Origin of the sequence: Enterococcus rivorum, assembly GCF_001742285.1 — a bacterium.
Lineage (GTDB): Bacteria > Bacillota > Bacilli > Lactobacillales > Enterococcaceae > Enterococcus_L > Enterococcus_L rivorum.
On the sequence record NZ_MIEK01000012.1, the window covers coordinates 173,014 to 230,684 of the forward strand.

A 57,671-nucleotide genomic window follows, 5' to 3' on the forward strand; every position below is an offset into this window, starting at 1 on the left:
CTCAATGGATATGGGCTGTTTGTTCAAAATAGTTCCCCTTTCTAACTTTAGTAAAGTCATCTAAGAAACTCTACTTCCTTGTCCTCACTATCTTCCCAAGATGCTCTGGGAAGATTTCCCCCACTTTTTATTCGCTCATTTTCCAATTTTATCAAATGAATCATAAAGCATTGTATAAAAACAGGGGTACTACTAGTAGTTGGTGTCCGTATCCGTGCTAAGAATCCAAGCTTCAAACTTGGGCTTACTACTGATTTAGCCCAAGTTTGAAGCTTGGAAGCTCTGAGACCTGACCTTTGGACTCAGAGCGGTTCCACGGCTTTTTGCTGACATCAACTATTAGTAGTGGAGCGGATATAGTTTCCTAGTTCACTCTTAGTAATGAAACTTATTTTAATTCTGAAGGTTTTTCAACCACTTTTAATTTTCCGTCAGCAATCTCTTGTTTATATTTTTTAATGCTTTCTTTAGTTTTCTCTCCTAATTGACCTTCAGAAAGATCAACGCCAGCTTCTTTTAAGCCAAAGACTAATTTTTCTCCACCAGGGAATTTATTTTCTAATGCCTTATCTGAGATGTCGATTACTGCTTTACCTACACCTTTTATCGTAGAAGTTAATGTTACATTCTCACCATCGATTTCACCTTCAGCTGATTGATCTCTATCAACACCAATGACCCAAATTTCTTTACTTTTATCTCGTTTTTTAATATCTTTTGCTTCTGAGAACACACCATTTCCAGAGTTGCCTGCTGCTTGATAAATAATATCCACTCCATCGTTATACATTGCTGCTGCTTGAGATTTAGCTTTTGCCGGATCACCAAATGAACCAACATATTGGACATCTACTTTGATATCAGGATTGACGGTGGCAACTCCTTGTCTAAATCCAGCTTCAAAACGGTCAATTACTTCCCCATTTTGTCCACCAATAAAACCAACATGTTCTGCTTTTGTTGTTTCAGCCGCTGCAATTCCAGCTAAGAAGGCTGCTTCATTGTCTTTGAATACCACCGAAGCAACATTATCTAAATCATCAATGACTGCATCAACGATAACGAAATTCACATTTTTCTTTTGAGAAGCAACATCTTCTACAGCATTTCTTACTTTATGCCCAATTCCAAAAACTGTTTTAAAACCATTTCCTGCTGCGATATTTAAATTTGTTACGTATTCTGAATCCGATTTAGATTGTAAATAATTGTACCCTTTAGGACCTTTCTTCAAATCGTGTTTTTTGCCCCATTCTTGAAGACCTTCCCAAGCTGATTGATTAAATGATTTATCATCTACCCCACCGATATCCGTTACGATTGCTACCGTGTTTGTTCCTGTACTGCTAGACTCTTTTTCTTTCCCTTTTCCGCCACCACAAGCTGTTAATACGAGTGTGGCACACGCTCCAATAAAAATTGCTTTCATAAATGTTTTCTTCTTCATCCTTAGTCCCTCCATTAAGGTGCTTCATCTTTTTTATTGTAACCGAAAAAAGAAACCGCTTACTAATATAACCGAGTATACCGTCAAAAAACGCAAAAGTAAACAACTTTTTTTCATTTTGAAAAAAAGAATAAAAAAAATAAGAGTAAAGCTTTTTAAAAAGTCACGCTTTACTCTTACTTAATATTCTCAAATTTACATATTTCCTTAAAAAATTGTTTCCCCAATTTCTAAATCTAGAACCATACATCCTGCACCTTGAGCAACTGTATTGAATGAAGAAGATGCAGACTTTATTTCGTATTTAATTTCTGTAAAATACTCTAATCGCTCTTGAACGACTTCTTTTACTTTTGTAACAACAATTGATCTAGATCCCAGTGTTCCACCAATAATCACTGTTTTTGGTCTTAGTTGTAATATTAAGTTGCTTAACCCAATCCCCAAATAATAAGAAGCTCGATCCACAACATCCAAACAGAGCTGATCTTGCTCTTCAATTCCTTGTAAAATATGATAATAGTTGATGTCATCTATACTCTCAAATGCTTCTGTTAATGAGCTAGAATAACCCATTTTAACTCGCTTAATAATTTCTGTTCTGATCGCTGGTAGACTACTTATCGTATCTAAGCAACCATACATTCCGCAAAAACATTTTTCCCCTTGCAAATCAACTGTCATATGGCCAAAACTTTCTGTCATTTCACTATTTTTATATAGCATATGTCCATTAATCATTGATGCTGAGCGAATAATTAAATCATTGGCAACAAAAAGTAAATTTTCTTCTTCATTCCAGTAATTTTTACGATATTCAACTAATGCTGCTAAATTCGTTGCTGAATGAACCACTACCGGTAAACCTAACTTTTCTGCCAGCTGACCTTGAATATCGATGTCGCTCCATTCTTTAAAGGCTGAATATTCCCTTTTCTTAATCCGACCAGTAGAATCATCTATTCGAGTTAATATCCCAATTCCTACTCCTACTAGCTGATTTCTTTGTAACTCATTGGACGCTAAAAGCTGTTGGATGCTCTGAATGATAAATTCAAAAACAATTTCTGGTATAAATACCTCTCCCATCTTCAACTTTCGCTCTTCTAAAATATTAAGTTCTAAATCCATTAGTAAAACAGTTGTATATAAATTACTCAATTCAATCCCTATCAAATAGGCTTTTCTTGGATTAATACTATATAGTTTTGGCTTTCTTCCACCACTTGAAACACCGACACCACTCTCTTGAATCAACTGATACTGAAGTAATTCTTCAATGAGTCTAACACACGTAGCGTGCTTAAGATCCATTAATTCTTTGATACGACTGATGTCCACTTGTTTATATCTACGGATTAATCGATAGAGTTGTTTTAACCGTTCTATTCTGTCACTTTGAACTTCTTCAAAAAAGGTCATACTTTTCTCCCTCCTTACACACTAGCTTCACCTTCCTTATTCTACCAGAAGAAGCCATAAAATATTAAAAATAATCTATTTTTCTTTTTTTAGCTTGTTGTTACTTCTCTTATTAATTTAACATAAATAAAACTAACTTTTTTTCAAATTAAAAAAAAGTGGTTTACTTTTTATGATTTATCCTTTACACTTCATCTGAGAAATAAAAATATTTTGAGGAGGTTTTTTTGTGTTAAAAAAACAAATTGACGATGCAGTATCTTTTATTCAATCAAAAACAACAACAATTCCTAAAATTGGAATTATTTTAGGCTCTGGCTTAGGTCCACTAGCTGAACAAATTGAACAAGCAACAAGTATCCCCTATGAAGAGGTTCCCCATTTTGCTAAATCAAGAGCTGTTGGACACGCGAATGAGTTAGTTATTGGTAACCTATCTGGCACAACAGTGGTTGCAATGAAAGGTCGTTTCCACTATTACGAAGGGTTTACCACGCAAGAAGTCACGTTTCCAGTCCATGTAATGAAAGCATTAGGTATTGAAAAACTAATTGTCACTAATGCTTGTGGGGCAGTCAATACCGATTTCTCTCCTGGTGATTTAATGTTGATTTCAGATCATATAAACTTAACGGGAAATAATCCTTTCTTCGGCCCAAATGATGATACTTTAGGACCACGTTTTACCGATTTATCAAATGTTTATAGCAAAAGAATGCAAGATATCGCTTATCAAGTTGCCGAAAAGAACAATTTTTCGTTACAAAAAGGGGTTTATGCTTGGTGGACTGGTCCGGCCTATGAAACACCTGCCGAAATAAAAATGATTCGCATTATAGGAGCAGACGCAGTTGGTATGTCTACCGTTCCTGAAGCCATGGTCGCTGCTTACTACGGGATTGAAACTCTTGGAATTTCTTGCCTAACTAACATGGCTTGTGGTATTTTAGACCAGCCTTTAAATCATAAAGAAGTAATTGAAGTAGCAAACTTGGTAAAAGAAAAATTCAGCATTCTTGTCAAAGAAATTATCAATAAAGTCTAATCCAATAGGAGGGAAAAAAATGTCAATAAACAAGTATTTTGACCATACTTTATTAAAACCAAACGCAACTAGAAATGATATTGATACATTAATTAACGAAGCTGTTAAATATGATTTCATGTCAATTTGTATCAATCCTTACTGGGTTTCATATGCTTCTGAAAAACTAGCCCATTCGGATGTAAAAGTATGCACAGTCATTGGTTTTCCATTAGGTGCCTCAACAACCGAAATGAAAGCAGCAGAAACTAAACAAGCTGTTAATGATGGTGCCAATGAAGTAGATATGGTTATCAATATTGGGCTTCTAAAAGAAAAAGAATACGACTTAGTGAAAAAAGAAATTGCTGTCGTTGTTGACAGTGCAGGCATTAAAACAATCGTAAAAGTCATCATTGAAACCTGTCTTTTAACAGATGAGGAAAAAGAAATTGCTTGCCAGCTAGCTAAAGAAGCCGGTGCTGATTTCGTTAAAACTTCTACGGGTTTCTCTACCGGTGGAGCTACAGCGACTGATATTGCGTTAATGAGAAAAACAGTTGGTCCTACGATGGGGGTAAAAGCTTCTGGAGGAGTAAAATCTCGTGAAGATGTCGATGTGATGATTAAAGCAGGTGCAACTAGAATTGGAACTAGTTCTGGAATTTTAATTGTTGAAAATCAGTCTGTTAATGAAAAAGAGTATTAATCATTCTAAAAATGAAAGTAACTCTGATAAGCGATGAAACCATCACTTATCAGAGTTACTTTTTTATTCTTTATAGCGTCAACTGTAAAATCATCTATTTTTTTAGCAATAGAAAATACGTCTTCAGAAATTTTTTTACTAACATCTATAGCAATAGCATCCTACAACAACAGGTCCTTAATTTTCATATTAGCAAATACTATTCTTTTCAAAAATAACTTTTACTTTCATTAGAAGTTCTTCAGTAAAGGCTTCTGGAAAAGTTTCTAAATAACAGCAATTTCGATCATTATAATCGATGGTTACTAGTTGATCCAATAGCACTTTTCCAGTTGTTTTCAAGCCGCCTTCTTTCGGAATTTTTATATATAATGGATATTCTCTTTTGGTCGTTGAAATGGGAGCAAACACAGCAATATTAGCTGTATCCGATATTATTTTGTGGCTTAAACAGACAAAAGGTCTTTGTCCTTGTTGCTCATGTCCTTTTTTAGGAGCCAAATTAATCAGTATAATATCACCTTGTAAGGGTGTTCTCACTCTTACCATTTTTCATTTCCTCTAGCCTCACCTAAATTTTGAATTTCAGTAGTAAAACTCTCACCATTATATTCGCTAAACAATTCCGCAACAGTTAATTCATTTGGTTCACTTGCCTCTATCGGTAAAATTTTAGTTAAAATAATTCTGTTTTTTTCATCGACTTCGACTGTAAATTCATCCTCTAAATGGATGTCTATTTGTTTTGCAACGGAATTAGGGATTCGCATTGCTTTGCTATTGCCCCAGCTTTTTACCCGTAAATGCTCTTTTAACATGATATCGCTCCTTCTTTCTTCCATTATTGTAGATACATTGTATCACAAATGACAAATGGCGTATACTCTTAATGATGCAATACTGGAAGATGACTTATTCTAAGCCAACGATTGTCCTTCTTCCTAAAATTTTTAAATCATCCAAGAGTTGCTCTACACTTCAACTTCTTATTCTTCAAAATCCTGCTCATTTTGAATTGCGATACCAATCGTTGTTTCCTGATCATTCGTTAATTTCTCGATCGCTTCTGTTAAACTTTCTGATTCAAAATACCCTTGTTCATAGTAAAATTTTAATAGCGTACCTAGCTGACTGATTGGTATCTCCATTTTATTTGCTCCTTCATAATCTATTTTTTTATTCCAACTTATTTTACTTTAAGCGTCATTTTTGACATCTCTTCATAGTAAAGTATGTCACCGCTACCAGTCACAAGAGAACAGCTTTTTGTCACCTTATAGCCTCGTTTTATGTACATTTTTTTACCAGGTAGCGACGAATCCAGTGATGCAAACTCATACTTTCTAAAAATTTGCTTTTCACCAAACTCCATCAAAAAAGAACCTATCCCTTGCTTCTGATAATCAGGCAACACAAATAAACGCCCAATTTGATTGTTGTTAATTGTTATTGTCCCTGCGCACTTTTGCTTCTCTTCAATAATATATACTTTTTCATAAGAAATATCTTCAGCAATTCTTTCTCTACTATGATAATTCAGAAAAAAAGCAACTGTTCCTTTTGGATAGTATTCTGGATATATTTGCTGAATTGTTTCTCTTGTATTCTGAAAGACAGTTTCTAATTTAGTCATGTCCGCTAAACTAATTTTCAAATTCCCTCTCCTTTCCATACTTTTTTGGCTTTTGTTTAGAAAGAATCTAGTTTCATTACATCAATTGCAAGGCTTCCTTTTTCATTACGTCTAAGTGTTCAAATTAGAAATACGATCGATTTCCCGTAAATAAAAATCTTTATGTCCTTCTTTTTCCATTTTTATAAAAGCTAAGTTGCCCTTTTCGATTTCAGTATCAAATAAGTTTACTAATGATTGGATTCTTTCACTCACAATTGGATAAAAATTGGTCACTTTTTCATAATTATAATAGTTTAAAAACAGTTCAATTAACTCATCATAACTAGGTTCTAGAGTTGGATCGATCAGAATAAAACGATACATCACATAAGCAAGATCCCATTCTCTTGGAGCGGGACAAATCGTATCAAAGTCAATAATTCCCACAGCCTTATAGTCATTAAAAGTAATATTATATGGAGCAAAATCATTGTGACAAATAACATCTTTTTCTAAGAAACCTTCGTAGTTTAAATAGAAAAGATCTTCTTCTAATCGTTCAAATTGCTCTGATAAATGATGAAATTTTTTCAATAATTTTGCTGAACTTTTAATCATTTCCATTTTATGTTCATAGGAAATTTGGGACAGCTCAGTATGAATTGTTTCTCCCTCAACATAACTTAATGTTATTTCCTTCGTATCATGACGAATGTAGTAAGGAGTAAAATCACTTTTTTCTTCTAAGTATTTTAAAAATCGCTTGATGGTAAAAATGTTGAACGGTCTAGTTTTAGAAATATATGCTCCTTGTTTTCTAACCGTCCCCATATTTCCTTTTTCAAACAGCTCCATTATTACACCTCCATCGACTATTCAATCATTATTTTTCAATTGATTTTAGCTTTTCTATTTATTCATCCATTCTATATCATTCCTCCTTTTTTTAAATAGGTTAAGCGACTATGCTATACTATTTGTAATGAATAACATTTTATAGAAGGGATTGATAATGATGAATAATGTAGAAAAAAAAGAAATCACTGCGACTATTTTAGAATATGATACCGTGGCACCAGAAGTGATGCAAATCAACAATTCTAAGTGGGCTATTATGACTTACACCGTGGACGGAAAAGTTTATATTTCTAAAAATAAAATTCAAGTTCCCATGAGAGCCTCTGTAAATGATACACTTACAATCAAATATAATGTCAAAGATCCTACTCAAATTTACACAAAACACTTATTTGTTCTATAAAAGAATCTCTTATTTCTCAAATTTATCTAAAAAAATTCAGCTACTAAAAGAAAAATCTTTTGAGTAACTGAATTTTATCTTATTAGGAAATCCTTCTTTGCAGATTTCCATCACTTTTTATTTCTTCCCTATTTTTATAATGATTCGTGATTCCTTTTTCCAGTTATCATTGCCTGATCCAAAATACTATTTGGTTTATTTTCAATTAAATCGTCCAAATACTTACTGATCTCTTCAGATATTATTTCTGTCGCTTCTTTATAAAAAATACTAGGGGTGTGGTCTACAACATAATGGGTTACTCCATCTAAAACATAGGTTGGCCTTTCCAGTGTCGTCGGGATGGAGGTTTCAATTGCTCCCGCCTCGTCACAACTTATATCAATAATCATTGCACCGGTCTTCATTTTCATTAAATCTTCACGATAGACAATATGATCCTTCCGCTTTTTATCCCACAGAATGGCGTTCACAACAACATCATAATCTGATAGCTCTCGCCTTAATAGTGCTTCTTGCTGTCGATTATAAATAACAGTTTCTGCTCCTAAATCAGTCAAAATTTCGATTGCTCCTTGAGCAACATTCCCTCTCCCAATAACCGCAACTTTCGAATGCTTTGGTAACTTTCCAAAATTTTGAAAAGCATTCAAAATAGCCGCTTCTCCTGCCAAATAATTATTTTTCCAAAGACAATGACGAGAATCCTCCATTAAATCTGCCCATTCATAGGCAATTACTTTATGGGCTATTAAGGATTGTTTTCTCGGACTTCCCTCTCCAGCATGAATCCAGCCGAAAATAATCTGATTTTCTTTAAGATGATCTAAATAGGTTGCATCACCAATTTTAGGTTCACAAATAATTTCTTTTTCTAATATTTCTTTTCTTGTAACCATTTGGCAACCTAGTTCAACATACTTTTCATCAGGTATATTTAAAATATTCCCATATCCTTTTTCAAAAAAGAGACACTCTGTATTTCGAAGTTTTAATATATCTTTTGGAAGCAAAGCTCGCCGTTTTTCATTTTCTTTTTCTCCAATTATAAACCCCATATTTCTTTTAAATTGTTTCATCATTTGATTACTTCCTTTCTAAATTAGAATAATACGGTAGAAACAGTTAACAATACATTTTAGACGTTACCCCCAGTCTAACAGGATTTTATGAGAATCTGGCTACAAAAAAAATAAGCAAAAAGGCATGTACTTTTATTTCTTAGATTTTTCTATTCTTCTTTAAAGATCGATGAGTCAATAAATTTTGCATTAACACAGATTGTTCAATCTATTCAAAGGCTCTTCATCCGTTGTATTCAAGTCTCAGAACTATCGCTAATTGATAAAAAGTATACCGTTAACTGATTTTATTTTCCAGATCATAAAGTTTTCCTCAAATAGGTGATTCATTTTTCCAAACAATTTGTCTATACATAAGAAATCAGATACAATATTATCAGGAGGTGTTTACAATGAAACCTAAATATGAAGAAATTGCAGATATTTTACGTGAACGAATTAAATCTGAAATATATATGACAGATACTTTATTACCTAATCAAACAGATCTCGTAACAGAGTTCGGTGCTAGTCGAATGACCGTCAAGAAAGCAATAGGTATCTTAGCAATGGAAGGCCTTGTTTATTCACAAAGAGGTTCTGGAACAAAAATATTGAATCGCTCTTTTTGGGATAAAGAGACTTCCCCTGCCAATGAATACGGTGGTTTAAGTAAGCAAATGAATGACCGCCACCAAAATTTAGAAAGTAAAGCAATTTTATTTGAAGTAGAATTTCCTGATAAACAAGTACAGGAAAGATTGATGATTAAACCAGAACAACCCGTCTACAAGATCATTCGGCTAAGAATTTTAGAAACGAAGCCTTTTATTTTAGAGCATACTTATATGCCTTGTGGATTAGTTCCTGGTTTAACAACTGAAATTTTAGAACAATCTATTTATACTTATATCAAAGAAACCCTAAATCTTCACTTCGCTGGTGCTTATCGTAATATACAAGCGGCAAAGTCAGATACATATGATCAAGAATACTTAAATTGTGCAGTAGATGATCCTGTTCTAGAAGTAGAGCAAGTTGTTTATCTTAAAGATGGACAACCTATCGAATACTCTAGAAGTAGAAATCGTTATGATCAACGTGGATATTCTATCTTAAATGTTGATTTGTAAACAAAAAAGAAATGAGCTTTCTGAAGCAGCTCATTTCTTTTTTGTTATTTTTTATTTCGTTCAGGCAACGAATTGTTTTCAGCAACCGTTTTAAACCAATGACCAGATTTTTTGATTGTTTTGATTTGTGTATGAATATTTGTAGAGATAAAACCATATCTATTTTTATAAGCATTCGCCCATGACCAACAATCAATAGGTGTCCACAAGTGATAGCCAAAACAATTGGATCCTTCTTCAATCCCTTGATGCAACCAGTCTAAATGTTCATGGATGAAGTCGATTCTGTAATCATCTTCAATAACTCCTTCAGTATTTAAGAAGCGTTCTTCTCTTGAAACGCCCATACCATTCTCAGACACAAACCAAGGAATATTTTCATAATTATCACGAATGTTAATGGCAATATCGTATAAAGCTTTAGGGTAAATTTCCCAGCCACGATCTAAATTCATCCGTCTCCCAGGCATTTCGTAAGAGTCATAATAACGGTTAGGCATCCAGTCTCCCACACTATTTGGAGCGATATCTGGTTTTTTAATGCGGCTTGGATGATAAAAGTTTACCCCCAAAACATCAATCGTATTTTCCTTAATAATCGCTAACTCTTCTGGTGTACTTTCCCAAATAACACCATCCTCTGTAAGTAAATCCACTAGCTCTGATGGAAATTCTCCATGGACTGCTGTGTCTAAAAACATCCGATTATTAAATAGTTCAGCAATCTTAGCTGCTTGCAAGTCATCCTGACTATCAGAGGCTGCATAAGTTGGCGTTAGATTCAAAATAATTCCAATTCTACCGCCATTATTTTGTAGTCCCATTTCTCTAAATGCTTGGATCGCTTTAGCAGAAGCTAAATTTAAGTTGTAAGATACTTGAACAGCTTTTTTTCCATCTACTACTTTTGGGTAGTGAAATTCGAATAGATATTGTGCCTGTACAACTACGATTGGCTCATTATGGGTAAACCAGTCTTTTACACGGTCACCAAATAATTCAAAACATTTTTTAGCGAACAAGACATAATAATCCACCACTTCCTTTGATTCCCAACCACCATATTTATGATATAGTTCTGCTGGTAAATCAAAATGGTGCAAATTTATCACAGGACGAATTCCAGCTTCTAAAAAAGCATCAATCACATCATTATAAAAACGAACGCCATCGGGATCTACTGTTCCAGTTTCAAAATCATCCATCAATCGAGTCCATTGAATGGATGTTCGTACACTATTTAGACCGATTTCTTTCATCAAAGCAATATCTTCTTTAAAGCTATTATAAAAATTTGATGTTACATCTGGCCCTACTTGATCATAAAAATCCTCTGGTTCAATCTCGTACCAATAATCAAATACATTCGCATGTTTTTTATTAAATCGTCCTTCGCTTTGTGGACCAGATGTAGCTGCACCCCACCAAAAATCTTTACTAAACTTTTTTACCATGATTTTCCCTACCTTTTCGATTTAAGTATCTTATTTTGACTAGTTTCTTTCTTCGTCTCTATTATAAAACGCGGTTTTATAAATGTCTATACTTTACTATTATAAATACATACTTTTTAAAAGTGGATTAAAATTTCTTAATGTTTTTCTAAAATGAATTTTTTTACTTAGGACTTAAATTATCAATTGCTTCCGTTCGTTGTAATAACTCTTATAGGCTAAATAGGTTGCTATCACTGAGCCAATACTTGTAGCAGACAAGAGCATAAACGTAACCATAATTTGATACTTAATAGCATGAACTGGATCAACCCCGGCAAAAATCAATCCCGACATCATCCCTGGTAAACTAACAATACCTACTGTTTTGGCTGAATCAATGGTTGGTGCCATCCCAGTTTTAACACTTTCTCTTAAAATGGGTAAAGAAGCTAATTTAACATCTGCTCCCAAAGCTAATTTTTCCAACACCGCTTGCCTTTGGTCATGAAATAATCGGTCCAAGCTTCGATAACACAATCCTATTGCAATCATAGAATTACTGGCAATCATTCCACTAATGGGAACAATTTGCGAGGGAATAAAGCGAATCGCTCCCGAAAGAACTAACACGCCAATGGTTACACCTGTGCTACAGGCAATAGCTACTAAAGAAATCAAAAAATCTTGTTGTAACTGTTTGCTCCTTTTTTTAGCATTTAATGAAGCGTTCACAACAATAATACCGGTCATAGCTAGTGTTAAAAAGACGTTATTCACTTGAAAAACATAGTTTAGTAAATAACCAACAAGTACCAATTGCACAATCGCTCGTGCAACACTAACAATAATATCCTTTGTAAAACCTAACTTTTCTTTGTAGCTAATTAGTAAAGCAACAATCACCAAAATACTAGCAAATGCCAATGATAAATTATTTACTGCTAAATTCATCCTTAACTCTCCAATCTTCCAGCAACAATCTGTCTAATTTCTTTTGATTGAGCAATTTCTTCACTGTCATGTGTTACTCGGATTAAGGTTACATTTTGTTCATGATTTAATCCCACTAGCCATTGATTTACAATCCCTTTACTTTCTTCATCTAAACCAGCTGTGACTTCATCTAATAAGAGAACTTCCGGTAAAAATAGAACATTACGAATAAGTGCTACTCGTTGTTTTTCACCCCCAGATAGCTCCGTAATTTTTTTATCAAGATACTCTTCTGGTAATTTTAATTGTTTCAGCAAGTTAACTGCATGACTTTTTTCAAACTCTTTTTTTCTGATTGTATATGGCAATAAAAAATTATCCTTCACTGTTTCTCCAAATAGTGAAGGCTGCTGGAAACAATAAGAAACCTTTTTTCGATAGTCTTCAGGCATCAGTTCATCAATATTTTGGTCATGAAACAAAATTTTTCCTTTTGTAGGAGTTAATAGTGAAGCTAATAATTTTAATAATGTGCTTTTCCCTCCACCAGATGGGCCTGTGATTGTAACATGGCTACCTTCCATAATTTCTAAAGTAATGTCCTCAATGATCGTTTGTTCCTTTAACTTATACGAAATATTTTCTGCAATTAAAAATTTCCCCAAATAACTCACTCCTTTTTTCCTGATGGTCCGATGTCCATTATCTCTAACGAGTGAAACTCGCAAGAATAAGTGGCACTCCTTTTTCTTATGGGTCCGATGTCCGCTATTCCTAACTCGCTCTGCTCGAAGGATAGTGGCTCTCCTTTTTCTGATGGGTCCGATGTCCATTATCTCTAACGAGTGAAACTCGCAAGAATAAGTGGCACTCCTTTTTCTTATAGGTCCGATGTCCGCTATTCCTAACTCGCTTTGCTCGAAGGATAGAGGCACTCCTTTTTCTTATAGGTCCGATGTCCGCTATTCCTAACTCGCTCTGCTCGAAGGATAGAGGCTCTCCTTTTTCTTGGTGGTCCGATGTCCATTATTTTTACTGCAGCTTGGCTTTCTGGAATAGGGGGTTTTCTTTTTATCTTTGAAAGAGTTCCTTAGTTCCTTTTATGATATCACAGAATGAAAACGAAAGAAGTTAATACGCTATGTAAAAAAACAGGCAACCTCATTTATAAGATAAGGTCACCTGTTTGGTAGTTTATTTTTTTGCTGTAAAAATAGCAGTTATTCCATTTGGATCTTCAATTTCTAATCTGTTTTCTGTTTCTATTTTATAGGCAATTGCTAGAAGATCTAAGTGAGCTTTAAAATTAACATAGGCATTTTTATCAGGCAATTCAAAAACATAAGCATCAATCCCTAATTGATTTTTATCCATTTTAGGTAGTTTTCTTCCTGCCCAAGTATTTGCTCCAATATGATGATGATAATCCCCAGCAGCAAAAAACTTAGCTTGCTTTCCAAAATTTGCTTTTAAAGAGAAACCTAAATCTTTAAAAAATCGATCACTTGCTTCTAAATCAGAGACTTGGAAATGAACGTGTCCTATTTTAGTCCCCTCTGGAAACCCTGACCAATGACCATCAGCAGTTGCCATGATTCCTTCACTATCTAGTTCCTCAACTACACCAATAATATCTCCATTTGAACGTATATCCCACTCTTCAATGGGTCTATCGCGATAGATTTCAATCCCATTCCCTTCAGGATCTGAAAGATACAACGCCTCACTATACCCATGTTCTCCAGCACCAATCTCAATCTTGTTCTGAAGAAGCCATAAAAGAGAATTGCCTAAATCTTTACGTGTTGGCAATAGAAAAGCAATGTGATATAGCCCTGCCGTCTTCATTTTGTTAATAGGACGCTCTATTTTATTCAAAATTAAAAGGGGAATAGTTGATTCTTTAATCCCTAAAAAAGCTAGGTTATCCGTTTGTTTTATTAAACTGAGTCCAATAATTGTGGTATAAAAAGAAACCATTTCGGCTAAATTTTCAACTTTTAACGTAATTTCTTTCAACTCTAAATCACTTGGTAAACGGTATGTCATCATATTCCCCCTTCTCAATTTACTAATTAAACTCTAAAAAGCGAGCCTCATTTTCCATGTATTCTTTTTCTCCAGCTGGAGCTTCGATAGAACCGAAGTTTAATTGAGCTCTTAATTTCCACTGGCTAGGGATATTCCATTCTTTCGCAACCGCTTCATCAATGACTGGGTTGTAATGCTGTAAATTGGCCCCAATATTTTGTTCAGCCAATGCAGTCCAAACGTTTGCTTGTGTCAATCCACTCGCTTGTTCAGACCAAACCGGAAAATTATCTGCATATAAAGGGAATTGATCTTGTAAGTTCTTAACGATATCAGTATCTTCAAAAAATAGAATTGTTCCTTTACCAGCGGCAAAACTGGCTAATTTTTGTTTCGTTCCTTCAAAAGCATCTGGAGGCGTTAGTGGTTGCAAAAGATCCGCTGTCATCTGCCATAATTTTTTGTATGACTCTCCTGTTAAAATAACCACTCGCTGTGTCTGTGAATTAAAAGCAGTTGGGCTTTCTCTCACAATTTCTTTTACTAATTCTGAAATTTCTTCTGTTGTTTGAGTTAAATTATCTCCTAAAGCATAGATGGAACGACGTTTTTTTAAAGTAGTTAAAAATTCTGACATAATAAATTCCTCTTTTCATTTTTTATGATGATTACAAGGTTAGTATATCAACTTACAAAAAGTAAGTAAAGAATAATGCTTATTTTTTGTAAGTTAAAAAAAAATGAAGCTAAAACCGCGTTTTTTTGCGGTTTCAACTTCATTTTTCAAACGATTTAGTTCATGAAAACAAATGACGATTTTAGTTTATCTCCAAAAAGTAATATCTGACGCAGGCAATCGATAAGAAGGATAGCCTTCTTCATCTGCTTTTCCGATCGAAAGAATCATGACTGGATAATAACGTTTTTCATCTATATCAAGGGTTTCAGCTATTTTTTCTTTGTCAAATCCACCAATTGGATTTGTGTCATAGCCATATGCACGAGCAACTAGCATTAAATTCATTGCAACTAGTGCACTATCAATGACAGCCATTTCTTTTTTTGCTTCTAAAGGAAGCTGTTCAAACATCGGACTTAGCATTTCTAATTGTTTTTCTTTGACCTCTTTTGGCATTAAGTTTAATTCAACCGCTGATCCGTAAATTTTTTCTGCGTAATCAAAGCTTTCTAAATCTCCGAAAATGGCAATCATTGCTGAAGAAGTATCATTTTGAAGCTTATTAAATTTTACAATAGGTTCCAATGACTGCTTTCCTGCTTCACTATCTACGATAACAAACCGCCAAGGCTGCATGTTGACAGATGACGGTGCTTTTACAGCCTCATTGATAATCTCTTCCATTTCTGTTCGATCGATTTTTACAGCAGTATCATATTTACGGATGGATCTTCTTTTTGACATAATTGTCGAAAATTCATTTTCTCTATATTTTTTCACTCATTATTCACTCTTCTCTATTTCATTTTTAAATTTTTTAGAATGAAGGGAAAATATATCATTTACTCTTTTTCTTGTAAAGTAAATTGTTTGTGAAAAAAAGATTAAAGAGGTTTCTATCACTTTTTAACATTTATTTTGTCATGCTAATGACAATCTTACCTAGTGCATGGTGTGTTTCACTTAAAGCATGTGCCTCATAAATCCCTTGTCTAGAAAAAGGAAAAACAGCTCCTATGATTGAACGAATTTTCTTTGCTTCAAGTAAATTTGCCATCTTTTTCAATTGATTACCATCAGGTTTTAACCAAATTCCTTTGACGACTACATTTTTCTCGATAGCTACATTTTCTGTTTCTGGAGTAATTCCTACGATAGAAATTAAGCGTCCAGTTTCTGCTTTCAATACTGAAATACTTTCTTCTTGAATTGCACCACCCATTGTATCAAAAACTAAATCGATGTTATTCAAAACATCTTTAAAATTCGTTGTGTGGTAATCAATCACTTCGTCTGCGCCTAATTTTTCTAAAAGGTCATGATTTTTTTCACTTGCAGTTGTTATTACATAAGCTCCAGCATTTTTTGCCAATTGGATTGCATAGGTTCCTACACCGCCAGCTCCTGCGTGAATCAAAACTTTTTCGCCAGCCTTAAGCTGTCCGTGATCGAAAAGAGCTTGCCAGGCAGTCAAGCCTGCTAAAGGAACTGCTGCTGCTTCATCAAAAGTTATATTTTCAGGAATACTCGCTAATAAATGATCGTCTACAATCGTCTTTTCAGCATAAGTACCAAATCTTGTTGTTTCTGGACGAGCAAAAACGCGATCTCCCACATTCCAAAAGGTAACTTGACTGCCAACCTCCTCAATCACACCTGCAACATCCCAGCCTAAAACAATTGGAAAAGACCAGTCAAACATTTGCTTTAAGTAGCCTTCTCTAAGTTTCCAATCAATCGGATTAATCGAAGTCGCTTTTACTTTTATTAAAACTTGGTGTTCTTTCAGTTCAGGTAATATCACTTCTTGTTCTTCTAATTCATCTTTGGTTCCATATTGATTAATCACAATTGCTTTCATCTGATTAACGCCCCTTTTTCATAATTTTGAATACGGCCAAAGTATAGTCTTTTAAAAAAAATACAGCAACTAATATGCACTTTTCTTGAAATAAAAAACTGTTAGGAAAGACATTCATAACTTTCCTAACAGTTCTCCTTTTACTCATTTTTATAGGTATTTTTTTATATCCTCTTCAATATCTTTTGGTTCAACTGTTGGTGCATATCTCTTAACAACATTTCCTGTTTTATCCACTAAAAATTTAGTAAAGTTCCATTTAATTTTACTGCCAAGCATCCCCCCACGTTCCTGTTTCAAAAAAGTATAGAGAGGATCTTCATTTTCACCATTTACATCAATCTTAGAAAACGTTTGGAAACTTGTTTGGTAGGTCAATTGGCAAAAACCACTGATTTCTTCATCCGTTCCAGGCGCTTGGTGTCCAAATTGATTGCAAGGAAAATCTAAAATTTCTAACCCTTTTGTTTGGTATTCTTGGTATAATTTTTCTAGCCCTTCATATTGAGGTGTAAAGCCACAGCCTGTCGCTGTATTAACAATCAACAGTACCTTCCCTTGATATTCTTTCATGGAAACCATTTTTCCACCGATTGCTTTTATTTCATAATCGTAAATGCTCATTCTACCGTCTCCTTTTATAAGTCGCTGTTTTAATTATAATAGAGAGTTAGATCTTTTTAGTCAAGAGATTGAGAAATCGAAGATAAAAAACAACCAAAACTATTGCTAGTTCTGGTCGTTTTTTCCTGTTTAAGTATTTCTATTCGTAACGTAATGAATCAATCGGGTCTAACTTAGCCGCACGTCGAGCTGGCAAGGTTCCTGCAAGGAAGGCAATTCCCATAATAATTAGAACAATGATTCCTGAAGAAACCGGTGAAAACTGTAGTAACGTAAAGCCAGTCAAGGCATCTAAAAATGAATCCGCAGCAATTTTATTGATAATTGATCCTGCACCCATCGCTCCTAAGATACCGAGAACTGATCCAAAGAAACCAATTAGCACTGCTTCAATACTGAAAATAGTGAAGATTTTAAAACTACTTAAGCCCATCGCTTTCATTAAACCTATTTCTCTGGTTCGTTCTTGAACAGACATGAATAGAGTATTGATGATACCAAAACTAGCTGCCAATAAAGCAATCGCTCCAAACATTGTTAGAACTCCTGTAATTGCGTTAATAACATTCCGAAGCATCCCAATTTCATCATCAATCGTTGATGCCTCATAGCCGATTTTATCTAAATCTTCTTTAACCTTATTCATTTGTTCTTTAGTAGTGCCTTCATCTGTTTCAGCAATTACCATTGAATATTGATTCTTCATATTTTCTGGCAGGCCCTGTTGATTGATTTCAACTAATTGATTAAGTAAGGTATTATTCATTAAAGACATACCCCCTTGTATTAAACTAGCATTACGAACACCAACAATTTTTGCTTCTACAACTTTTTGTTCCCCTTCTATTGAGGAAGTCGCAAGTTTAACAGTTTTGCCAAGAGAATCTTTACTAGACTTATAACCGAGAGTCTTCACAAATTCTGGGGCTAAAATGATTTCATTTTCTGTACTATTTTGATCTAATTTATTTCCTGTTTCTAAATCAATATTCATAGAGCCTACTGTTCCCATTGCACTAATTATATATTTTTTTGCATTTTCTCCTTCTATATAATCTATACTAGCTGATTTCATTGGCTCCACTTTATTAATTTTATCCACTTTTTTAATTTTTTCAAAATCCTTATCATTTAACATTTCAAAGTCTTGCATAGTACTTGTTTTCTTCTCAGGATCATATTCAGCAGGTTCATTCTTTGAACCCATTCCTGTTTCCATTTTCGGTTGTACAAATAGTTGATTTTCTCCTCCGACACTACCAACTTGCTTATCAATATAATCATTAACTCCATTGTTAACACCTGTCGTTAAGGATATGGTAAATGCCCCAATAAAAATTGCGACAATTGTTAAAATTGTGCGTCCTTTATTTCTCATTAAGTTTGAACTTGCTGATTTCAAAATATCACTAAATTTCATCTACTCGCCCCCCGCTACAATATTGCCATCTTTGATATAAATTTGACGACTACAGCGTGCCGCCAGTTCTTCATCATGAGTGACAATAATTAAAGTAATGCCCTGCTCTTTGTTCAAATTAAAGAGTAGTTCCTCAATTTTTTCACCAGTTGTTGAATCCAAGTTTCCTGTAGGCTCATCCGCAAAAATAATTTTGGGATTATTTACTAATGCTCTAGCAATACATACTCGCTGTTTTTGTCCACCAGATAAATCGTTGGCTTTATTTTTACTTTTATCCTCTAATTCGACAGCTTTCAGAGCTTTCATTGCCATTTCTTTTCTTTGGCTATTAGAAATTCCAGCAATTTTTAATGGTAGTAAGACATTATTTAAAACAGTATCTTTTGTATTCATAAAAAATTGTTGGAAGACAAAACCAAATGTTTCATTACGTAATCGGTTTAGTTCTTTTTTTCCAATTTTATTTGTGTTTTGATTTTTTAAAATAATTTCTCCTGAAGTTGGTTTGTCTAATAGTGCTAAGATGTGCATTAGTGTAGACTTACCTGAACCACTTTTTCCAACAATTGCAACAGATTCCCCTTCTTCTATTTTCAGATTCACACCTTTTAAAGCGTCAAACCGTGCTTCCCCATGACCATAACTCTTTTTTAAATTTACTGCTTCAATAACAGACATTTTAACCCTCCATCAATCCCTAGTTTTCGATGAGCATTTCTTTTACATATTCATTCCTCTTTTTCCCTGTCCTCATCCTCCTTTCATTTTGAAGGATTGTTATATAATTGTCATGGTACTATAGACCTATTTTTAGATGTACTATGGTCCTATAGACTTTTAAAGGTAAAAAGGGGAGAAAGTCATTGTTTTTAATTAATTAGTTTATATAATCGAAGGTTATATAAAAAAGCCTATGAATTCATTTTTCATAGGCATAAATATGGGAAGAAAAAGAAAATCTTACTTTATGGTCATTTAAAGAGGAGCGGTGTCAATAATGAGATTGTTGATTTTATCAATTCGTTGACTGAAAAAAATTCTGCAAAATTGTTAATAACAATAAAAAAAGCTAGTATCAAATATTTTTTATAACTTATTAAAAATAACTAAACTATGGTACACTGAGTTAAATCGATTTAAGAGGAGACTGAATTTGTGATACAGCAATTTTTAGAGAATAAACAAGAAGAATTTCATAAACAGCTAAATGATGGCATCAGTGAGTTTTTATTGGAGCAGATGGATGAGACGTTTTATGCCTTTGCATTAGATTGCAATATATATGAGCAAGGAGAAATAAATTTTTGTTTTAATACCATAGATGAATGGGAAAAAACAAAAATTCGTTATGGAGAATATAATGAGGAAGAATTATTGGAAACGAAATACAACTCTGGTGATTGGGAAAAATATCAAGGGTTTGAAACGATTTATTTATTTGATGATTGGGTAGAAGAGGAAGAGGATATTGAATACTGCCTAAATTGGTTGTGTGAACAAATGATTCTATTTTTAGATACTTCAATTTTTCAAGCTATCCCAAAGACAGAAGATTTCAAAATTTTAGTGTACGATCATGATACGGATGTTACTAGCTCTCAGGAACGATTTGAAGATTTTTCAGATATAGAGTTATTTAAAATTAAATCATAAAACAGAAGAGATCCTACATAAATTTGGGGTCTCTTCTGCTTTATTTCTTCTTTAATTTTCTAACATTCGATAGCCGATACCAATTTCAGTAGTGATATATTCAGGTTCTACAGGATTATCTTCTATCTTTTTACGGATATTTGACATATTCACTCGTAGAGTTCGACTCTCATTACTATAGGGTCCCCAAACTTTTTGAGAAATGTAACTATGGGTTAGAACTTTGCCCATATTTTCTCCCAAAATTTGAATAATTTTGTATTCATTTGGAGTGAGATGAATTTCTTTTCCCTTTTTGCTGACGGTATGATGTTCAATATCAATACACAAATCACCGTTAATGATTTGTTTTACGGTATCCTTTGTCTCTCCCGCTAAAGCTGCATGTCGCAAAGCTGTGCGAATTCTAGCTAGCAATTCAGGGGTGCCAAATGGTTTTGTGATGTAATCGTCAGCGCCTAAGTCTAATGCATCAACTTTATTCATTTCATGATCTCTAGCAGAAATAATAATCACTGGTATTTGAGAGGTTTCCCGAATTTTTTTCAAAATTTCCATCCCATCCAGATCAGGTAAGCCTAAATCCAGTAAAATCAGATCAACCGACCACATCCGAAAAGTAGAAAGTCCTTCTAAAGCAGAATGGGATAACAAGACTTTATGATTTTCTTTTTCTAAGACTGCGCCCATAAATTCTGCAATGACTTCATCATCTTCCACAATCAGTATTGTCGCCATCATTCTTCTCCCTTTCTATCTAAAGGTAAACTAAAGGTAAAGATAGCACCACCATCGCTAGCATTTCTTGCTTCTACAGTACCATCATGAGCCATAATAATTGTTTTAACAATTGATAGTCCTATCCCCATTCCGCCTTTTGAATCAATGGGTGTTGTTTGGTTGTTTAATCCAGTAAATAAGGTTTCAATTTGTTTCTTGTTTAACCCTTTTCCTTCGTCTTCAATTTCAAAAACAACATTTTCCTCTTGTAAATAGACGTTTACTAAAATAGGTTGGTGACAACCAGAATGTCGAATAGCATTTTCAATCAAGTTAAATAATACTTGTTCAATCAAAATAGAATCCATTGGAGCCATCACAAATTCTTCTGGTAAAGTCACTTTGATTTGACTGTTAGGATAGCTCTTCTTAATTCTTTGAATAGCTGAGGAAACAACTTCTTCTACTGCTTCTTTTGATTTCGCTACTTTCATGGTTTCTTCATTAATCCTAGTAATAGACAATAAGTTTTCTACCATGCGAATCAACCAATCAGCATCCTCTTTAATCCCTACTAGCAATCTATTTTTGACTTCATTTGATAGTCCATCCACTTGATTATCACCCAGAATTGTATCTACAGAACCAACAATTCCTGTTAAAGGAGTTCTTAAATCATGAGAAATTGCACGCAAGAGATTACTTCTCATGCGTTCTTTTTCGCTTTCGAACAAGATTTGCTGACGTTCATTGGTCAAATTATTCTGTTCAATGGCTAAAGAAAGCTGCGTTGTGATTAATGAAATGAAGCTAATGGTTTCTTCATTCAAGGGTTTTTCTTTACTTCTCTCAATACCAATGACAGCTAGTGTCACACCGTTAGACAAAACAGGTAGATATAGAGCTTTTGACCCCATTAAAGTGTCAGTACCACGACCTGCTTGCTTCTGATTAACAAATACCCAATTAGCTACAGCAAGCTCTTCTAAACTACGCAAAGGAGATTTTTCTTCATTTTCCCTTGGATAGTTTAGTTCTTTTTCACCATACAAAACAACATCTCTTTCTAACATGCTTGACAGATAGTCTGCTGTTGTACCTAAAATTTCATCTAAATCATGAGCTACTAAATATTTCTTGTTTAATTCATACAAAATTTCCAATTGATGCTCTCGTCTCATGGCATAGAATGCTTGCTTTTTAATTTGCATCATCAAATTACTTACAAGTAAAGCCACTAGCAACATAAAAACTAACGTAATCGGATACCCTTGTTTATAGACAGTTAAGGAGTATAAAGGCTCCACAAAAAACCAGTTAAATAGTAAAACACTAGCTAATGATGAAAAGGCCGCCCAAAAATAACCAGTAGTTAATCGAGCAACTAGCAAAACAAATAGAATATAGATCAAAATCAAGTTTTGTTCACCTATATCAAAATAACTAGCTACTTCAGAAAAAATGGTGGCTAAAAATAATAACCCACCTGTAATTGTAAAGTCTCTCCAAGTAAAAAGATTTTTCAGGTGCTTCTTCTTGGCTGGAAATTTATTTAGTAAATACTTATTCGATTGGAAAGGAACTAAATGAATGTCAACATCAGGGATTAATGCAACCAAGTCATCTTCTAAATCCGGACGATAGAAACGGATAATTCGCGAACGATTAATAATTTTCCCCATTACTACGTCAGTTACCCCACGCATTTTTACATACTGAATAACTGCATCCCGCTGATTATCATTTTCTAAAGTAACAACTTCAGCACCTAATTTGCTTGCTAACGTAGCATTTTCTGATTCGTTATCTTCCGAAGCATCTTCTACTATCTCTAATGCAATCCATTCTGTTCTCAATGCCTGTGCAAGTCTTGCCGTCCAACGAAGACATTTTTTGGTCATCTCTGGGTATTTACTGTCGATAATTGTTAACAGTTTAGAATGAATTACATGTCCTTTACTAACGTCATACTGATTAGCTATATTAATATGATCTGAAGCTTTTCGAATGGCAATTCCTCTAAGAAGAGCTAGATTATCAGTTGTAAAAAAATGATCCATTGCTTTTTTGGCATTTTCAGAGCTGTATATTTTTCCTTGTTTTAAACGAGAAAGTAACTCTTCGGTTTCAATATCTACAACTTTCAAAGAACTTTTTTCAAAAAAGATATCAGGAACCGTTTCAGCAACATGGACACCGGTCACTTGTTCAACAATATCATTGAGACTTTCTATATGCTGAACATTTACGGTCGTATACACGTCAATCCCTGCTTTTAAAAGCTCTTCGATGTCCTGGTACCGTTTTTTATTTCTTGCACCAACAGCGTTAGTATGAGCCAGCTCATCAACTAAAATGATGTCTGGCTTTCTCACTAAAGCTTGATCAATATCGAACTCATTAATTTGAATCCCTTTGTACTCATACTTTTTATTCTCTAGTAATTCTAATCCATTCAGCAACGCTACAGTTTCTGGTCGTGTGTGAGGTTCTACGTAGCCAACTAGCACTTCTTTTCCTGCTTCTTGTTGTTCATGAGCTTCTTTTAACATGCCATAAGTTTTACCTACCCCAGCTGCATAACCAAAAAATATTTTTAATTTCCCCAAAGTCGCATGTTGTTCATGCCTATTAACTTTGGCCAAAAGTTCTTCAGGATTTAAACGATTTTCTTCCACAATTATTTCATCCCTTTATTATGACGCATCAAGCATTTGGTTGACTCCCAAGACATTAACGCGTTTTGTAGTAATTGGTCCTAAATTAAAGCCAACTACATTTTGATTGATTATATCACGGACTTGAGTATTTTTCATTCCTCTTGCCGCAGCAATTCTTTCTACTTGGAATTCAGCTGCCTCTAGTGAAATCTCTGGATCTAATCCACTACCTGAAGCTGTGACTAATTCAATTGGCACTTCGGAATTTTTTTCTTGCGCAACTCTTTCTTTTATGCGCTTTTCTTGCTCTGAACCTACAGGAGATAATTGACTAACTTCTGTTGGACGACCATGAAGATAGTTTTCCCCTTCAAATTGTTGACCAATTAATTTAGAACCAATGACTTTTTTCTCTGTTCCAATTTGTGCCTCAACGACACTTCCATTTGCTTGTTCTGAAAATAGTAGTTGTCCAACAGCTGTTACAGCAACCGTATAGAAAACACCACAAATAACTGTAAATAGAAGCACACTTTTTAAGGCAGTGATCATTATTTTTTTCATTTATTTTCCCTTCCTCTAATACATAATCAGTGCTAAAAGCATATCAATTAATTTAATTGCAACAAATGGCGCAACAACCCCACCTAACCCATAAACAAGTAAATTGTGTCTCAAAATCTGACTTGCGGGCTTTTCTTTATAAGAAACACCTTTCAACGCTAATGGAATTAATGCAACGATAATAAACGCATTATAGATAATCGCTGACAAGATAGCCGTTGTAGGATTCGTTAGTTTCATAATATTTAGCGCTTCTAAGCTTGGATAAATACTGAAAAAGAGCACTGGGATGATAGCAAAATACTTAGCAACATCGTTAGCAATACTAAAAGTAGTCAATGCACCTCTAGTCATTAAAAGCTGCTTACCAATTTTTACAATGCTAATTAATTTTGTTGGACTAGAATCCAAATCAATCATATTTCCAGCTTCTTTTGCTGCTTGCGTTCCCGTATTCATAGCAACTGCTACATCGGCTTGTGCTAAGGCAGGCGCATCGTTGGTACCATCTCCTGTCATAGCGACTAAATGTCCTTTTTCTTGGTAATCACGGATAAGACTCATTTTATTTTCCGGTGTCGCTTCAGCTAAAAAGTCATCTACTCCAGCTTCAGCAGCAATCGCTGCAGCAGTCATTGGATTATCACCTGTAATCATGATGGTTTTGATGCCCATTTTCCGCATATCTTCAAATTTTTCTTTGACACCATTTTTCACAATATCTTTTAAATAAATCACACCTAGCACTTGGTAATTTTTAACCACGACTAAGGGTGTTCCACCTGCATTGGCAATTTTCTTTACAGCTTCATCACATTCAGCTGGATAAGTAGCTCCATTTTCTTCGACATATTTTTTGATAGTATCCGCAGCGCCTTTTCTAATGATGTCTCCTTGATAATTGATTCCGCTCATTCTTGTTTTCGCTGTAAACTCAATAAATTCAACCTCTGCATTGTTCAATTCACGACCACGTATATCGAATTTTTCTTTTGCTAAAATAACAATACTTCGACCTTCTGCTGTTTCGTCAGCTAAAGAAGATAACTGCGCTGCGTCTGCTAAATCATACTCGTCTACACCATCAATCGTTATAAATTCACTTGCTCGACGATTTCCTAGTGTAATCGTTCCTGTTTTATCCAACAAAAGAATATCTACGTCTCCTGCAGCTTCAATTGCACGACCACTCATTGCAATGACATTTTCTTTATTCAGACGACTCATGCCAGCAATTCCAATAGAAGAAACAAGTGCCCCAATTGTCGTAGGTGCTAGACAAACAAGCAAAGCAATTATGGTTGTTAAAGAAAGTGGACCTCCTTGTTCAGCTAAACGACTAGAGAAAGAGGTAAATGGTAGCAGCGTAACTGAGACCACTAAGAAAATAATCGTTAACATGATTAAAATAATTTGTAGTCCAATCTCATTCGGTGTTTTTTTACGTTCGGTTCCTTCTACCATTGAGATCATTTTGTCCAGAAAGGATTCGCCATTTTCAGCGGTTACTTTAATCACTAAGTAATCTGATACAATCGTTGTTCCTCCTGTTACAGCACTGCGGTCCCCACCAGATTCACGTATCACTGGAGCAGACTCGCCAGTAATTGCACTTTCATCTACTGAGGCAGCTCCTTCAACGACATCTCCATCCATAGGAATCTGTTCGCCAGCAGTCACGTAAACTAAATCCCCTTTTTTTAATTCAGAAGATTGAATTGAGATAAATTTTTCTTTTTTTACATCTGCAAGTGACATGATTTTTCGTGTCATCACATCTTTTTTTGCTTTCTTCAAGCTATCAGCTTGTGCTTTTCCGCGTCCTTCTGCAATGGCTTCAGCAAAATTTGCAAAAAGAATCGTCAACCATAAAACAATCGCAATAGCTAAAATAAAAAATGGTTGGGCATCATCGTATCCAGAAAAACTTAAAAAATAGAGAATCGTTGTTAAAATTGCCCCTAGATAAACAACTAACATTACCGGATTCTTTACTTGAACCGTTGGCGCTAATTTTTTGAAGGATGATTTTAATGCATCTATATAAACATTACTTTTTGTATTTGTATTTTTCACGTAAATTCCCTTCTCTTCCTTACTTATTTTGTAACAAAGTACTCAGCGATTGGTCCTAAAGCCATTGATGGTAAGAAGCTTAGTGCGCCAACAACCAAAATAACAATAATCAACATTGAAACAAACGTGCCATTAGTTGTTGACAGTGTGCCTGAACCAGTAGCAACAATTTTTTTCTTACCAAGATTTCCTGCTAAGAAAATCACTGCCAACATCGGAATAAATCGTGAAAGAATCATAATGCTTCCACCAATTATGTTTAAGAACGTCGTGTCAGAGGTTAATCCTGCAAAAGCACTTCCGTTATTATTGGCTAAAGAACTAAAACTATATAATATTTCTGAAAATCCATGTGCTCCCTGATTATTAAGCCAGTCCATCGCTTGTGGGTTCAAAATAAAACTCATAGTTCCCAGTAACGTTAATAGTAACGGCGTTAAAATGACGAGACAAACCATCTTCATATCATAAGGTTCTATTTTTTTACCAAGATATTCTGGCGTCCGTCCTACTAACAATCCAGCGATAAAGATCGTCAATAAAATGAAAGCAATCATTCCATACAAACCGCTTCCTGCACCGCCAAAAATGATTTCCCCTAATTGCATAAGAAACATTGGAAGTAATCCACCTAAAGGAGTAAAACTATCCATCATGGCATTTACCGATCCATTTGAAACAGCTGTTGTACTGACTGCCCATAAACTACTCCAACCAATACCAAATCTAGTTTCTTTTCCTTCTAAATTTAAGTGCCCTAAAACATTTGTAAAGTTAGGTCCGTAGTATTCACTTAATGTCACACCGATCAACGCTGCAATCAAAAATCCTAAAGAAACAATCATAATCGTTCTGCCTTGTTTCCAATCCTTCACAAAAAGACCAAAAGCAACAATTAACGCTGCTGGAAGCAATAGAATTGAAAGATTCTCAATAAAATTACTAATTAAGTTAGGATTTTCAAATGGATGTGTAGAGTTCGCTCCAAAATAGCCACCGCCATTAGTTCCAAGCTGTTTGATTGCTACTTGACTAGCAACTGTTCCCAATGGTAAAAAGATTTTCTCACCAGCATTTAAGCTTGTACCAGAAATCGTACCTGCAAAACTTTGAACCACACCTTGAGAAATTAGCAATACTGAAACAATCAAAGAGACTGGTAGTAAAACATAAAGGATGATTTTAGTTAAATCTTGCCAAAAATTACCAATGTACTTGGAATTTTTATTGGTAAATCCTCTTAATACTACAAATAGCACCGCGATTCCAACTGCCGCTGAAACGAAATTCTGAACCGTTAAACCAAAGGCCTGAGTAAAAATCGACATTGTTTTTTCCCCAGCGTATGCTTGCCAATTCGTATTCGTTACAAAACTAGCCGCTGTATTAAAGGCCAATGACAGACTCGTTCCTGGTAATTTATCAGGATTTAACGGCAACAAGTGCTGGAACATCATCATTGCCATCAAAAGTATAAATGAAAACAAACTTAAAAATAAAACGCTCAATGAATATTGCTTTACATTCATTTCTTTTTGCGCCAATGGTCCTAAAAATCGATAGATTTTCTTTTCAATTGGCGATATCAAAGCTGTTAAAATTGTTTTTTGATTCGTCATTACTTTATAAATATAAAAACCTAGCGGAATCGCTAGTATCATTAATACAACTAAAAATAATCCTTGTTCAACAAATATCTGGTTCATTTCCGATCCCCCCAAAATAGTTCATAAAATAGATATAGCAGCAAACCGATTGCTATAATCCCCATAAAATAGTACATTCCTATCTCTCCTTTATAATAAAAACTGTGGCTGAAAAAGATTGGGTCTTTTAAATCATTTTATAACCGAATATATGCTGTTAAGAAGTCGAGTATGTCATTGCATTACGACCCTATCCATTTCTACAGATAGACACAGACTGACTTTCGATACAAAATGAGTTTATTACAGCCTCTTTCTTGCATCTCTTAAGATATCAAAAAAGACATAAAGATAGTGTTAAACTTAATCGTTCATCTTTACACCATCTTTATATCTGTAAGCATTATCATTAATTCGTTGGAAAAGTAGAGAGCACAACAAGCTCCAAATCAAAAGAAAACAGCACCTTTGGCTTGAAGCATCACCTATTTTTAACATACCCCTGTTACTAATTCATCTTTGTTGTTTTAAAATTGACAACATACTCAAATTCTGCCACTTTTAATTTATTCAAAAGTTCTTCAGTCAAATGAATTTCAAAAATTTCAGTATTTTGTATAAATTAAAATCATAGAAGCCAGAGGTTGTATTCATTGTTGAACGATATTGGCTATAATCAGAGTTATCCTTACTTTTTATATTCAGCCTTCTTGAAATCCTTACACCATTTAAGACAAGTAAAATCGTATTAATAGATTCTTCACTTATTTTTAGTTGTTATACAAATTGCTACGAACAACTTGTTCTGATCAGGTATAGCCACCCGATAATCCATAAAATAGAGGTTAAACTCATCCGTCGATGAGCCTAACCTCTAATCTTATTAATATGTTTGATACGATTGTCCCTTTATTGTCTATTTATAAGAAACAATCATGAATTTATTATCTTTGAAAAACTTTCAATTAGCACGCCACTTGAAACTGCTGTAAAAACATCTGAACAAAATTCTTTTTTATTTTTCTTTACCAGTCAATAAACCCTTTGGAATCTTTATTTTTTACTAAATTTAATGCATTTTCACTTGCAGTTTTTACTGAGGAATCATTATTTTGTATAGATGTAACAACTTTCTGTAATTCTTGCTGGATCAGCAACCAATCTAATGAATTACTATCAGATTCTTTTTTATTGTTTTGAGAGAAGCTATTTCTTGAATTATGTCCTATAGAACTATTTCCTGAGTTGTTATTTCCTGATCCTTTGATAGAATTATCCGTAACAACAGAAATATTTTGAGAATTTATAGTATGATTTTCACCTGAAATATCGTAGATATGGTATTCACTCATATCTATATTTTTGGTAGCACTTATCATTCCATCAAAAGCATCTTCAATTATTAACCTTACTCTCTCTGCAAAATCATAATCTGTAAAATAAATACTGTAAGTATTTCCCGCATTCAAATGTAGGTTGAGATAGATTTGGTCATCAGGAATATTATTATATAAACGATATATATAACGGAAAGTCCTAATCCTATCAGTCCCACTAATGGACTGACTGCCATAAGTAATACTGATAGCACGGCAATAATAATTGCTACATATGGTTTATCTACCTTCATTTGAATACGGCCAACGTTTATTTGCTCATACTACTTAGTTGCACGGTAGTATAAGCAAAGTTTAGAACATTATTTGAAACAATCATTTTCTCTGTGCGTATTTCATTTTGATTTGAATCTAACATATTTTAAAAAAAATCAAGCTTGTCTTTCATTTTTGGTTGTTCTCCCTTGCATATTTAATTATTAACTTAACATTAGTCCACATTAAACCAACTACCAGCAACAGCATATGTATGAAACGCCCTCTTTGTGATTTTCAGTTAGTCTAGTTTAAAAAGTACAATATAGCAACGTTTGGGTAACTGTAAATTTGTGAATAACTACTTTTATTCTTATGGCTAGCACGCTATTTTCAGACTGTTTTCATTTATCTCTTTAGTGCTTATGAAAAAACACTCTATTCCTAGAAAGAATCTAATGTTTGTTTTTGTTTATCAAAGACTTCTGTTACTTTTTCCAAATTGACCTTTTACTGTTTTTGTAATCCCGTTGTTGCTTTTGAAATAGATTGTTGAGCAGATTTACTTTCTTGTTCCCCTAATCGAATCGTTTTTGCTTTTTTTACCTCTTTGCTTTGAATGCCTGAACGACCAATCGCTCTCACTTTTGCTTTTTGCAAGTTCTTCTTATATTGTTTCATTAATTGTTCTAGAGCGTCTAACATGTTAGTCTCCTTCTTTTAACTGTCTTACTTTTTTTCGATACCGTTGTTCTTCCTCTTCTTGTTGATTCACTACTGCTTTCTTTTCTCTCTCTAAGTTCATCATAAACTCTTCTTCCAAAGAAGATACTTCAACTCGAGCATCATTTAATACTCCATCATCTTCATTACTATCTGATAGCAAACAGCGAATTTCTGAATACGTTTCATCAGCTAATTGTTGTCCTTGTCTCAGCATTTTTTTATATCATCTTCTTGTTCTTCTAATCTTTGTATAGTAGCTTGATACTCTTTTAATAACTGTTCTTCTTTATCCATTTATTGACTCTCCATTATCCTAATTGTCTTGCTAATTCTTGATCTCTTTGAACCAACTCTGCTATTTTCCCTTTTATTTCTGACACTAACTGATTAAATTGTTCACTCATTTTTTTCGCTTTTTGAATTTTTTCTCTAAACGCTTCAGTAGGCTCCGTAACCATACTTCGCTCTGTCGAACCTGTTGATTCTAAAATCTCCATGACTTCTCCATAACTCAAATCCGGTACATCAGAAAATGCTTTTGAGTGAATTTTTTGCCATAGTTTTTCTAAATCTCTTATCCCATCTTGATAAATTTTAACTGTATTCATCATTACTGTTTCAAATTCAGAAGACGCATATTGAACAACAGCCAATGCTTGACTGTCATCTAAATAGATTTTTTCGTTTGCTGAAAGTCCTCCACCACTTGCAGTAAGCTTTTTCTTTAGTTGCCCTAATGAATACATTCCCAAAACAAATTGATTCCTCAATTGTCGTTCGATCTGTTCTTGAATCGCCTTTTTATTGTAGTCATTATTTTTAATAATCAAGCGACCATTTTTGTCAAATGTCCACTTAGCTAAATCATGATACGTACCAGGTGACTGAAGCCCCATATCCATACTTACTTTTATTTCAGCACCTGTTCCGTTCCCCATTAAGTTCCCAATCATATCTGCCCTATTTCGATAATTGGTTAAAACACCAGGATTTTCTTTCAACCATTTTTTAGCGTCAGCAGATAATAATTCATACGGGTCTGGCCCATTAAAGCCTACATTTCTCCACCTATTTTCCGCAGCTATGTATAATGCTAAAAACTCGCCTAATGAATGTCCTGTTGTAGAAATGGTCGCACCGCTATAATCTCTTTTTATACTATTAGCAAAAGCAATCGCTGAATTTAATTGACCTGAAATTCGCGCCTCGCTATGCGACAATGAAAACCCAGGACTGGTTGTTTTATCAAAAAAACCTCCAACTGTTCGCAAATCAGTTTCCAAGTCATTCATATCTTTTGGATTTGTCCCTGCATAAGCAATCACCACTTGAGATGTATCCACTCTTCCATTCTTATCCAAAGGCGCAACTGCCATTGCTTGCATTCCATCGGTTTTTGAATTTTCCTGTATTTTTAATATTTTAAATTTAGTACCACCTAAATTACGTATAGAACCTTCTTGTATTGTAGGATCATATTTATCTTTATCGTTAGGATCTAACCAATAAACTCTATCACTTATTTTATTATAATTCTTATCCGTTATACTCAAAGTTCTTCTTCCTCTCCATTTGAATAGACAACTTTAATTTTATCAGTTGTTTTTCCTTCTTTTTGAATATCTTCATCTTCTACTCCATAATCAGCAATTTCGCCACTATCTTTCACAAAACCATAAGAAAAATAAACAGATTCCCCTTCAGTATTTGTCATAGTTACAATCATATTATACGACCCTGTCATGCTGTTATACCCTGTTTGTTCAATCTTCACTTCCGCAATATCCGCAAACGTATTTTTTAGAGCGTTCACCGATTGTTTTTCTACTGCTAACAACTCTTGTTCTTTTTTTTCTTCTCTTTTATCCATCAATACTTTCCCTCCTAATCCTATAACACTTAAAAAAAGTACTATTGCAAATATAAAAGCAAATATTCGTTTATTTTTTTTCATAGTCCCTCCATCACTTTCCAATAATAATTATATCTTATTTTAAACATAGAATAACAATCTTCATGTTACCTTGCTAACCATTTTCAGCAACATGATTTGGATTTGTCCCTGCATAAGCAATCACCACTTGAGATGTATCCACTCTCCCATTCTTATCCAAAGGCGCAACTGCCATTGCTTGCATTCCATCTGTTTTGGAGTTTTCTTGTATTTTAACTATTTGATATTCATTACCTTCAATCTTAAATTGAGTACCCTCTTTCATATCAGGTGCATACTTTTTTTTATCATTAGGATCTAACCAATACACTCGATCACTAAATTCTTTGTATTCTTCATCATTGAATGTCATAGTTTTTCCTCCGAATCATCTGTAAATATTACAAGAACTTTCGAAGTAGTTATTCCTTCTTTTTGAACATCTCTATCATTAATCACATAAGAACCTATTTTTTTACTTTCTTCCCAAAAAGTAAAAGAAAAAGAAACTTGTTTTTCTTTATTGTTCTTCATGGTAATATACATTCCATACGAACCTGTGATTTCATTTTTTCCAACTTCATTAAATTTAATTTCCGTAATATTTTCAAACGTATTTTTTAACACTTTCACCGATTGTTTTTCTACTGCTAACAACTTTTGTTCTTTTTTTTCTTCTCTTTTATCTATCAATACTTTCCCTCCTAATCCTATAACACTTAAAAAAAGTACTATTGCAAATATAAAAGCAAATATTCGTTTATTTTTTTTCATAGTCCCTCCATCACTTTCCAATAATAATTATATCTTATTTTAAACATAGAATAACAATCTTCATGTTACCTTGCTAACCATTTTCAGCAACATGATTTGGATGGATTTGTCCCTGCATAAGCAATCACCACTTGAGATGTATCCACTCTTCCATTCTTATCCAAAGGCGCAACCGCCATCGCTTGCATCCCATCTGTTTTGGAGTTTTCTTGAACCTTGAGAATTTTAAATTTTTGTTTACCTTCCTTCCAAATAAATCCCTCTTTCAAATCAGGAGCATACTTCTTTATTTCGTTCGGATCTAACCAATAAACTACATCACTATATGTTTGATAATCTTTATCACTAATTGTCATAATATCCCCTCCGAACCATTAGAATAAATAACTTTTACCTTAGAACTAGTTAGGCCTTCTTTTTGTATAAACTCATCCATTAATCCATACGCACCTAATTCATTTTGTTCTTTCCAAAAACCATAAGAAAAATAAACAGATTTCCCTTCAGTATTTGTCATAGTTACTAACATTCTATAAGAACCTGTCATGCTGTTATACCCTGTTTGTTCAATCTTCACTTCCGCAATATCTGCAAACGTATTTTTTAGAGCTTTCACCGATTGTTTTTCTACTACTAACAACTCTTGCTCGCTCTTTTCTTCTCTCTTATCCATATATAATTTTCCTTCTGTCCCTACAATTACTAAACAAACAATGATTAAAAATAGAGTTTTTTTTGATTTCCACATATTATTCTCCCCTAATAATACTAGTTTTAATAAAATTTTATCATACATATCATTTGGGTGACAGATAAGTTTTACTTATCTTTTATCATTTCACTCTTAAACGATGGTACTTCACTAGGAGAATTTGAAGAACCAAGACTGGCTGTTTTATCAAAAAAACCTCCAACTGTTCGCAAATCAGTTTCTAAATCATTCAAATCTTTGGGATTCGTTCCTGCATAAGAAATTACAATTTGAGATGTATCCACTCTTCCATTCTTATCTAAAGGCGCAACTGTCATTGCTTGCATACCATCTGCTTTTGAATTTTCTTGAATTTTTTATGTTCTATGTATTTATGAATAGAGAAAAGAAAAAAGCACATCTGAACTTAACTCGTTCAGTGCACTTTATTTAGAAATTCAGATTTATTTTTAATCCTTAGTATTGTACCCCTTAAACATCCAGCATATATCCTCTTGAACGAACCGTTCTGATATAAATTGGTTTTTCAGTGTTCTTCTCAATTTTTTCTCTTAGACGGAAAATGACATTTGCTACTTTGTATTTTTGATTATTGTAAGCTTCATTCCAAACACTTTGATAAATTTCTTCATAAGAAAAAGCTGTTTTAGGATTACTACTTAATAAGTGAATCATACAAAATTCTCGTTTTGTCAGTTCAATTTCTTTGCCTTCGATTAAAACACTCATGTTTGCTTCATTCATCTCAAACATTTTTTTGTCTTTAGGAACATCAACCTTTTGCGGTTCATCTTCTATGTCTTTATTCTTTCTTTTCATCGCATTCAATAAAACTAGTTCCAGTTCTTCTGGCGGACAACTTTCATCAATGTTTCCATCCACACCTAACTGTAAGTATACAAGACGGCTCACTTTATCATGAGATTTTTGGCAAACCCAAATTAGAGCATCAGAACTATTTCTGATTTCAATAATCAATTCGCAGATTTTACTTATATTTTGTGTTGCTTTGTCATCTTTTATTAAAAAAATATCTGTATGACCTTGCGCATCTGCTATATCTGATTCACCAATCATTACTGCTTTAAAATGTTTTTTGCACAAATTGTTGATATATTCACTTACTTCTCCTTGAGACTCAGATAGATCAATAACACCTATAGTATACATATGTTTTTCTCCTTCAAATTTCTTTCTTTCCAACTATCAATTAACAAGCTAAATACTCAACTTCCATAGGTATTTTCCAATTTCTTTCATTACAAATGGTTATTGCGCCTACATATATTTGTTTTTTATTTACAAAAGCCAAAATTACTTGTAGATAATAATAAGAAAATTCACAATCCTTGAAACTATATTAATAGTAATCAAAAGAGGTCAAATAGTCAACAATAATACTAAAATTTGTTGTCATTTTTTTCAACAAATACACAAAAATTAGTAAAAAAAAACAAATAACAATAGCCAATAATTCCGATAAAGATATAAAAACATCCGAGCAAAAATATAAATAGGAAAGAGCCTCTATTTCAAAAAAGATTATCCATTTGCTAATTATAAAACTTTTGATACTAAAAAATATACTTTTTCAAAATAGCAATCCTTTACTTGAATTGAGTTTCACATTATCATGCATCAATTCTATTGATTAGCAGTTAATTAAAGTAATTCATAATAATATCAAAACATTATGCAGAGAAGCTCTTTTTCTTTTTTTATTAAGGAATTTACAAACTAAAAGAGATAGGATCATCTTCCCTATGTTTCATTCTCATTTTTATGTCAAATATCTTTCATTTTCTAATGCTATAAATTTTTAAATAGGAACTTTTTATATTAGGAATATTTTTTTTATCACTTCATCTTAGTAAACAACCCTGTTTTCAATAAGATTTTTTTTCTTAATCATTAGTTATTCTTAAAAACTAATAAATTTTTTTTACATTTATTGTGCACGAAAAAGAACATACGAAATCAGCATAACACTAGATTTCGTACGTTCTTCCATTTCTTTATATTGGCTTAACTTTAGCTACAAATGCTTCGTATGGTTCTAAGAGAATACCCTTTAGTTCAGTTCTAACTGTTTCTGTATTTTTTATGATTGTGTGTTGAATTTCTAATTTTTCCAAACAAAGTGGCTGTTGCGTCCCACTAAAATTTCCAACAATCAGCCAGGTTTCATTTTCATAGCTTCTTAGATAGGCAAAAACTTCAGCTTCTGTTGTCTCAATTAATTGATAGTCTCCCCAAACAACTAGTGGATGTTCTTTTCTTAAACGAATTAATTGTTGGTAAGTTTTAAAAACAGAGTTCGGTTCTCCTAGCTCTTTTTCAGCATTAATTTCGTGATAATTAGGATTGACATGAAGCCAAGGAAGCCCTTTTGTAAAACCAGCATTTTTGGTACTATTCCACTGCATAGGTGTTCTAGCATTGTCTCGCCCTTTTGCATTAATCGAGCGTAAAATTTCTGCTTCAGTGTACCCTTCACTTCTTCGTTCATTGTACATATTGATTGTTTCAATATCTTCGGCTTCTTCTATTGAGGAAATAGGATAATTCGTCATGCCCAATTCTTCTCCTTGATAAATATAAGGCGTTCCTTTCATCATATGAAGTAGTATGGCAAACATTTTGGCACTGCGCTCCCGATACTTTTGATCATCACCCCAACGAGACACAATTCGAGGTAAATCATGATTATTCCAAAACAAGCTATTCCAACCTTGATCACCTAGAGAAGTTTGCCATTTAGATAAAACTTTTTTTAGCTCCTGCACATCTAGCGATTTCAAATCCCATTTTTCCTTGCCTTCTTGTTGATCCAATCCGACATGTTCAAATTGAAACACCATCGAAAGCTCCTTTCTTTTAGGATCAGAATATAATTTTGCAATTTCTGGTGTGGCTCCCCACGTTTCGCCAACAGTCATGACGTCATATGCACCAAAGGTTTTTTGATTCATTTCTTGCAGATAATCGTGAAGTTTTGGACCATTTCCGGTAACCAGTTGATCGGGGAGCTTCCCAACTAAATCAATCACGTCCATCCGAAAGCCACCAACGCCTTTTTCCAACCAAAAATTCATGAGGTTCCAAACTTCTTGCCGCACTTTTTCATTTTCCCAATTCAAATCAGGTTGTTTTTTACTAAATAAGTGAAGATAATACTGGTCTGTCTCTTCATCTAGTGTCCAAGCAGAACCGCTGAAAGTGGAGCGAAGCTCGTTTGGTTCAGTGCCATTTATTCCATCACGCCAAACATAGTAATCACGGTACTCGTTCTCTTTGCTTTTACGTGACTCAATAAACCACGGATGCTCATCAGAGGTGTGGTTGACAACTAAATCCATAATAATTTTTATTTGCCTTTTTTCTGCCTCTGCAATTAATTGTTCCATGTCAGCCATTGTGCCAAATTCCTGCATAATATCTTCATAGTCACTAATATCGTAGCCATTATCATCATTGGGTGATTTATAAACTGGACTTAACCAGATCGCCGTGATTCCAAGCTCTGATAAATAGTCCAATCTAGAGATAATTCCTTGAATATCTCCAATCCCATCCCCATTACTATCTTGAAAACTTCTCGGATAGATTTGATATACAACTGCTGTCTGCCACCATTTTTCTTCCATTATTCGGATTCCCTTCTATAATTCAATTAGTTTTAATTTATAATTTGATAATCCCGTAATTGTTACTTGAGAGGTTTCAGACTCTTTTACTACTTTTACAACAATTTTATTGCCTAAATGATCGACTAACTCTTTTTCAAAAGAACTCTTCGCAGTAATGACAAAACACGCTTTTTGATACGCATTAATAGTATTTCCAACAGATTCACCTAAATTATTTTTTTCATTTAAGTTTAACAAAACAACCGCATTTTTTTTGATAAAAACAGGAATTTGGTTGACTTCTGATAAATAGGTGATGGTACTTGCCCCTTCATATTTTTTATGGGTCCAAAAATCAGTCCACACTCCGTCTGGTAAATAAACCTTCCGTTCCCTCATTCCTTCTTCAATAACTGGAGCGACTAACAATTCTTCCCCAAACATGTATTGATCATAAATATCGCTGGCTAGAGCATCTTCTTCATACATCATTTTTAATGCTCTCATCAATGGTTGCTTTTCTTCACAGCTAATAATAGATTGGCTATAAATGTAAGGTAGTAAATTCATTCGCACCGTCGCATAGAAACGATATACATCAATGACTTGAGAATTGCCTGTTCGTTCCGCGATATTCCAAGGTGTTCGATCTTGATTAAACTCGCCTTTACTTTCTGCATGATATTGCATGATTGGACAAAACGCTGCCATAGCCGTAGAACGCATAAATAATTCAGCTGTAGGAATATCGCCGTTAAAACCAGCTAAATCCCAGCCCCAAAAAATCACACCAGAATAGCCCGCATTAATTCCAGCCATTAGCGACTGTTTGAAGGCATCAAAAGTAGAACGCTCATCTCCAGCCCAATGTGCTGGAAATCGTTGTGCTCCTTTATAACTGGAGCGACTAAAAGTAATCCCTTTGTTTTGTTGCGCAAATTCATAATAAGATTGAACATAATCATTGGGGTAACGATTTCGCATGTCACTTCCAGTACTACCATCAGCAAAAACCAGCTCTTTTCCGTAAACCATTTCACCACCATCAGTCTTAAAGCCATCCACGCCAATATCTAGTAAATATTGTCTTTTTTCAAACCACCAGTTTTTCGCTTCTTGATTAGTAAAATCTATTAACAAGCTATCTGTAAACCAATTTTCTGGAATGCGGTACGGACTACCATCTTTATTTTTAACGATGTATCCCTGCTCAATCATATAAGCTTCATCTAAATCTTTCAATGGATGTTTCTTACTTCAGTGCTAAAAAATAATTACGGTAGCTGGAATAGTATAGTATTTGGTTTTTATCATTAAATTCTTATCGCTTTCTCTTTATTAAAAAGAAGTATCTGTTGAATTAATCATTTTCAAATGATACAGTAAGCTCCAAGGAACCATAAAAACAATACCTTTGACTACTTATTTTAAGAAGGTTCATTATTGGAGGAAATCAGATGCTACTTTTAAGTCAAACAGATATTGTCAAACATTTTTCTATGAACGAGGCAATTGATGCTACAAAACAAGCACTAAAAACATACAGTGAAGGACAAGCGGTCGTTCCTTTAAGAACCAATGTTGGCGTTGCCTCTCACAACGGACAAAGTCTTTTTATGCCAGCATATGTAGGTAGTGACGTAGATGCTTTTGGTATGAAAATCGTTTCTGTTTATCCCGATAACGTGGATAAAAATCTACCGAGTGTTCCAGCAACGGTCATTGTCTTAAACCCTGCTACTGGAATCGTTGATGCTGTGATGGATGGAACATACTTAACTCAACTTAGAACAGGTGCTGTTCAAGGAGCAGCAACAGAGCTATTAGCACGAAAAGATGCTGAAATTGGAGCACTTATTGGAACTGGTGGACAAGCAGCCTCACAATTAGAAGCTATGTTAACGGTTCGTAACTTAAAAGAAGTTCGTGTTTTTAGTAGAAATATAGAACATGCAGAAACTTTTGCAAAAAAAATGGCTGAGCGCTTTGATTGTAAAATTTTTGCTACAAAAACATGTCAAGAATGCGTAGAGAATGCCGATATTATCACTACTGTCACAACCTCTAATCTCCCTACTTTTAAAGCTGAATGGATTAAACCAGGAGCACATATAAATGGAATGGGTTCTTACACTCCTGACATGCAAGAAATGCCAAAAGAAATTCTTCAAAAAGCAGATGCTATTGTCTTCGATACGACAGATGGTGTTTTGGAAGAAGCAGGTGATTTCTTGATTCCGTTAAAAGAAGGATCTATTAATAAAGATAATTTCAAGGGGGAACTTGGACAATTAATCCTTGGTGAAATTTCTGGTAGAAAATCAGAAACTGATATCACTATTTTTAAATCAGTTGGATCTGCTGTCTTAGATGTCGTTGCCGGACAAGCAATTGTAAAAAAAGCCAAAGCACTTGGCTTCGGAACAGAAATCCAAATGTAGTTAAAATAATATAAAAGTTATGACAGAAGTGATTAACGCTGAGAAATAAACCGAAAATGGCTTCCCATATTTTTGAGAGTATTCGGCTTATTTCCGAGAGACCTTCACTAAGTAGGGACTATTCAGCAGCGATTCGTTGCCCTCATCTTGATTCATAGCAATTCTTAATGCTTTAGCATTTAGAAAAATCGGAAGTAAAGTGTTTTTCAGCCACTTTATACCATGTATCATCTGCTCTGCAAGCAGTCTCAGTGATTTATGGCAATGAAATCGAAACGAAGTGGCGTGCTGTTTCTGGAACACCGTTTAGTCGATTTTAGGGGGGGTGGGGCATACGAATGTCTCAGCCTCTTTATTTTTCTCTCAATGATGAGGAACAAACATTGTTTTAAATGCCGCCATCATTACTTCTTCCATTTCTTCTGGTGTTTCCCTAAAATCATTTTCTACCCATACAATCAACGCATTAAAAAGTCCGCCAAGATTGAACGCCAACGCATATTTCTGGATTTTCATTGATTCAAAAGAAAAAGTTTCACCTGAGTATAACGTTCGAATTTCTGGCAAGTACTTATCGTACATTTTCAAAATAAATAATTGCAGCTTATTTTTTACCAAACAGCTAACAAAAGGTTGATGTTCATACCAAAAGGAAAAATAAAGTTGAACTATTTTTCTCATATCGATTACAGGTTCTTTTTCTAATCTTTTTATATACGACTCACAAAGATCATCACAGTATCGAGAAATAATTTCTTCTTTTGATTTATAATGACGATAAAAAGTACGTCGATCCAATAATGCTTGCTCCGCAATATCTTTGACAGTTATTTTGGAAAAATTCTTTTCATCCATTAATTGCAGCAATGCTTTTGTTAATTCCTGTTTTGATCTAATGGATTGTTTCATTTTGCACCCTCCTTATTGTCACAGTTTAATCGTTTTTGTAGCACATTCCCTTGAATTGTAGCCTTTTCCTACACTCTTTATTATACTATCAGTAAATAAAGGTTCAATAAAATACCGATGGGATGTGCTGTTATGTTGGAACCATTAAACGTTGTATGGATTTTACCCGTTCTTTTTATCATTCACGATTTAGAAGAAGTGATTATGATGAAGGTTTGGAAGCAAAGATATTCTTCTCTCTTGTCAAAAATGCGTGTTGCTCCTTTTGGTGCCAACCGCTCAACCGCGGTTTTCGCTTGTGCCGTATTAGAAGAATTTGTATTGCTTGTTATCGTCTCTCTTTATTCTATTTGGTCAGGTAATTTTATAATTTATTACGCTTGTATATTTGGATATACGATTCATCTGCTCGTTCATATCATCCTAACATTAAGATTCAAAAAATATACACCTGGTATTGTCACAGTCTTCTTCCAGCTCCCTCTATGTATTTATTTTTTAGCTTTAATTCCCTTTACCTCAAGCTTTTTAATAACCAGTATTTTCGTTACTTTTGTCATTTTTCTAAATGTCTGGTTGCTCCATCAAGCAATGGGAACCTTTGCGAAATGGTTGAAAAGTTATGCTAGTGGCAAAAACTAGCATAACTTTTCATCTAAATTGAAATATTTGAATGGAATAATCTCATGAAACACTATTTTTGAGATCGACCAATAATTTCTCGCCTTTTCTCAATCGCTTTTTCAATCAAACTAACATGTTTCTCTTTATACTTTTCTAGATAGTCTTTAATTAGTTTTTGCTTCTTTCTTGATCCGCTCGCTTTACTTTCTAACAATTGTCCTTCTTGATCGACTTTTACACTAATATCAAAGTCAATGCTTTCATCATTACCGTGAAGGACAGATATACTGAAGTCATTTTCTCCCTCTACATTAACAATATAATTGTCATCATTTGCAATTACATTGACATTTTGTTCACTCATTGGAAAACCAATCAATCCAGCTGGTAATATATAAGTCCAATATACTACCTTCCCCTCCTTTAATTCGTAGCCGTTCCCGTCTTCTAAATTAATTGGTGCCACTACATTATTCTCCCAACCATAATATTCTAAATTATTGCGGTATCTATTTTCATCTATTCGTAATTTAGTATTAAACCCAAAATAGATAATAAAAACTGTACCTATAACTATCAATATTATTTTATAGTACTTATTCATTTTCATTTTTTTTGAAACACTTTTAGTCATTTCCTTGTCCTCCCTTAATAGGTGATCTAGAGAGATATTGAACAAATCACTAATTGAAACGATTGTATCTAAATCCGGGTAATTTCTACCAACTTCCCAACTAGAAACTGTTGAACGAGATACATTCAACAATTGTGCTAACTGATTTTGTGTTAACTCCTTTCTTAAACGTTGCTCTTTAATTTTATCTCCGATGTTCATACTATCACCTCTAAATTTATTTTCTCAATATCTGACAAATTAAGGTAGTCATTTACAGTATCATCCTCAAAATTTAACTGACACATTTCGTATCATGTTGAGCTATCAATACCTCCAGCTTTCTAACTATAAAAATAGCCTACTCATTGTAGCAATATTTCAACTCCTTTTCATCTTATTATTAATCAACTAGCAATCAGAAAAGCTAAATATAAATGATGAAATAGAATAGAGTAAATTACTTTGAAAGTATTCTTGGGAATTACTGGTAATTCAATGTAATTTTTAGACTTAAATTTTTTAATACAAAAAAGACCTAAAATGCTCTGTGAACTAGCACTTTAAGTCTTAAATTTTTATATTTTCTAACAAATAAAATCTCTTTTTTTTACTTACCTGACAGAATCAAGCCAATTTGAGCAATAATTGCACTGCCAGCATACGTCCCAATAAATACAAAAACTGCTACAATTGCTATTCTCCAAGAGGTTTTCCTTAAATCAACTAAACTATCTGCAACTGACAATCCTGCAAAAGCTAAGATAGGGGTTGTAATTGATAAAAAATCCACTCCTGAAATTGCTTGAACAAAAAAGTCAGAAATCAGGCAAAAAATTAATGAGACGATTGATACCCATCCTAAAATCGGAAAATCAGCTAATACTTTAACATTTAGCTTTTTAACTAGATTTGATACACCAACACCAATCATGGAAAAAGACCACAAAACAATTAAGCCTTGAAATGTTTGCAGCGTAATAGGCGTTGACTCTGGATTTTTTAATAATTTTATTCCTTGAGTAAATAAAATGAACAATACACTCAAAAGTAGAACACCAGAAATTTTTACATACTCATTAGTTTGCTTCTTTTCCATTTTCAGACCTCCTAGTTAAAAAATTATACATAAAGCGTTGCAATGGCACGGCTACAAAAACCATCGTATACGTTCCAATAAAGCTTGTTAACAATTGACTAGCGGCTGCATAAGATAGGATTGTTGTCTCTTGTTCTGGATAAATAGCGACTAAAGAAGACGAAGCCGCTGCCATCATGCTTGCAGATCCAACGCCTGAACTCATTGCTAAAGCACGGTAATCAAAACCTACACTTAAAAGAACCGGAGCGAAAATACTAAAAAAGATTGAACCAAATAGTGTCCCTATCAAGTAAAGAGACAAGACTCCTCTTCCTTCAGGTGAATCTAATGTATATTTTTCAGAAATATACGCTAACTCTCCTTCGCGACCCAAGCCTAAGGTTGCACCAATCGCTTCCCTTTTTAACCCAATTAATATCGCTACCGGCAATCCAATTAGCACAGTCCCTACATTTCCAAGCTCCTGAAAAAGAAAGACCCACCCAACACTTAAAATCTCTCTCAATCTAGGTGCCACATCTGCGCCATAACGAGCCATTAATGGCAACATAATATACAATAAATATTTTGCCGAAAAATTAATATTATTTTTTGAATATACTTTTTTTAAAATTCCTTTTCTCAATACTGGCAGTCCAAAAATCATTGTTAATAAAACCGCAAAAACTAACGGTAATACCGTAATTGTTGTTGAACCTATTGAAATAAATTGCATGCCAATTAGTTCAGCGACTGATACTATTAGCACCACAAAAAAAATCATCAACCCAAATTCTTTTTTCATTCTTCTCCCCCATTAATTGATTCTATTACCTGACGATATTCGGTAAATGAACGCTTATAAAATTTTGTATCATCTAAATCTTCTGACATTTTGCTAAAAACTTTGGTTAGAAACTCTGGAAATGTCTCCAACACAAAAATCGGATCAATTAATTTGAAATCATCCCCATGAATCGTTCCTTCAAAACCACCATAACTAATTTGAATGCACGGCATCATAAATGCTAAATCACCGATATCTCCCGCGGCCGCAATTCCACCACGATCATTAATAATATCGGGAATCCCCTCGAATTCCTTAAAGGTCTCCTCAACAAAAGAGTTCAAATAACGGTCCTGCACAAAGGGTAAATAGCCCATCTCAGTCTCAATCGTAACTTCGCCACCTAATGCTAATGCACTTCCCTTTGCAGCATCATCCAATTTGTCTGCAACTATTGGCATATATTCTAATGTTCTACAGCGTAAATCTGTGCCAATCGTCACTCTGTTGGGAATAACATTTGTAGACATATCACTTTCCAAAATAATCGGATTTGCTCGAATCATTTCCGTATCTCTAAATTGTTGACGATTTAAACCAACTGCTACATTAAATAATGTTGAAATGTTATAAGCGTTAATACCTGAAAAAGGATCAAAACCAGCATGGCTTGCTTTTCCGGTAAAATGATATCTCTTATATAAAAAACCAGCCAAATCACAATTTACTTCAATAGTAGGTCTTTCAAATAATTCCCCAATCGAATGGACACAGACACCAAAGTCAATATCATCAAAAATTCCCAGCCTCATTGCTTCTGGTTTTCCACCAAGAAACTCAATTTTTCCTTGCTCTACTAAAGAACGACGAAAATCTAAATCTAAATATTCCTCTGCTGGAATAAAAATAAAGCACAAATTAAAATCTAATTCTAGATATTCCTTCGTTTGTACATAATGATTATATAGCGAAAGTCCAATAGCAACTTGTGTAAAATGCCCACAATTATGAGCGGCGCCAGTATCAGGATCCGCTTGAAAATGAGTCGGTGCATACACTGCATCTAGCTCAGCAATAAAAGCCATTGTTTTTCCTTTCCCATTCTTTAAATAGGTTTTTATTCCCGTTTCAGAAAAAGTTGAATAAGTGATTTCAGGATTAATTCTCTTCAATTCCTCTACTATTTTTCCTGAAGTGCGAAATTCTTTATACCCTAATTCAGGAAATTCAAATAAATCCTCTGTAAAAAGCTTTAATTTTTCATAATAATTAGAAAATGTAGTCATTTTTTCACGCTCCTTTTCTATCAGGTACTTTTTTTATCTTACAATTTAATTAGAAATAGGTCAATAAGAAAATTTTTTTCAATAAAAAATCTGAAATAATCAATTGTACTAACAACTTACCAGAATCCGTACATTAAAAAAAATCTCATAAATAATATAAAATGGCAAAAAAAGCGTTAGATAAAACTAATAGTAGTTTTATCTAACTCTTTCAACTTCAGTGAAATAAAAATTACTGATCTTTCTTATTTATCGTCAAATGAAATGCTATGTGTTTCCATGTCCTTGAGTGCCGCGTCAGCAATTGATTTGTTCCCTTTGAATTTAGCATAGTAATAAGCAAATATATAGTCTTGTTTTGCATCTTGTCCTAGCATTTGTTTATTGAAAGCTACTTCATATAGTAATTGCTCTAAGTAAAATGATGAATTATTTTCTTTGTTCAATTTGATTCCTTGTTCACAAAGTTTTAAGCTCTTTTTGTAATCACCATGTTGACTATAAAAATTAGAAGAATCATAGAAAACTTTGTAAGCCATTTTAGGTATTTCTCTACCATATTCTGCTAACATTTTCACAGATTTATCATGATAAATCTTAGCTCTGTCCATTTTTTTCTCTAAAGCATACATCGTACCAATTGCATTATCACTCATGATATTGTAAATATTTACTTTATCTTTGATTTCTGCACCTTGATATAGGTAAAACAATGCTTCTGACGAGTCTTTCACTCCTAGTAAACTTGTAATACCATGGTAATAGTTATATTTGTCCAAAAGTAAACTATTGTGGTGAGGAATTGGATTAGAATAATCCTGCAACATCTTAAAAGCTTCTTTATATTTAAGATGATTACATTTGTCTTCAATTACGTCCAAGAATTCATTAAATTTTTGCTCTTCTGAAGGAACTAAGAAGTCATTAACATCAACACCCAAACGCATACAAACCTGTGAAAAGATGTCCAAACTATCACATGTGTTTCTTGATTCAATGTTACTTATTGTCGCTTGCGTACAGATTCCTTTGGCTAACTCTGCTTGTGATAAATGCGCCGCTTTTCTCGCTTCCTTAATCTTACTACCTAATACTTGCACTGTAAAATTCTCTCCATTCCTTGATAATAATGTAGTTATCCCTCTTCCGTACCTATCAATTTAGATACAGTTAAGAGCGATGTCAATAAGAGGTGATGCAACTTGGCTAACTCCTTGAATTAACCTTTGAAAAGATGTTCATTTAGAACCATTCAAGAATAAAAATAAATACTCCTTTTGCTCACTTTATATGGATGTATTAATAGTTTATTCTTTTCAGTAGTATATCATAGAGATAAACAATTTTGCTACCGTTTCCGGACTGATTTTTATTTTATTTATATTTATTAGATGATTTATTCAAATATATTCTCCGTATAATTTATTTAAAATAACTCTAGACGGATAATAGATTATGTTTCTAATTTTCAAAACCGTTCTTCACAAGATTCCCTTTTAAATAACTTGGAAATTTTAAAAAAATGAACGCTACTTAGTTTAGCCTTTAATATCAAAGCTTTTACCATCATTTTTTCCCTTTACCAGCTAAAAAAAAACACTACCAACTATCTTTAAAGAACTATTTAAGCAAATATAAAATTTTTTTTGCATCAATTAAATGATTTTCTATAACAAATTTATTTTAGATCATTATATTAATTGGCGATTTAGAAATTTTAAAGATTCGTCTCTTCAGATTTTTCCAATCAGTTTCATTGTATAAAATAACCCCTTCGGTCAATAATTAATATTTATTACTACATTATACTTATTCTATACTAAGTACATTCAACTCCTTACGCCTTGCAGTAAAAAGAACCACTTTCACCCCCATAATTGTTGATTTAGAAGCTTTTATTATTGCTAAGCTTCTTTAAGTTCGTTCTCTTGTACCAATTAAGAACACCATGTAACACCTATTTGGTATAGTCTCTATTTTCCACCTACTCCTTAGAATATACCTTTAATTTTGTTTTTTCACAAAAATTTGTATTTTATTTCTTTAACTTTCTCAGAATAAAAATATTCTATTGACTCTTTTGGTCTCATTAAAAGATATAATGAGACCTTTTTCACAAAACAATAGAAGTTATCTAATTGTCCCTAACACAACTAGCTGTTGCGCAACAAAATTATTTGTTATTTATTTACAAAAGGAATCACCTTAAAACTGAAAGGAAAAAGGGGCTCGCTTCATATGAACGACTCTAGATCCAGCAACTATACAGAAATGTTACAGATGGTCTAACTCCTTATGCTAATCATCCAGCACTTCGCTTCTATACATTAGAGTGAAGAAATGGCTACTTTATTGCTGTTTATTCCAAGATAATCCATCTACAAACTAAACAATTGCCATAGATGCATTAACGCTTCTAGAAAAGAAACTTCCTACCGAAATACAGTCTATTCCTAAAAATTACACACTAATATTTTCATGTTACATTCTATAAAGTTGATTAAATCAGCTTTCTTCCTTATTTTTTCTGGCATGCTTCTTGCTTAATATAAAGGTGTAAATATAAAACAAGGAGTGTATGATAATGGCTAAAAAAACAATTATGTTGGTTTGTTCTGCAGGAATGAGTACTAGTCTATTGGTAACAAAAATGCAAAAAGCTGCTGAAGAGCGCGGAATGGAAGCAGATATTTTTGCAGTATCAGCATCTGATGCTGATAATAACTTAGAAGCGAAAGATGTGAATGTCTTACTTTTAGGCCCGCAAGTTCGCTTTATGAAAACACAATTTGAACAAAAATTGGAATCTAAAGGAATTCCTTTAGACGTTATCAATATGTCTGATTACGGGCTAATGAATGGCGAAAAAGTATTAGACCAAGCAATTGCTTTAATGGAAAAATAATCGAAAAAAATATTGACATGTAGGGAGTTCTTAAATTGGAAAATCAACAAAATCTAGAAGCTGTTATGGGCTTAATTATGTATGGTGGAAATGCAAAAAGCGATGCTATGGAAGCAATCGCAGCAGCAAAAAAAGGGGATTTTGAATTAGCTGACCAAAAAATCGCTGATGCTGAGGCGTCTTTAGTACAAGCACACCATTCTCAAACAGGAATGTTAACACAAGAAGCACAAGGAGATCACATTCAAGTAACATTATTGACTGTGCATAGTCAAGATCACTTAATGACATCCATCGCCTTTACTGATTTAGCAAAAGAAATCATCGATTTATATCGTCGTATGGAAAATCAGTAGATTCTTCTACTCATTTTCCACCTATCAACAAATCAATTTTTTTGGGAATTTCACAGAAAACGGTTGAGATAGACGTCGTTTCGTGGCGAGAAATTGGACCGAAAAGCGCACCATACACGTCATGTATTGAGTGATTTTCGGGAAATTTCCGAAGCCCCAGACTTTTGACCACTGTTTATTCCAATTTAGAGGATGAAACAAAACTGATTTTTAGTTTTGTTTCATCCTCTTTTTCCTTCAACTACTCAAACCTAAACGACTTTTGACTCCCCTCTTCCCTCTATAAAAGACTTTGATACAAGTCAATAATCTCTGAAACAGAAGCCTCTCTTGGATTTCCTGGTGTACAAACATCTCTAAAAGCATCTTCAGCAATTGCTGGAATGTCTGCTGCTTTCACCCCTAATTCTGAAATGGTTGAAGGAATTCCTACCTCTTTACTTAACTGACTAATTGCAGTAATAGCTGCTTCTCTGACCACATTTAATGGTAATATTTCAGCATCTTTAAGGCGAAGTGCCCGTGCAATCTCACGGTATTTTTCTCCTGTATAGTCCTTATTGAACGCCATCACTGTTGGTAGCAGTGACGCACATGCAACGCCATGAGGAATATTGTACCAAGCACTCAAGGGATGTGCCATGCCATGAACTAAACCTAACCCCACATTCGAAAAGCCCATCCCTGCAATATATTGACCTAAAGCCATCTCCTCACGTCCAATTTGATTTCCAGCTACTGAATCTCTCAATGAACGTCCGATAAGTTCAATCGCTTTAATATGAAGCATATCAGTAAGTTCCCAAGCACCTTTCGTAATAAACCCTTCAATTGCATGTGTCATCGCATCCATTCCCGTTGCTGCCGCTAAACTTTCGGGCATTCCCATCATCATGTCACTATCTACAAAAGCGACAATTGGAATATCATGGGGATCAACACAAACAAATTTTCGATGATTAACTTCATCGGTAATCACATAATTAATGGTAACTTCTGCTGCTGTCCCAGAAGTTGTTGGCACTGCCAAAATCGGAACAGAAGGATTTTTCGTAGCTGCTGTCCCTTCTAAGCTTAAAACATCCTCAAATTCAGGATTCGCTACAATAATTCCAACGGCTTTTGCTGTATCAATTGGTGAACCTCCACCAATCGCGATAATACAATCTGCTTCAGCTTTTTTGAATGCCACTACCCCTTCTTTAACTACTTGGATTGTTGGATTCGGTACAATGCCATCATATACTTCATAGCTGATTTTTGCTGTGTCTAATAAAGAAATAACCTTGGTTGCCACGCCAAATTTAATCAGCTCCTTATCAGTAATCACTAAGGCTTTTTGAAAATTTCTTTGTTTAAATTCTGAAACAATTTCTTTGATTGCGCCTTTGCCGAAATAAGATGTTTCGTTTAAAATCATTCTATTTACCATTTCTTATTCACCTCTAGATAGTTTTTTCGAATTTGCTTACATAGTTCCTTGGCCTCTTTTTCCTTTTTAAATGGAATTGTTTTCTTCTTATCTCTATAAATAAGGGTCAATGTATAAAAAGCTTTTGTTTGATGAAGAGAAAGGTTTTTTAGCCCTCTTGTAGGAAATAATTGAAATAGCCCTTCTCTAAAGTCGATGAGTAAATAGTCTTTCGTCCCTACCACCTGATTATTATTAGATACAAACAGTTTCTCTTGCTTAACCTGTGCCACTAATTTTTTATCTAGTTGCTTAATTTCTTCAATGCTTGCGATTTTAAACGTCTCATAGATTTCATCAATTAATGGTTGATTTTTACTTTTATTCTTGAAAAAAACAAGCCCAATCCCTCCACTTACCAAACAAGCAAGAATCGTTAGCATCGCGGAAAAATTTTGGAATGAAGTATTTTTCTGTAAAAAGTACTCGTTAAAAAAATAAAGGAAGCAAATAATAGTCATTCCTTTTAGAAAAATAGCTAATTGATTCAGTGTGTGACTAAAAGAGATTTTTCGCATGAGTATTCCGTGGTTTAAAAACATACTTTTTTTCCCCTTCCAGTAAAACAGACTCTAAATATCTTCTTAATTCTTTTTCGTAGTTAACAGCTAAAATATTGTTTAAGTGAACAGAATTGTGTACCAATGTATAAAACGTAGAAACAGCATCCATATGGCCCTTTTGGTCTGCTGGTGCGATCATCACAATCAAACGTACATCTAGCTCCTTACTAAAAGCTACTGGATAAGATAATTTTAATAGAGACATACTTAAGCGATTGACACCATCTTCTGGTCCTGCATGAGGAATCGCTGTTTCTGGAGCAACGACAAAATAAGGGTATTCTGGGTCATAGTCATTGATTATTTTTTCTACATATCTAGGTTCTATTGCCCCTTCTTTCAGCAAAGGTTTGCTGACTAAATGAATCGCTTCGTTAAAAGATAAGGGTTGATCGTAAATTTGAATATGCTTTAATGGCAATAAATCAAGTAAAGAATTACTACTTTCTGTTTCCACTTGACTCGCAATATCTTCATATTCTAAAGAAGAAAAATACTTATTGAGAGCAGTTTCTAAATGATCTTTGTCAGCTATACTACCATACTGTTCAATCAATTTTATTAATTTTTCTGTGTTAACCATCGCCGGCAGATTGCCTTTTTCGGCTCCATTTAGCTCACTTTCGACTTTTTGTTTCAATTCTCTCTTTTCTTGTTCATTCAAGAAATGCTTAATTATAAAAGTTCGCTGCTGAGTGTCTAAATAAACCGTTGAAAACACAAAATCGGCTACTGGATTCTCTTCATAAAATTCTCTTAACGACATAAATCGAGTAAAATGAATTTGTGGAAACAACTCTTTTAAATTTTCTAAAAGTAAACGAGAAACCGAAACACCGTGCATACAAACAACTAGCGCAGTTTTTGTGACATTCATTTCACGTAAATCTTCTTTTAAAAAACTAAGAAAAATAATTGTTAAGTAAACCAATTCCTGTTCTGGAAAACAGATTTGCAGTGTTTTTTCTAGTGGTTGTATGGAAGAGGCTACTAATTCATGAAAATAATTATATTCATGAATGACTTGTTTCGCTAAAGGATTACTATCGGGCACACCAAATTTGATTCGATAAATAGCTGGAATTAAATGCTGATACAAACTATTACAAAGCTCTTTACGTTTTTCAACTTGAGTAATACTTAAGCGTTCAAAATTAGAGACTGCTTGGTAAATTGCCTGCATCAACGCTTGATCCTTTTGACTCATATTATTTTTAATCGTGTTCGTGCTTAAAATTTGAATAGTAATAAATTGCAACTCATTCTGTTGATTTTTCTCAGGTAAAAAAGGGGTAAATATCTCAGAAACCTTGTGATAAATGGAGAGATCGACATACTTTTCTACCGACTCCATTTGAATCCTACTCCCTTGATTCGCTCTCAATATCCCCATATAAATCACATAAGAAAGCTGAATTACCTTCGTTTCGGAAAAAAATACGTTCAAAACATTTTCTAGTCTGCATATATTTTGTTCAATCGCCTGAATCAAAGGTTGCTCTATTTTTAGAACTTTTTGAATCGTATGAAAAACAATACTGTCTTCCACAATCCCCTTTAAAAGAGTAATTGCTAGTTTTCGAATTTCCACTTCATTTCCTACTAAAGAATAGCTGGTTTTTCTAGAATATTGTAGTTGTATTTTTTTATCCTGTAACTCTTCTTTTAACTTTTTCATATCCGCAAGAATCGTATTTTTACTGACAAACAACGTATCAGACAATGTGGTCAACGTTTGATTCTTATTGAAAATTAGAACCAACAATAGATAATTGAGCCGTTCGTGATCTGAAAAATGAATCAAAGACGAACACGTTTCAATGAATTGTTTTTTTTCCAGCATTGTCAACTCAATGTAAAGACGTTGATTTTTTCTCAAAATCATTGGCAAGTGCTCTTGAATCAGCAGCATATTAATCTTTTTTAAGCGATAATTCAGTTGGCCTTTAGTAATCCCAAGCTCAGAAATTATTTTTGTGATGGAAATACCCGACTTATTTACAATCATTTCAATCATTTGAATCGTCATTGAATCCATTTTCAATCACTACTTTCTTTTGTAAAGAGGCTGGGACATTCGTATACCCCAACCCCCTAAAATCAACTAAACGGTGTTCCAGAAACAGCACGCCACTTCGTTTCGATTTCATTGCCATAAATCACTGCGACTGCTTGCAGAGCAGATGATACATGGTATAAAGTGGCTAAAAAACACTTTACTTCCGATTTTTCTAAATGCTAAAGCATTAAGAATTGCTATGAATCAAGATGAGGGCAACAAATCGCTGCTGAATAGTCCCTACTTGGTGAAAATCTCTCGGACATAAGCTGAATACTCTCAAAAATATGGGAAGCCATTTTCGGATTACTGGGTTTATTTCTCAGAGCGAACCACTTCTGTCACAACCTCATTAACATGTCACTTTTTCCCGTTTGAAAATAGGCATTTAGAACATCTCTCAATAAATAAGGAGAGCGCGGAATCGCATCAATCGTATCTCCTGCAATATGAGAAGTCAGCGTGAGATTATCCAGTTGCAACAATGGGTCATCTTTTTTTACAGGTTCTGACCAAATCACATCAAGGGCAGCCCCAGCAATTCGCCTTTCCTGTAAGGCTTCAACCAGTGCCTCTTTGTCCAGAATTGCTGCCCGAGCGGTATTAATTAAATACGCACTAGGTTTCATTAAAGAAATCAACGAATGGTTGACCATATTGGTGGTTTCCGGCGTGACTCTGGCATGTAATGAAATAATATCCGCTTCTGAAAAAAGCTCTTCTATTGTTCTAAAATCCACCTTCAAGCCCTCAGCTTTAATCACTTCTTGATCGACGAATGGATCATACACCAACACTTCAACACCTAGCCCATTTAATCGTTGAACGACTAGTTTCCCAATATAACCTAGCCCTACTAAGCCAACTTTTAAATTAGAGAGTGTCGTTTTATACGGATCATTTGGAAAACTTTTACGCCATTCTCCTGCCATTACCCCTTGATGAGAACGAGCGATATTCCGAGTTTCAGTAAACATTAGACCTAAGGTAAAATCAGCAACAGGTTCTGCATTTCGAATGACATGAATCAGGGGAATCCCCTTTGATTTAACAGATTCCGTTGCAATATGCTCAATCCCACCACGACAAGTTCCAATTAATTTCAATTGTGTCGCTGCTTCAATCATCGCTTTTGACACAGGTGCGATATGAACTAATAGATAATCCGCATCAACAATTGCTTCTAAGATCCCCTCTGGAATATTAACTGCTTCTGGTCCACCTTTTTCAATTAGCAATATCTTTTCCTGAAACTGATCTTTCGTTAAATCTGAATACCATTGAAATTCAACCACTTCTATCGGACTAGGTATATTTAGCTTCAGTGCTGCTTCTTTTAACGTTTCACTACTAACTAATCGATCACCAACTACTACTACTTTTGTCATTAAGAAACAGCCCCCTCTATAGTTGCATGTGCACCAGCTTCTAACTCTGCTTGACGTTCAAGATACGCATGAATTCCTTCTTTTTTCAATCGAACAAAGAAATAAAGAGCAATATACACAACTATCGACAAGCAAATCCATAATGGGTTTTGCGTCATAAAGATCAAAAACAGTCCTCCCATAATATGGTTTGTCATAACAGCAAAACTACAAATCAATAACGCTCCTGCCGGCAAATTCACACCCACCTCTACTGCAACTTCTGTAAAAATCGGTGCTACCGCTGTAATCATATACAAGCCACCTACACACCATAAAGTTCCACTAATCAAGGATTTAAAAATATTTCCATTTGAAATGCAGATAATCAATTCAATCATGTAAGGTATGGCAATTAAATCCACCATTGGCAAAGTTTCATTTCCTGGTAAAATAATCGCTAAAACCAACACGATAGGCATTAATAACATCCCTGTCAGTAACGTAGCCGTTTCACCATAACCAGCCGCATCATTAATCGCTAGATACCAAACCCGGTCTTTTCCGCCAGATTTCGCGGTTCTTTTAGAGGCATCGGTAATTGTTGTAAATGCTGAAGCAAAAATCCCTGCAATTTTTGGAAAAATAGCCATAATCGCTGCTGTAGCAATTCCAATTGTCGCAATTTCGCCCCAACCTTCAAACGTATTTAAGCGCATAAAGTTTCCTGCTAATCCTAGTAACATTCCTAAAATAAATCCTAATGAAACAGGTTCACCTAAAAAGCCTAGTTTATCCTGAATTGTTTCTGGATTCCATTGCACTTTATTCGCACCAAGCTTCGTCAAAACCCAATCCATACCAACTGCTAAAGGAACCGAACAAATATGGTGGGGAGCTGTCATAGTACATCTTGGATAACCATAGTAAACCGACCACCGTTTTGCGACAATCTCAGAAAATGCCAACGAATATAAATTAGAAAGCACCATTAAGCCAATAGATAGCCATAAATTTTTAGTCGAAATATATAACATTGAACCCCACAACATGAAGGAATAATTATTCCACAAATCTGACGGCATAAAAATATCCGTATACTTAATTAAAAATAGAACCAATTGCATGACTAAACCTAAGCCTAAGAAAATCATCCCTACTCGAGTAGAATAGGCTACTACACTGGTTGCTTGCCAGCCTGTATCCAGAATTCTCAAATTAACCCCAGTTTCTTCTACCATTCGATTAACTGCAGGAGTGACAATTGGCGAGTACGCTCCAATAATCATATTGAATCCAGTTAACCCAATCCCAGCGTTTAAAGCAGCTCCAAAGGCTTTTTTAGGCTTCACTTTCATTATTAACGCGATAAAAAAGATAATCACCGGAACTACGATTGCGGCACCAAAAGAATCCATTATTTTCGATAGAATATCAAGCATCTTTTCATCCCCTTTTTTCTTATTGGTTTTTTAAACATCTTAGTGAAAAGCATGTCGAAGGTTAGATTTTCTTATGACAAAAAATACTCGCCACGACATGCCCAGCCACTAAGTTTTCTCTATTTTTTTGTTCGTTATGCTAAATCAAGCTTTTGAACTGTTTCTAAAAGTTCTTCAAAAAACTCTTCTTCCCCCATTCCTGTTAATAAACCAACAGAATTGATGGTAGGCAATTCATATTTCTTTTTTAAAGGACTAGTGTGAACAATGACATCCCAGCTACCAGATTCTAGTTGACTATCAACCCCATTTGGATTTACTTCTACCGTTTGTGCACGAAACCCGTTTTCGCTTAAAAAATCTTTTACTTTTTCAGCAACCATCGAACTTGTGACAGTTCCCGAGCCACATACTGAAATAATATTCACTTTTTTCATTTTTTCCACCTGTCTTTCTATTTTCTTGGTGCTAAAATTCCTGCCTTCGGTGTTACACCAAAACGATCCGCTAAATCCCATAATTGTTGATCTGTAATTTTTTGAATAATTCCCGTTGAGGTAGAAACCGCACGTAAATAAATATCCGCTGCTTTTTCGGCAGTTTCAACTAAACCAAACGCATCATCCATCGATTGACCTGCTCCCATAATGCCGTGATGTGGCCAAACAACAATCCGACAATCATGCATTTTCTCTGCTGAAGCTTCTCCTAATTCAACCGTGCCTGCAACCATCCAAGGTAAAATAGCAACCCCATCTGGAAAAACAATTAAGCACTCCGTAATCATTTCCCATAAAGTCTTTGTAAATTTATCTTCCTCTAAATCATGAACAAAAGTCATTGCTGAGATAGCAATCGAATGCGTATGCAAAATTACTCGATGATCGGGGTCTTGTTTTAATCGAACACTATGACATTTCAAGTGAGAGGCTAATTCGCTCGTTGGAACGCCACCAGTTTCTAACCCCCATAATACTTGATATTTTTGACCATCCTCTGACACTTTTAAAATCACTAAATTATCAGCTGGATTTTGCCAGACATTTTTAAAATACTTACCCGAACCTGAAACAAGAAAAATCATATTCGCTAATTCTGGTATCTCAAAACCTAAATTGACTTCACTTAAAACCCGATCAGTATCAAGATAAAACCCCACTTCCGCTTCATCTAATCGGTAACTAATATTTCCTCCATTTCGTTCAGCCCAACCATTATTCCAAAGATTTCTAGTTGCCTCACACATCTCTTTAATAAATGGCGCTTCATAAATATTGTGAATTTTAGTCATCTTTTTTCCTCCTTTATATTCTTTTCAAAAAAAAACCTGACAGTTTGATAAAAATCCCTCTCATTATTAACGGTTCTCAATTTATTCATGACTTCTTCATTCGAGAACATTTTCATTAAGCTTTGCAAAATCACTAACTGCTCTTCACCTTTTTCCATTCCTAAAACAAAAGTACAATCTACTTGAATTTTAGTATCCGTCGTCCCCATTTGACCGAAAGTAATCGGACTTTTTAGTTTTACCAGATAAATAAATGGCTTTTTTATAAATTCAGGATCTGTATGAGGAATTGCTACAGCTAAAAAGGGTGTTTGTAATCCTGTTGGGTATTCTTTTTCCCTTTCGATGATGGCATCTAAATAACCATCTTCTATATAATCTAATTGATTCAATTTTTCATAAACTTTTTCAAAATATTCTTCTTGATCCCCTTCAATAGTGAGAATATCAACCAATTCTTCATTCAAATAGTTTGTTGCTAACACCATTGATTCACCTCCAATCTGTCTTAGTTGATTCCTAGTATACTGATTTCCAACACATTTTTGTTAGCGGTTTCATCACAAGTTTTTAAACTGGTTGAGAAAAAATTGTGATGTTCGTTTTGAGTAGATATTTTATTATTGTCTTCCATTTACTTATAACATATAATTTATAGGTTGTTTAGATGCTAAATTAACTTAAATATGCTTTTTGTACATAACAAAAAAGCCAGAACAAAAAGATTACTTTTCGTTCTGACCTTACTTCAATTTGGTTAGGAATAATATAGAGTTGTTTTTTTCATTTCTTTCAATAAATTATTCAAATTTTTGTCTCTTTAAAATCGATCTAAAACCTGTGTTTGTTGCTCTAAAACTTGTACGACTTTCTTTCCAAACTGCCCTTTAACTGTTTCTTCCAATCCGCTAGTTGTTCGTGCAACTGCACTTTTCGCTCGTTTCATTTCTGATTCGCCATTTTTCACTATCTTCTGCTTTTTAGCATGACTTTGCTGTTTCTTTGCTATACCAATAGACATGACTGCTATTTTTGACTATTCTTTTGAAACTCTTTCCAAAGCTTCTCAACTTCCTCTAACAACGTCAACACCTCTTTACTTTTCTGACTCCTTCAATTCTTTCATCGCTTG

At 34.1% G+C, this 57,671-nt stretch carries 61 protein-coding genes and 3 pseudogenes (2 of these 64 only partly in view); 9 read left to right on the top strand and 55 right to left on the bottom strand.

Annotated elements, in window-relative coordinates; genetic code table 11:
• From BCR26_RS05755 to BCR26_RS05770, 3 genes are all read right to left on the bottom strand, one after another.
• A protein-coding gene (locus BCR26_RS05755; protein ID WP_379962695.1) for an ABC transporter ATP-binding protein crosses the window boundary here: on the bottom strand, positions 1 to 60 show its 5' end (the start). Its footprint begins 1,572 nt before the window's first position; 60 of the gene's 1,632 nt are visible here — the first part of the coding sequence; the start codon lies at positions 58 to 60; its stop codon lies beyond the left edge, outside the window.
• A gap of 328 nt (positions 61 to 388) precedes the next feature.
• Positions 389 to 1,447, bottom strand: coding sequence for a BMP family lipoprotein (locus BCR26_RS05765; protein ID WP_069698019.1), 1,059 nt, complete (start codon positions 1,445 to 1,447; stop codon positions 389 to 391).
• 207 nt (positions 1,448 to 1,654) lie between these two features.
• The gene (locus BCR26_RS05770; RefSeq protein WP_069698020.1) at positions 1,655 to 2,869 is read right to left on the bottom strand and encodes an ROK family protein; all 1,215 of its coding nucleotides are present in this window, start codon (positions 2,867 to 2,869) and stop codon (positions 1,655 to 1,657) included.
• Between the two features lie 229 nt (positions 2,870 to 3,098).
• Here BCR26_RS05770 and BCR26_RS05775 point away from each other — a divergent pair, with 229 nt between their 5' ends.
• Complete coding sequence (locus tag BCR26_RS05775; RefSeq protein WP_069698021.1) at positions 3,099 to 3,914, top strand: purine-nucleoside phosphorylase; 816 nt, start codon at positions 3,099 to 3,101, stop codon at positions 3,912 to 3,914.
• A gap of 19 nt (positions 3,915 to 3,933) precedes the next feature.
• The gene (gene deoC, locus BCR26_RS05780; RefSeq protein WP_069698022.1) at positions 3,934 to 4,602 is read left to right on the top strand and encodes a deoxyribose-phosphate aldolase; all 669 of its coding nucleotides are present in this window, start codon (positions 3,934 to 3,936) and stop codon (positions 4,600 to 4,602) included.
• A 189-nt stretch (positions 4,603 to 4,791) separates the two neighbouring features.
• Here the strand turns inward: deoC and BCR26_RS05785 are convergent, their stop codons facing one another.
• The 5 genes from BCR26_RS05785 to BCR26_RS05800 form a co-directional block, all read right to left on the bottom strand.
• A complete protein-coding gene (locus tag BCR26_RS05785) occupies positions 4,792 to 5,151 on the bottom strand; it encodes a type II toxin-antitoxin system PemK/MazF family toxin (RefSeq protein ID WP_069698023.1) in 360 nt (119 codons plus the stop codon).
• Positions 5,145 to 5,420: an AbrB/MazE/SpoVT family DNA-binding domain-containing protein gene (locus tag BCR26_RS05790; protein WP_084387038.1), complete on the bottom strand. Its 276-nt coding sequence runs from the start codon at positions 5,418 to 5,420 to the stop codon at positions 5,145 to 5,147. Before BCR26_RS05790 ends, BCR26_RS05785 begins: the two co-directional genes overlap by 7 nt.
• A gap of 168 nt (positions 5,421 to 5,588) precedes the next feature.
• The gene (locus tag BCR26_RS18490) at positions 5,589 to 5,750 is read right to left on the bottom strand and encodes a hypothetical protein (protein ID WP_169818859.1); all 162 of its coding nucleotides are present in this window, start codon (positions 5,748 to 5,750) and stop codon (positions 5,589 to 5,591) included.
• Positions 5,751 to 5,788: 38 nt separating this feature from the next.
• On the bottom strand, positions 5,789 to 6,235 hold the full coding sequence (locus BCR26_RS05795; RefSeq protein WP_139124894.1) for a GNAT family N-acetyltransferase: 447 nt from the start codon (positions 6,233 to 6,235) through the stop codon (positions 5,789 to 5,791).
• Positions 6,236 to 6,346: 111 nt separating this feature from the next.
• On the bottom strand, positions 6,347 to 7,072 hold the full coding sequence (locus BCR26_RS05800) for a phosphotransferase family protein (RefSeq protein WP_069698026.1): 726 nt from the start codon (positions 7,070 to 7,072) through the stop codon (positions 6,347 to 6,349).
• A 157-nt stretch (positions 7,073 to 7,229) separates the two neighbouring features.
• Between BCR26_RS05800 and BCR26_RS05805 the strand changes: the two genes are divergently transcribed.
• Positions 7,230 to 7,478 (top strand): hypothetical protein, encoded by a 249-nt coding sequence (locus BCR26_RS05805; RefSeq protein WP_084387039.1) that lies wholly within the window; start codon positions 7,230 to 7,232, stop codon positions 7,476 to 7,478.
• 134 nt (positions 7,479 to 7,612) lie between these two features.
• Here the strand turns inward: BCR26_RS05805 and BCR26_RS05810 are convergent, their stop codons facing one another.
• The gene (locus BCR26_RS05810) at positions 7,613 to 8,560 is read right to left on the bottom strand and encodes a N(5)-(carboxyethyl)ornithine synthase (RefSeq protein WP_069698027.1); all 948 of its coding nucleotides are present in this window, start codon (positions 8,558 to 8,560) and stop codon (positions 7,613 to 7,615) included.
• 392 nt (positions 8,561 to 8,952) lie between these two features.
• On the opposite strand from BCR26_RS05810, the gene BCR26_RS05815 reads away from it, so the two are divergent.
• Complete coding sequence (locus BCR26_RS05815; RefSeq protein ID WP_069698028.1) at positions 8,953 to 9,672, top strand: GntR family transcriptional regulator; 720 nt, start codon at positions 8,953 to 8,955, stop codon at positions 9,670 to 9,672.
• Between the two features lie 44 nt (positions 9,673 to 9,716).
• Here BCR26_RS05815 and BCR26_RS05820 read toward each other — a convergent pair whose 3' ends face one another.
• The 10 genes from BCR26_RS05820 to BCR26_RS05865 all read right to left on the bottom strand — a co-directional run bounded on the left by BCR26_RS05820 (position 9,717) and on the right by BCR26_RS05865 (position 19,337).
• Complete coding sequence (locus BCR26_RS05820) at positions 9,717 to 11,126, bottom strand: glycoside hydrolase family 1 protein (RefSeq protein ID WP_069698029.1); 1,410 nt, start codon at positions 11,124 to 11,126, stop codon at positions 9,717 to 9,719.
• Between the two features lie 174 nt (positions 11,127 to 11,300).
• A complete protein-coding gene (locus BCR26_RS05825; protein WP_069698030.1) occupies positions 11,301 to 12,059 on the bottom strand; it encodes an ABC transporter permease in 759 nt (252 codons plus the stop codon).
• A gap of 2 nt (positions 12,060 to 12,061) precedes the next feature.
• Positions 12,062 to 12,706 (bottom strand): ABC transporter ATP-binding protein, encoded by a 645-nt coding sequence (locus tag BCR26_RS05830; RefSeq protein WP_069698031.1) that lies wholly within the window; start codon positions 12,704 to 12,706, stop codon positions 12,062 to 12,064.
• A gap of 529 nt (positions 12,707 to 13,235) precedes the next feature.
• Positions 13,236 to 14,093, bottom strand: coding sequence for a VOC family protein (locus BCR26_RS05835; RefSeq protein ID WP_245341793.1), 858 nt, complete (start codon positions 14,091 to 14,093; stop codon positions 13,236 to 13,238).
• A 19-nt stretch (positions 14,094 to 14,112) separates the two neighbouring features.
• Positions 14,113 to 14,709, bottom strand: coding sequence for a nitroreductase family protein (locus BCR26_RS05840; RefSeq protein ID WP_069698033.1), 597 nt, complete (start codon positions 14,707 to 14,709; stop codon positions 14,113 to 14,115).
• A gap of 186 nt (positions 14,710 to 14,895) precedes the next feature.
• The gene (locus tag BCR26_RS05845) at positions 14,896 to 15,495 is read right to left on the bottom strand and encodes a nitroreductase family protein (protein WP_069698105.1); all 600 of its coding nucleotides are present in this window, start codon (positions 15,493 to 15,495) and stop codon (positions 14,896 to 14,898) included.
• Between the two features lie 169 nt (positions 15,496 to 15,664).
• The gene (locus tag BCR26_RS05850; RefSeq protein WP_069698034.1) at positions 15,665 to 16,612 is read right to left on the bottom strand and encodes an NADP-dependent oxidoreductase; all 948 of its coding nucleotides are present in this window, start codon (positions 16,610 to 16,612) and stop codon (positions 15,665 to 15,667) included.
• Positions 16,613 to 16,762: 150 nt separating this feature from the next.
• Positions 16,763 to 17,236 (bottom strand): glutathione peroxidase, encoded by a 474-nt coding sequence (locus tag BCR26_RS05855; protein ID WP_069698035.1) that lies wholly within the window; start codon positions 17,234 to 17,236, stop codon positions 16,763 to 16,765.
• A gap of 139 nt (positions 17,237 to 17,375) precedes the next feature.
• Positions 17,376 to 18,656: an ABC transporter permease gene (locus BCR26_RS05860; RefSeq protein WP_069698036.1), complete on the bottom strand. Its 1,281-nt coding sequence runs from the start codon at positions 18,654 to 18,656 to the stop codon at positions 17,376 to 17,378.
• The gene (locus BCR26_RS05865; protein WP_069698037.1) at positions 18,657 to 19,337 is read right to left on the bottom strand and encodes an ABC transporter ATP-binding protein; all 681 of its coding nucleotides are present in this window, start codon (positions 19,335 to 19,337) and stop codon (positions 18,657 to 18,659) included.
• 477 nt (positions 19,338 to 19,814) lie between these two features.
• Here BCR26_RS05865 and BCR26_RS05870 point away from each other — a divergent pair, with 477 nt between their 5' ends.
• A complete protein-coding gene (locus tag BCR26_RS05870; protein ID WP_245676918.1) occupies positions 19,815 to 20,312 on the top strand; it encodes a DUF4303 domain-containing protein in 498 nt (165 codons plus the stop codon).
• Positions 20,313 to 20,363: 51 nt separating this feature from the next.
• Here the strand turns inward: BCR26_RS05870 and BCR26_RS05875 are convergent, their stop codons facing one another.
• The 19 genes and pseudogenes from BCR26_RS05875 to BCR26_RS05960 form a co-directional block, all read right to left on the bottom strand.
• A complete protein-coding gene (locus tag BCR26_RS05875) occupies positions 20,364 to 21,050 on the bottom strand; it encodes a response regulator transcription factor (protein ID WP_069698038.1) in 687 nt (228 codons plus the stop codon).
• The gene (locus tag BCR26_RS05880) at positions 21,050 to 23,710 is read right to left on the bottom strand and encodes a sensor histidine kinase (RefSeq protein ID WP_069698039.1); all 2,661 of its coding nucleotides are present in this window, start codon (positions 23,708 to 23,710) and stop codon (positions 21,050 to 21,052) included. The genes BCR26_RS05875 and BCR26_RS05880 overlap by 1 nt, the downstream gene beginning before the upstream one ends.
• 18 nt (positions 23,711 to 23,728) lie before the next feature.
• Positions 23,729 to 24,256, bottom strand: coding sequence for a potassium-transporting ATPase subunit C (locus tag BCR26_RS05885; RefSeq protein ID WP_069698040.1), 528 nt, complete (start codon positions 24,254 to 24,256; stop codon positions 23,729 to 23,731).
• A gap of 15 nt (positions 24,257 to 24,271) precedes the next feature.
• Positions 24,272 to 26,332 carry a potassium-transporting ATPase subunit KdpB gene (gene kdpB / locus BCR26_RS05890; protein WP_069698041.1) on the bottom strand — a complete coding sequence of 687 codons (2,061 nt, stop codon included), beginning with the start codon at positions 26,330 to 26,332 and terminating at the stop codon, positions 24,272 to 24,274.
• A gap of 23 nt (positions 26,333 to 26,355) precedes the next feature.
• Positions 26,356 to 28,038 carry a potassium-transporting ATPase subunit KdpA gene (kdpA, locus tag BCR26_RS05895; RefSeq protein WP_069698042.1) on the bottom strand — a complete coding sequence of 561 codons (1,683 nt, stop codon included), beginning with the start codon at positions 28,036 to 28,038 and terminating at the stop codon, positions 26,356 to 26,358.
• A 525-nt stretch (positions 28,039 to 28,563) separates the two neighbouring features.
• Complete coding sequence (locus BCR26_RS19205) at positions 28,564 to 28,746, bottom strand: linear amide C-N hydrolase (protein WP_139124895.1); 183 nt, start codon at positions 28,744 to 28,746, stop codon at positions 28,564 to 28,566.
• A gap of 257 nt (positions 28,747 to 29,003) precedes the next feature.
• Positions 29,004 to 29,447: a hypothetical protein gene (locus BCR26_RS05900; protein WP_069698043.1), complete on the bottom strand. Its 444-nt coding sequence runs from the start codon at positions 29,445 to 29,447 to the stop codon at positions 29,004 to 29,006.
• Positions 29,448 to 30,080: 633 nt separating this feature from the next.
• Positions 30,081 to 30,275, bottom strand: a complete 195-nt coding sequence (locus tag BCR26_RS05905; RefSeq protein WP_084387041.1) for a hypothetical protein — start codon at positions 30,273 to 30,275, stop codon at positions 30,081 to 30,083.
• Position 30,276: 1 nt separating this feature from the next.
• A complete protein-coding gene (locus BCR26_RS05910) occupies positions 30,277 to 30,510 on the bottom strand; it encodes a hypothetical protein (RefSeq protein WP_069698044.1) in 234 nt (77 codons plus the stop codon).
• A gap of 94 nt (positions 30,511 to 30,604) precedes the next feature.
• Positions 30,605 to 31,849, bottom strand: a complete 1,245-nt coding sequence (locus tag BCR26_RS05915; RefSeq protein ID WP_069698045.1) for an alpha/beta hydrolase family protein — start codon at positions 31,847 to 31,849, stop codon at positions 30,605 to 30,607.
• Positions 31,846 to 32,250 (bottom strand): hypothetical protein, encoded by a 405-nt coding sequence (locus tag BCR26_RS05920; RefSeq protein ID WP_069698046.1) that lies wholly within the window; start codon positions 32,248 to 32,250, stop codon positions 31,846 to 31,848. The genes BCR26_RS05915 and BCR26_RS05920 overlap by 4 nt, the downstream gene beginning before the upstream one ends.
• A gap of 100 nt (positions 32,251 to 32,350) precedes the next feature.
• Positions 32,351 to 32,602 (bottom strand): annotated as a pseudogene (locus tag BCR26_RS05925) (lipase); the annotation flags it as partial.
• A complete protein-coding gene (locus BCR26_RS05930) occupies positions 32,599 to 33,003 on the bottom strand; it encodes a hypothetical protein (protein ID WP_069698048.1) in 405 nt (134 codons plus the stop codon). The pseudogene BCR26_RS05925 and the gene BCR26_RS05930, both read right to left, overlap by 4 nt.
• 98 nt (positions 33,004 to 33,101) lie before the next feature.
• Positions 33,102 to 33,359: pseudogene (locus tag BCR26_RS05935) on the bottom strand (lipase); the annotation flags it as partial.
• The gene (locus BCR26_RS05940) at positions 33,356 to 33,751 is read right to left on the bottom strand and encodes a hypothetical protein (RefSeq protein WP_069698050.1); all 396 of its coding nucleotides are present in this window, start codon (positions 33,749 to 33,751) and stop codon (positions 33,356 to 33,358) included. The pseudogene BCR26_RS05935 and the gene BCR26_RS05940, both read right to left, overlap by 4 nt.
• Before the next feature lie 113 nt (positions 33,752 to 33,864).
• Positions 33,865 to 34,071, bottom strand: a pseudogene (locus BCR26_RS05945) (lipase); the annotation flags it as partial.
• Between the two features lie 115 nt (positions 34,072 to 34,186).
• The gene (locus tag BCR26_RS05950; RefSeq protein WP_069698052.1) at positions 34,187 to 34,885 is read right to left on the bottom strand and encodes a winged helix-turn-helix domain-containing protein; all 699 of its coding nucleotides are present in this window, start codon (positions 34,883 to 34,885) and stop codon (positions 34,187 to 34,189) included.
• 845 nt (positions 34,886 to 35,730) lie between these two features.
• Positions 35,731 to 37,362: a glycoside hydrolase family 13 protein gene (locus BCR26_RS05955; protein WP_069698053.1), complete on the bottom strand. Its 1,632-nt coding sequence runs from the start codon at positions 37,360 to 37,362 to the stop codon at positions 35,731 to 35,733.
• Positions 37,363 to 37,377: 15 nt separating this feature from the next.
• Positions 37,378 to 38,586: a TIM-barrel domain-containing protein gene (locus BCR26_RS05960; protein ID WP_069698054.1), complete on the bottom strand. Its 1,209-nt coding sequence runs from the start codon at positions 38,584 to 38,586 to the stop codon at positions 37,378 to 37,380.
• Positions 38,587 to 38,801: 215 nt separating this feature from the next.
• Between BCR26_RS05960 and BCR26_RS05965 the strand changes: the two genes are divergently transcribed.
• Positions 38,802 to 39,785 (top strand): ornithine cyclodeaminase family protein, encoded by a 984-nt coding sequence (locus BCR26_RS05965; RefSeq protein ID WP_069698055.1) that lies wholly within the window; start codon positions 38,802 to 38,804, stop codon positions 39,783 to 39,785.
• A 363-nt stretch (positions 39,786 to 40,148) separates the two neighbouring features.
• Here BCR26_RS05965 and BCR26_RS05970 read toward each other — a convergent pair whose 3' ends face one another.
• The gene (locus tag BCR26_RS05970; RefSeq protein WP_069698056.1) at positions 40,149 to 40,694 is read right to left on the bottom strand and encodes a TetR/AcrR family transcriptional regulator; all 546 of its coding nucleotides are present in this window, start codon (positions 40,692 to 40,694) and stop codon (positions 40,149 to 40,151) included.
• 132 nt (positions 40,695 to 40,826) lie between these two features.
• On the opposite strand from BCR26_RS05970, the gene BCR26_RS05975 reads away from it, so the two are divergent.
• Positions 40,827 to 41,336: an HXXEE domain-containing protein gene (locus BCR26_RS05975; RefSeq protein WP_069698057.1), complete on the top strand. Its 510-nt coding sequence runs from the start codon at positions 40,827 to 40,829 to the stop codon at positions 41,334 to 41,336.
• A 52-nt stretch (positions 41,337 to 41,388) separates the two neighbouring features.
• On the opposite strand, the gene BCR26_RS05980 is transcribed toward BCR26_RS05975, so the two are convergent.
• The 5 genes from BCR26_RS05980 to BCR26_RS06000 form a co-directional block, all read right to left on the bottom strand.
• Positions 41,389 to 42,153, bottom strand: a complete 765-nt coding sequence (locus BCR26_RS05980; protein WP_069698058.1) for a helix-turn-helix domain-containing protein — start codon at positions 42,151 to 42,153, stop codon at positions 41,389 to 41,391.
• Between the two features lie 388 nt (positions 42,154 to 42,541).
• A complete protein-coding gene (locus BCR26_RS05985; protein ID WP_069698059.1) occupies positions 42,542 to 43,030 on the bottom strand; it encodes a hypothetical protein in 489 nt (162 codons plus the stop codon).
• A complete protein-coding gene (locus BCR26_RS05990; protein WP_069698060.1) occupies positions 43,011 to 43,817 on the bottom strand; it encodes a DUF3100 domain-containing protein in 807 nt (268 codons plus the stop codon). The genes BCR26_RS05985 and BCR26_RS05990 overlap by 20 nt, the downstream gene beginning before the upstream one ends.
• Positions 43,814 to 45,085 (bottom strand): M20/M25/M40 family metallo-hydrolase, encoded by a 1,272-nt coding sequence (locus tag BCR26_RS05995; protein WP_069698061.1) that lies wholly within the window; start codon positions 45,083 to 45,085, stop codon positions 43,814 to 43,816. The genes BCR26_RS05990 and BCR26_RS05995 overlap by 4 nt, the downstream gene beginning before the upstream one ends.
• A gap of 245 nt (positions 45,086 to 45,330) precedes the next feature.
• A complete protein-coding gene (locus BCR26_RS06000) occupies positions 45,331 to 46,185 on the bottom strand; it encodes a helix-turn-helix domain-containing protein (RefSeq protein ID WP_069698062.1) in 855 nt (284 codons plus the stop codon).
• Between the two features lie 1,484 nt (positions 46,186 to 47,669).
• Here BCR26_RS06000 and BCR26_RS06005 point away from each other — a divergent pair.
• Together BCR26_RS06005 and BCR26_RS06010 are read left to right on the top strand one after the other, a co-directional pair.
• Entirely contained in the window at positions 47,670 to 47,990 is a 321-nt protein-coding gene (locus BCR26_RS06005; RefSeq protein ID WP_069698063.1) for a PTS sugar transporter subunit IIB, read from the top strand.
• A gap of 35 nt (positions 47,991 to 48,025) precedes the next feature.
• Positions 48,026 to 48,346, top strand: coding sequence for a PTS lactose/cellobiose transporter subunit IIA (locus tag BCR26_RS06010; protein ID WP_069698064.1), 321 nt, complete (start codon positions 48,026 to 48,028; stop codon positions 48,344 to 48,346).
• Positions 48,347 to 48,626: 280 nt separating this feature from the next.
• Here BCR26_RS06010 and fucO read toward each other — a convergent pair whose 3' ends face one another.
• The 11 genes from fucO to BCR26_RS06060 all read right to left on the bottom strand — a co-directional run.
• Positions 48,627 to 49,778 (bottom strand): lactaldehyde reductase, encoded by a 1,152-nt coding sequence (fucO, locus tag BCR26_RS06015; protein WP_069698065.1) that lies wholly within the window; start codon positions 49,776 to 49,778, stop codon positions 48,627 to 48,629.
• Entirely contained in the window at positions 49,772 to 50,335 is a 564-nt protein-coding gene (locus BCR26_RS06020; protein WP_169818860.1) for a hypothetical protein, read from the bottom strand. The genes fucO and BCR26_RS06020 overlap by 7 nt, the downstream gene beginning before the upstream one ends.
• Positions 50,316 to 52,418: a BglG family transcription antiterminator gene (locus tag BCR26_RS06025; protein WP_069698067.1), complete on the bottom strand. Its 2,103-nt coding sequence runs from the start codon at positions 52,416 to 52,418 to the stop codon at positions 50,316 to 50,318. Before BCR26_RS06025 ends, BCR26_RS06020 begins: the two co-directional genes overlap by 20 nt.
• A complete protein-coding gene (locus tag BCR26_RS18495) occupies positions 52,390 to 52,536 on the bottom strand; it encodes a hypothetical protein (RefSeq protein WP_169818861.1) in 147 nt (48 codons plus the stop codon). The genes BCR26_RS06025 and BCR26_RS18495 overlap by 29 nt, the downstream gene beginning before the upstream one ends.
• 244 nt (positions 52,537 to 52,780) lie before the next feature.
• Positions 52,781 to 53,827: a 2-hydroxyacid dehydrogenase gene (locus tag BCR26_RS06030; RefSeq protein ID WP_069698068.1), complete on the bottom strand. Its 1,047-nt coding sequence runs from the start codon at positions 53,825 to 53,827 to the stop codon at positions 52,781 to 52,783.
• On the bottom strand, positions 53,827 to 55,248 hold the full coding sequence (locus BCR26_RS06035) for a PTS galactitol transporter subunit IIC (protein ID WP_069698069.1): 1,422 nt from the start codon (positions 55,246 to 55,248) through the stop codon (positions 53,827 to 53,829). Before BCR26_RS06035 ends, BCR26_RS06030 begins: the two co-directional genes overlap by 1 nt.
• Positions 55,249 to 55,382: 134 nt before the next feature.
• Positions 55,383 to 55,685 carry a PTS sugar transporter subunit IIB gene (locus BCR26_RS06040; protein ID WP_069698070.1) on the bottom strand — a complete coding sequence of 101 codons (303 nt, stop codon included), beginning with the start codon at positions 55,683 to 55,685 and terminating at the stop codon, positions 55,383 to 55,385.
• A gap of 17 nt (positions 55,686 to 55,702) precedes the next feature.
• The gene (gene rhaD / locus BCR26_RS06045) at positions 55,703 to 56,539 is read right to left on the bottom strand and encodes a rhamnulose-1-phosphate aldolase (RefSeq protein WP_069698071.1); all 837 of its coding nucleotides are present in this window, start codon (positions 56,537 to 56,539) and stop codon (positions 55,703 to 55,705) included.
• Positions 56,536 to 57,027, bottom strand: a complete 492-nt coding sequence (locus tag BCR26_RS06050; protein WP_069698072.1) for a PTS sugar transporter subunit IIA — start codon at positions 57,025 to 57,027, stop codon at positions 56,536 to 56,538. The genes rhaD and BCR26_RS06050 overlap by 4 nt, the downstream gene beginning before the upstream one ends.
• 332 nt (positions 57,028 to 57,359) lie before the next feature.
• Positions 57,360 to 57,560 (bottom strand): hypothetical protein, encoded by a 201-nt coding sequence (locus tag BCR26_RS06055; protein WP_139124889.1) that lies wholly within the window; start codon positions 57,558 to 57,560, stop codon positions 57,360 to 57,362.
• A 75-nt stretch (positions 57,561 to 57,635) separates the two neighbouring features.
• Positions 57,636 to 57,671, bottom strand: partial view of a hypothetical protein gene (locus BCR26_RS06060; protein ID WP_069698073.1) — the 3' end only. Its footprint extends 282 nt past the window's final position; only the last 36 of its 318 coding nucleotides appear in the window; its start codon lies beyond the right edge, outside the window; the stop codon is at positions 57,636 to 57,638.

Bases quoted from the DNA above. Each gene is read 5' to 3' on its own strand.
- BCR26_RS05970 (WP_069698056.1), bottom strand. From the start codon at position 40,694: ATGAAACAATCCATTAGATCAAAACAGGAATTAACAAAAGCATTGCTG.
- BCR26_RS06005 (WP_069698063.1), top strand. From the start codon at position 47,670: ATGGCTAAAAAAACAATTATGTTGGTTTGTTCTGCAGGAATGAGTACT.
- BCR26_RS05995 (WP_069698061.1), bottom strand. From the start codon at position 45,085: ATGACTACATTTTCTAATTATTATGAAAAATTAAAGCTTTTTACAGAG.
- BCR26_RS05980 (WP_069698058.1), bottom strand. From the start codon at position 42,153: ATGAACATCGGAGATAAAATTAAAGAGCAACGTTTAAGAAAGGAGTTA.
- BCR26_RS05910 (WP_069698044.1), bottom strand. From the start codon at position 30,510: ATGCTGAGACAAGGACAACAATTAGCTGATGAAACGTATTCAGAAATT.
- BCR26_RS05955 (WP_069698053.1), bottom strand. From the start codon at position 37,362: ATGGAAGAAAAATGGTGGCAGACAGCAGTTGTATATCAAATCTATCCG.
- BCR26_RS06025 (WP_069698067.1), bottom strand. From the start codon at position 52,418: ATGGATTCAATGACGATTCAAATGATTGAAATGATTGTAAATAAGTCG.
- BCR26_RS05770 (WP_069698020.1), bottom strand. From the start codon at position 2,869: ATGACCTTTTTTGAAGAAGTTCAAAGTGACAGAATAGAACGGTTAAAA.
- BCR26_RS05940 (WP_069698050.1), bottom strand. From the start codon at position 33,751: ATGTGGAAATCAAAAAAAACTCTATTTTTAATCATTGTTTGTTTAGTA.
- BCR26_RS05865 (WP_069698037.1), bottom strand. From the start codon at position 19,337: ATGTCTGTTATTGAAGCAGTAAATTTAAAAAAGAGTTATGGTCATGGG.
- BCR26_RS05885 (WP_069698040.1), bottom strand. From the start codon at position 24,256: ATGAAAAAAATAATGATCACTGCCTTAAAAAGTGTGCTTCTATTTACA.
- BCR26_RS05905 (WP_084387041.1), bottom strand. From the start codon at position 30,275: ATGTTAGACGCTCTAGAACAATTAATGAAACAATATAAGAAGAACTTG.
- BCR26_RS06035 (WP_069698069.1), bottom strand. From the start codon at position 55,248: ATGCTTGATATTCTATCGAAAATAATGGATTCTTTTGGTGCCGCAATC.
- BCR26_RS05930 (WP_069698048.1), bottom strand. From the start codon at position 33,003: ATGAAAAAAAATAAACGAATATTTGCTTTTATATTTGCAATAGTACTT.
- BCR26_RS06055 (WP_139124889.1), bottom strand. From the start codon at position 57,560: ATGTCTATTGGTATAGCAAAGAAACAGCAAAGTCATGCTAAAAAGCAG.
- BCR26_RS05765 (WP_069698019.1), bottom strand. From the start codon at position 1,447: ATGAAGAAGAAAACATTTATGAAAGCAATTTTTATTGGAGCGTGTGCC.
- BCR26_RS05965 (WP_069698055.1), top strand. From the start codon at position 38,802: ATGCTACTTTTAAGTCAAACAGATATTGTCAAACATTTTTCTATGAAC.
- BCR26_RS05785 (WP_069698023.1), bottom strand. From the start codon at position 5,151: ATGGTAAGAGTGAGAACACCCTTACAAGGTGATATTATACTGATTAAT.
- BCR26_RS05825 (WP_069698030.1), bottom strand. From the start codon at position 12,059: ATGAATTTAGCAGTAAATAATTTATCATTGGCATTTGCTAGTATTTTG.
- BCR26_RS18490 (WP_169818859.1), bottom strand. From the start codon at position 5,750: ATGGAGATACCAATCAGTCAGCTAGGTACGCTATTAAAATTTTACTAT.
- BCR26_RS05860 (WP_069698036.1), bottom strand. From the start codon at position 18,656: ATGAAATTTAGTGATATTTTGAAATCAGCAAGTTCAAACTTAATGAGA.
- BCR26_RS05855 (WP_069698035.1), bottom strand. From the start codon at position 17,236: ATGAGCATTTACGATTATGAAATAAAAGCAATCGGTGGAAAAATGGTT.
- BCR26_RS05810 (WP_069698027.1), bottom strand. From the start codon at position 8,560: ATGATGAAACAATTTAAAAGAAATATGGGGTTTATAATTGGAGAAAAA.
- BCR26_RS05990 (WP_069698060.1), bottom strand. From the start codon at position 43,817: ATGAAAAAAGAATTTGGGTTGATGATTTTTTTTGTGGTGCTAATAGTA.
- BCR26_RS06040 (WP_069698070.1), bottom strand. From the start codon at position 55,685: ATGAAAAAAGTGAATATTATTTCAGTATGTGGCTCGGGAACTGTCACA.
- BCR26_RS05795 (WP_139124894.1), bottom strand. From the start codon at position 6,235: ATGACTAAATTAGAAACTGTCTTTCAGAATACAAGAGAAACAATTCAG.
- deoC (WP_069698022.1), top strand. From the start codon at position 3,934: ATGTCAATAAACAAGTATTTTGACCATACTTTATTAAAACCAAACGCA.
- fucO (WP_069698065.1), bottom strand. From the start codon at position 49,778: ATGGTAAATAGAATGATTTTAAACGAAACATCTTATTTCGGCAAAGGC.
- BCR26_RS05800 (WP_069698026.1), bottom strand. From the start codon at position 7,072: ATGGAGCTGTTTGAAAAAGGAAATATGGGGACGGTTAGAAAACAAGGA.
- BCR26_RS05840 (WP_069698033.1), bottom strand. From the start codon at position 14,709: ATGTCAGAATTTTTAACTACTTTAAAAAAACGTCGTTCCATCTATGCT.
- kdpA (WP_069698042.1), bottom strand. From the start codon at position 28,038: ATGAACCAGATATTTGTTGAACAAGGATTATTTTTAGTTGTATTAATG.
- BCR26_RS05920 (WP_069698046.1), bottom strand. From the start codon at position 32,250: ATGAAAAAAAATAAACGAATATTTGCTTTTATATTTGCAATAGTACTT.
- BCR26_RS05875 (WP_069698038.1), bottom strand. From the start codon at position 21,050: ATGGCGACAATACTGATTGTGGAAGATGATGAAGTCATTGCAGAATTT.
- rhaD (WP_069698071.1), bottom strand. From the start codon at position 56,539: ATGACTAAAATTCACAATATTTATGAAGCGCCATTTATTAAAGAGATG.
- BCR26_RS05985 (WP_069698059.1), bottom strand. From the start codon at position 43,030: ATGGAAAAGAAGCAAACTAATGAGTATGTAAAAATTTCTGGTGTTCTA.
- BCR26_RS05950 (WP_069698052.1), bottom strand. From the start codon at position 34,885: ATGTATACTATAGGTGTTATTGATCTATCTGAGTCTCAAGGAGAAGTA.
- BCR26_RS06030 (WP_069698068.1), bottom strand. From the start codon at position 53,827: ATGACAAAAGTAGTAGTAGTTGGTGATCGATTAGTTAGTAGTGAAACG.
- BCR26_RS06020 (WP_169818860.1), bottom strand. From the start codon at position 50,335: ATGCGAAAAATCTCTTTTAGTCACACACTGAATCAATTAGCTATTTTT.
- BCR26_RS05835 (WP_245341793.1), bottom strand. From the start codon at position 14,093: ATGATGACATACCGTTTACCAAGTGATTTAGAGTTGAAAGAAATTACG.
- BCR26_RS05975 (WP_069698057.1), top strand. From the start codon at position 40,827: ATGTTGGAACCATTAAACGTTGTATGGATTTTACCCGTTCTTTTTATC.
- BCR26_RS05820 (WP_069698029.1), bottom strand. From the start codon at position 11,126: ATGGTAAAAAAGTTTAGTAAAGATTTTTGGTGGGGTGCAGCTACATCT.
- BCR26_RS05790 (WP_084387038.1), bottom strand. From the start codon at position 5,420: ATGTTAAAAGAGCATTTACGGGTAAAAAGCTGGGGCAATAGCAAAGCA.
- BCR26_RS18495 (WP_169818861.1), bottom strand. From the start codon at position 52,536: ATGGCAATGAAATCGAAACGAAGTGGCGTGCTGTTTCTGGAACACCGT.
- BCR26_RS05850 (WP_069698034.1), bottom strand. From the start codon at position 16,612: ATGAAAGCAATTGTGATTAATCAATATGGAACCAAAGATGAATTAGAA.
- BCR26_RS05805 (WP_084387039.1), top strand. From the start codon at position 7,230: ATGATGAATAATGTAGAAAAAAAAGAAATCACTGCGACTATTTTAGAA.
- BCR26_RS05845 (WP_069698105.1), bottom strand. From the start codon at position 15,495: ATGTCAAAAAGAAGATCCATCCGTAAATATGATACTGCTGTAAAAATC.
- BCR26_RS05815 (WP_069698028.1), top strand. From the start codon at position 8,953: ATGAAACCTAAATATGAAGAAATTGCAGATATTTTACGTGAACGAATT.
- BCR26_RS06050 (WP_069698072.1), bottom strand. From the start codon at position 57,027: ATGGTGTTAGCAACAAACTATTTGAATGAAGAATTGGTTGATATTCTC.